The following is a 57334-nucleotide window of genomic DNA, read 5'->3' as shown; positions in this document are numbered from 1 at the left end:
CAGCCAGGTCGGCACGGCGGTCACGGCTTATGCGCTGGGCGCGATGATCGGCGCGCCGGGCCTGACCGCGCTGGCGACCCGCTGGCCGCCCAAGCGCCTGCTGCTGGTGGCGATGGGGCTGTTCACGTTGGGCAATGCGGTGGTCAGCCTGTCGGATGCGCTGACGCCGATGCTGGTCGCCCGCTTTGCCTCGGGCCTGGGACATGGGGTATTTCTCGCCGTGGCCTCCAGCGTCGCCACGCAACTGGCGGGGCGGCATCGTGCCGGTGCGGCGGTGGCCGTGGTGTTCGGCGGCCTGACTCTGGCCCTGGCGCTGGGCGTTCCGCTCGGCACCTACCTGGGCAGCGTGTTGAGCTGGCAGGTCATCTTCATGGCAGTAGCCGCGAGCGGCGCGATTGGCTTCCTGGGCCTGTTGACCCTGATGCCGACGGATCGAGACGATGCCTCTGCGCAGTCCAACGCGATGGATGGCCTCAAAGCCATGTGCAATCCGCGTCTGCTGGCCGGAGCCGGCATCACTGTGTTGGCCTATGCGGGGTCGTTCGCGCTCTACACCTACATTTCTCCGATCCTACTGCAGGTGACGAAGGTCAGCGAGAGCACGGCCAGTCTGTTGATGCTGGGCTATGGCGTGATGGCCGCCATTGGCAATATCTGGGGCGGACGCCTGACTGACCGAAGGGGTGCGGACTTCGCCGTGATGACCGTACTGGTCGGCTTGGCCGTGGTGCTGCCGGCAATTTGGGCATCGGCACCGTCGTTGCCATTGATGGTGTTGTTGACGGGCCTGTTGGGCTCGCTGACCTATGCGGCGGTGCCGGCCTTGCAGGCGCGGGTGATCGGGCTGTCGCAGGTCCACGCGCCGCAGGCGCCGGCGGTGGCGGCTGGGCTGAACATCGCCGGATTCAATGGCGGTATCGCGCTGGGTTCGATGCTGGGCGGTGCCAGCTTGGAGGCGATGGGGCTGACCAGCACGGCGTGGGTGGGTGCGGTTGCCGTTGGCTTGGGGATCCTCTGGATGCTCTGGCAGATGCGGCGTCAGGCATTTCAGGTTGAAAGACTTGTGACCTGATCATTCCGCTGGCACCGGTTCGTGCCGGCGGGCGGCGCAGGCATCTATCGCGGCAGGCGCCACAAATGGGGCGATGTTCATGGGAGAGCTCATGGCGCGAGCCCTCATTTTCCGGTGCGAGTTGTAAGAGCCGAAGCCGAGCTTGCCTTCATTGGGCTGTTTTTCTGGATTATCTATCCAGTCAGACGCGGATTATCGCTTGGCAGGAGCCGCCTAAGCTCAACTCTCCGTGATTCGTGAAGGAGATTCTCCATGGCAGACCATTCCATCCGGGGCAAGGTTGCCCTCATCGCCGGCGGCGCCAAGAACCTCGGCGGCCTGATCGCCCGCGACCTGGCCGCGCAGGGCGCCAAGGCCGTGGTGATCCACTACAACAGCCCCGCATCCAAGGCCGATGCCGACGCCACCGTCGCCGCGGTGCAGGCCAGTGGTGCGCAGGCCGTGGCGTTGCAGGGCGACCTGAGCACGGCCGGTGCCGTCGAAAAGCTGTTCGCCGACGCTGTCGCGGCGGTCGGCAAGCCCGACATCGCCATCAACACCGTCGGCAAGGTGCTCAAGAAGCCCATGGCCGAGATAAGCGAGGACGAGTATGACCAGATGACGGCCGTCAATTCCAAGACCGCCTTTTTCTTCCTCAAGGAAGCAGGCAGGAACCTCAACGACAACGGCAAGATCTGCACGATCGTGACCTCGCTGCTGGGCGCCTTCACCCCGTTCTATGCCGCCTACGCAGGCACCAAGGCGCCGGTGGAGCATTTCACCCGCGCGGCTTCCAAGGAGTTCGGTGCACGCGGCATCTCGGTCACGGCCATTGGCCCGGGCCCGATGGACACGCCCTTCTTCTATCCGGCTGAGGGCGCCGATGCCGTGGCCTACCACAAGACGGCCGCGGCGCTTTCGCCCTTCAGCAAGACCGGCCTGACCGACATCGAGGATGTCGTGCCCTTTATCCGCCACCTGGTGAGCGACGGCTGGTGGATCACCGGGCAGACCATCCTCATCAACGGTGGATACACCACCAAGTAGGCATCCATGCCCGCCGCCGGGGCCGAAGCCCAGGCGGTAGTTGAACTTTGGAGGGCACAGCCATGCCAGCGTCCGACCTGAAAGTTGAAACCCGCATCGGCGTGAAGCGCAAGCCGCGCCGTATCCTGTCGATCGTCTCCAATACCGCCCAGCTGAAGGGCTTTGCGGTGGGCTTCTTTGGCGAAGAGATGACCCGCGCCTTCCTGATGTTCACAGAAGCCGGGCATCGGGTGGACCTGGCGTCTCCGGAAGGCGCCGAGGTCATGATCGACACGCACAGCGACCCGCGCACGCCCGGCGGCCCCTACGCCGACGATCTGGTCACTCTGGGCTTCGTCCATCACGCCGGGTTTGGCCCGCTGCTCGGGCAGACGCTGCCGATCAGTGCGGTGAACGTGGACGACTACGACGCGGTGTGGGTTGCCGGCGGGGGCGGGCCGCTGCTCACCTTCAAGGACGCCCGGGCGCTGCACGCGCTGATCGCCGACTTCTACGAGAAGGGGAAGATCGTCGCCCTGATCTGCCACGGTGCTTGCCTCCTGCTCTGGACGCGGCTGTCCGATGGCAGGTTGCTGGCCGAAGGCAAGACTTGGACCGGCTTCAGCGACGAGGAGGAGGACGAGGTCAACAAGGCCTTTGGCATGACCCTGAACGACTACACCATCTAGGGCGAAGCAGCCCGGATCCAGGGCACCACCTACCGCTGCCGGGGCGCGAACGAACCGTTCGCGATCCGCGATGGGCGCTTGATCACCGGGCAGCAGCAGTACAGCAGTGGGCTCACCGCCGAGCTGGTGCTCGATGCCCTGGACGAGTAGGGTCGTTGGGCATGGCGGGCACCGGCATGGGCGGCGCCGTCGGTCTTCTTTGGTGGGTTGCCCGGTCAACAGGAAACAGAGGTGAGGGGACATGCACGTACTGATGGTGGTGGCCGCAGGACTGCTCCTGCTGGGCGTATTCGTCCTGTTCGGCTGGCTCTGGGGCGCGAACGCGGCAGGCATGGTGTTGGCGGCCAAGGTCTTCGTGCCGGCCTGGCTGGTCGTGGCTGGTGTCAATATGTGGGTGGGCGTGGCGCATGCCGGTTACAGCGTGCGCGATGAGCTTCCGATCCTGCTGCTGGTCTTCGCGGTCTTCGCGGTCCCCGCGGTTGTTGCCGGCCTCATCGTCTGGCGCCTTTCGCATTCGTGAAGAACAGGATGACAGCCATGTCCAGCAGGCCAGGTTCGGAGCATCCGTTACTCCGCCATCGCGACGGCCACCACCCGCGGGTGACCTATGAAGAGCTGTTCTTTGATCTGGTCTACGTCTTTGCGGTGACCCAGCTCAGCCACGAACTGCTGCACAACCTCACCGGCGTCGGCGTGCTCGAGACGCTTATCCTGTGGTTCGCGGTCTGGCTGGGGTGGCAGTACGCCTGCTGGGCGACCAACTGGTTCGATCCGGAAACATCGCGTATCCGCGGCATGATGTTCGTGACCATGCTGCTCGGGCTGGTCATGGCGGCCAGCATCCCGATGGCATTCTCCGATCGGGGGCTGATGTTCGCCGGCGCCTACGTGGCGATGCAGGTTGGAAGAACGGCTTTCATCGCGCTGCAATTGCGCGGCGGGCATCCGCTGGCGCCAAACTACCACCGCATGCTGGGCTGGGTGTCGATCTCGGCGGTGTTCTGGATCGCCGGGGCACTGGCGCAGCATGAGGCGCGTGCACTGTTATGGCTGGTCGCCGTTCTTTGCGAATACGTCTCGCCCATGTTCGGCTTTGCCCTGCCGGGAATGGGCCGTTCGCGCACGCAGGAATGGACCATCGAGGGCGGCCACCTGGCCGAGCGATGCCAGCTGTTCGTGATTGTGGCGCTGGGCGAGACGGTGCTCGCCAGCGGCGCCACGCTTGCCGCTGCGGCCACCTGGGATGTACCGGTGGTGCTGGCGCTGCTGGCCACCTTCATCGGCACATTGGCCATGTGGTGGCTGTATTTCGGCACGTCGAGCAAGGATGCGACGGCTGCCATCACGCGCTCGGACGACCCCGGACGCATCGGCGCCTATTTCCATTACGTGCATGCCATCCTGATTGCCGGGGTCATCGCCTCGGCGGTCGGCAACGACCTGGTGCTCGCCCATCCCCATGCCCGTCCCGGCCTGGCGCAGGCGGCCATCCTGCTTGCAGGGCCAGCGATTTACCTGCTGGGCAGCGCCATCTACAAGCGGGTGGTCTATGGCGTCGTGCCGTCGTCGCACCTGGCCGGCGTGCTGATGCTGCTGGCCTTGGTGCCGGTGGCATGGGTCGTGGATTTGCTGGTCATGGGCTGGCTGACCACCCTGGTCGTGCTGGCGGTGAGTTTCTGGGAGGGGCGCCTGCTGCGGGAGCGTCGCCGCAACGATAGGGGATGAGGCACTACCGTAGGGCGGCTTCCCGGTGCGAACGGGTTTTGTGGGAAAGGATGAATGGACAAACTCGATCAGTACCGCATCTTCGTCCAGGTTGCCGAGATGGGGAGTTTCATCAAGACCGCCCATGCGCTGGAGGTACCGCGCGCGTCGGTATCGGCGGCGGTGCAGCAACTCGAATCGGCCATGGGCACGCGCCTGCTGCATCGGACGACGCGGCAGGTGCGGCTCACTGCCGATGGCGTGCAGTTGCTGGAGCGGGTACGCCTGTTCCTCTGCGACGCCGAAGACATCGAGCAGCTGTTTCATGCCAGCCAACGCAGGATCTCCGGACGGCTCAACGTGGACGTGCCCAGCCGCATCGCGCGTCGGCTGATCGCCCCCGCGCTGCCAGGATTTCTGCGCCGCTATCCCGGCCTCCAGTTGGCATTGGGCTCGACCGACCGTGCGATCGATCTGGTGCACGAAGGGGTTGACTGCGCCGTGCGGATCGGCGCGCTGCACGACAGCAGTCTGGTCGCTCGTCCGCTGGGGCATATCGCCCTGATCAACTGCGCCAGCCCGGGCTACCTGCGTGAGCATGGCGCGCCGGCCGGGCCGGATGATCTTCTCCAGGGCCACCTGTCGGTGGGCTATGCCTCGCCTTCCACCGGGCGGGAGCTTCCCTGGGACTATGTTGTGTCGGGCCAGGAACGGCTGGTCGCCGTACCCAGCCGGGTGATCGTCAACAACGCCGAAAGCTACATCGCCTGCTGCGTGGCGGGGATGGGATTGATCCAGATTCCCCGGTTTGATGTCCAGCATCTGCTCGACAGGGGCGAACTTATGGAAATCATGCCCGGCTTTCGAGCCGCGTCCATGCAGGTATCGCTTGTCTACCCCAACCGCAGGCAGCGTTCGCGCCGACTCAACGTCTTCATTGAGTGGTTTGAGGCGCTGATGCGGCCCTACCTCGACGTGTGAGTCCGCTCGACGTAAAAGGTTGGATGGCTGGCTTCCAGGATTCGTTCCGCTCTGGCTTCCAGTCGGTGTCTTTCAAGTCATCCCCGTTACCTCCGCCCAATGAAGTCGATCGATGGTTTCGAACACCTTGGGCTTGCAGAATCCCGAAACGGCGGGTTCAATCCAGTCCGTATGACCCCTAGCTTTTTCCGCTGCTTCGTGACCAGGGGCGTCAGACGGTACTCAACGTGGAGGCTATTTCGAAGACGATACGGCCCATCTGGCCATTGTCTACCATTCATTCTACGTTTTCGTTGACATCCCTTCGCTGACGTCACCGATAGCGCGTCGCAGTTTACTGAAGAGGTGGACTTGGGTCTCCCGTACCAGCAGAATCAGTACGCCCCACCGCCGCCACAAAGGTAAGCGTCAGGTGTGTAGTTGACATGAGCTTGTCGCACGCCGAGCGCTCCACGCTCAGCCCTGCGCCCGAGCACATCCAAGCCGAGGCCCTGCTGGATGCATCGGGGCGAAGCGTGATCGGGTGGTAGATGGAGCATTACACCGCCTCGGTCCGGTCCGCCGTAGCGAACGGCGCCCTTATCGGAAGCGCTGGACAAGGCAAGATCGCGTCAGCCGCGTGGGCCGAGTTCGTGGACGCAGCGGTAGTCGTGCTGACGCCCCTCGGCTACGATGGCAAGTCCGACGAACTGGCCGGAGACTCCGCATACACCGTGGCTGAGTTGGTTGCGGAAATCTCGCTCCAGACCAGTAAGAACCCTCCCTGCAAGGACCTGCCTGCGGCCGCCGATGCGGCGGCACTGGCCGGCGCCGTCGCTACTGCTCCGTGGCCGAAGTGCTGGCTTCGTCTGATGTAGATGCCGGCTAGGCGCTTTATTCGATGACGGCCACGCGCTGTCGCAGCTCATGGGTAGGCCCACCACCTCATTGAAGGAGTCGGTGGCTACCGCGCTCAATCAAGCATGAGGAGAGGGCGGAGTAGTTCCTATCCGAACGGCTGGAGCTGGCGATCCAGGGGGCCTGCCTCACGCTTGACCGGGCTAGTACCGTTTGCTGGCGTCGCTGCTGGTCGAGCAACTGGATGTTGACCCCGAGATGATCGCGCACCTTGCGCTCTTACTAGTCAAGCTGGTTGCCTCCGACGGCCATGGATAGATCAGGTCAAGCGGGACCTGAGCCGTTACCTTGAGGTGATGCGCAGCGCGGTTCGCAGCAGCCAAGCACTGGACGTCCAGGGCGCCCTGAACAAAGAGGTGCCCGACAGCGCGCGCTGAACCATTACCGGTCGTTTCTTCGAGAAGGTGACGAACCCGTCGAAGCCGTGATACTGCCCCATGCCGCTTGGCCCCACCCCGCCAAAGGGCAGATTGTGCTGCGCCAGATGGTAAAGGCAATCGTTGATCGTCACTCCGCCAGACAGGGTGTTCGCCAATACATGGCCTTGGCGACGCTTGTCGTTGTCGAAATAATAGAGCGCAAGAGGGTGGGGGCGGGCGTTCACATAGGCGATGGCGTCGTCGAGAGTCCGGTAGGTCACGATGGGAAGAAGGGGGCCGAAGATTTCCTCCTGCATCACTTTCATGGTGTCGTTCACCTCAAACAGCAGGGTTGGCGCCACGAACTGTCTCTTCCCGGAAGCGTCCGCATCCGGAGAGAGTTTGATGATCCGCGCACCTTTCTCCTCGGCGTCAGCAACCAACTCCAGCAGCCGAGCACAATGGCGGTTGCTGATGATGCTTGTGTAGTCGGGATTGCCTGGTAGGCCCGGATACATGCGGGCCACCGTCGCTCGAATCGCCTCCTCGAGTTCGGCCTCGCGGCCGGCAGGGGCGAGGATATAGTCGGGCGCGACGCAGGTCTGGCCGGCGTTGAAGAGCTTGGATGTCAGAATCCTTCCGACGGCCCGCTCAATGGGATAGCTTTCGTGGAGGATCACCGGAGACTTGCCCCCCAACTCCAGTGTGACTGGGGTCAGATTGCGCGCAGCGGCCTGCATGACCAGGCGACCGACCTGGGTGGAGCCAGTGAAAAATAGGTGGTCGAAGGGCAGCGTGGAGAACATGCTGGCGATCTCTGGTCCGCCGGTCACGCAGTCGGCATAGTCGGGCGGGAAGACCTCATGGAGAATTGTCCCGATCAGTTCAGCCGTTCGCGGCGCGAGTTCTGATGGCTTGAGCAGGATGTGGTTGCCGGCGGCAATCGCGTCGACGGCTGGGCCCAGCGTCAGCAGCAGCGGATAGTTCCAGGCGCCGATGATCCCCGCGACCCCAAGAGGCTGGTACTGATAGAACGCGCGGCTTGGCAGCAGAAACCACGGGATCCCGACGGAACGTCGGCGCATCCATTTTCGCAGGTTGCGCTTTGCGTGGTTGATCTGATCGTGCAGCGGAAACAGCTCTAGCAGCATGGTCTCCGCATGGGGGCGGCCGCCGAAATCCTCATCCACCGCCTGTAGCAGGAGAGCCTGATTTCTTCTGATCGCCCCGGCCAAGCGAGTGAGTGCTTCGTGACGCTGTCGCAAGTCGGGAGCGCCCCGGGCGAAGGCTGCTCGCAGAGTATCGAGCTTCTGCTGCAGTTCTTTTTCGGGCGTGTGGGCCATCATCGCCTGCCCCTGAAGTCATCCATTGAATGATAGATGCCCAGCCATTGCCCGCCGATCTTGTCGAACCAGCGCATCGGAAGAATTCCTCGCAGCAGCGGCACCAGGTTCACTATCCAGGGCAGGCGCAAGAAAATGCGGTCGGACTTGATCGCGGCGATGATACGGTCACTTACATACGCAGGTTTAAGAATGGGAATAAAAGGTGACCGCACGCCATCGAACATGCCTGTGTCGATGTAGTAGGGGGTGACCGTTGTGATGCTTACGCCAGTCTTTTCCTGCTCCATCTCGATGCGTAGGGAATCCGACCAACCGACTATTGCCCATTTGCTGGCACAGTAGACTGACATCTTCGGGTTGGCCACAAGCCCGGCCGCCGAGGCGATGTTGACAATATGCCCGCTGCGTCGGGCCAACATGCCGGGCAGAAATGCGCGCGCTACATACATCGGCGCAAGCGCGTTCACATCCATCGTCCGGGCGATTTCCTGCGAGCTATGCTCGACGAAAGTTCTACCGGTGACGACGCCAGCGTTGTTCACCACGATGTCCACAGCGACACCGGCGGCCTCCATGTCCTCCACTGCTGCTCGGATACGCTCTGGGTTGGCCAGATCGACAAGGTATGTCGAGACCCTTCCATCGGCTCCCGCCAGTTCTGTGGCTAGTTGCTCCATCGCGTGCGCTTGGACGTCCCAGACGACCAGATGCGCAGCCCCCTCCTCCAGTAGTTTCCGGCCCATCAGCTTGCCGATTCCCGATGCGCCACCGGTAATCAGCACGGTCTTGCCAGCTATCCTGCTCATGTCGTGCCCGTCCGCTGCCTCGTGGTCTCCGAAGAAAAGTAGAGCATCTGCTCTACTTATTCAAGACTGGTACTCTGGCCTCTGCTTGGCCATGATCCTGTAGCCAGTTCCTGCGGGCGCGATGATCCAGACGACGCAAGTTGGCGAAAATATGAGCAATAGAGAGCGTTCCATGTCTGCCCCCCCTGCATCCGGCCCACAACGCGATTCGTCGGCCTATGAAACCGGGCCCGTACGACGAACACCCGTCCAGGACCGTGGTCGCCGTCGAGTCGAACAGATTCTGGACGCAGCCGCCGAAGTGATCGCCGGGGTGGGCGTGGACAACGCCACGACGAACGCCATCGCCGCTCGCGCGGGGGCGTCCGTTGGCATCCTCTACAAGTTCTTTCCCCACAAAGTCGCGATCGTCGAGGCGCTGGCCGTGCGTTATGTCGGAGATACCGAGAAGCTTCTGAGTCGTCAGGAACAGGAGGGTATTGCCGAATGGCCCTTGCGTAAGGCGATCGACTGGGTTGTGCGCGCGCTAATGGATTTCCATCTGGCCCATCCGGCATATCAGCATGTCTATCGCGCGGCTCGCAGTTCCAGCAGCGATCAAGGCATGCTGTTGCTCGACCAAACCAAGCGCGTGGTCGAGCATTTGCTCGCGCTGCGTATGCCGAACGTTTCCGCGCAGCAGCGCGAATGGCATGCGACTGCAGCAGTCGAGGCGGCGCATGCACTTGTGGTATATGCCTGCGCGCTCCCGCTCGAGAAGCGCGAGCGGCTGATAGAAGAAACCGCGTCAATGTTGACCCGGTATCTGACGCCCGACTACGTGCCTGGGGCAGTGTCTTCTCCCCAAGTGGGCTAGGTAATTCGTCCGGTGGTGCCTGGCTTGAGTTGCGCGCGGCTTCCTTTTGGCAGCAAAGCGTAGATGCAATGCTCAACATCGACGAGCACTGTCTGCCAAGAGTATCGTCCAAGCTCCTGAATCAGTGGGTGTGTGAGCTTTTTTGATCTCGCTCGTCAGCAATTAGGCGGGCGATGTAGTGCTGCCTTAAAGGGAAGGGTGATCCTACGCCCTTGGACCGCCGTCCGGCCGAACGCCATAAATGATCTGGCTTGGTCGTTCTGATTGCCCCAACGGTCGGAAGACAGATCAGCTAATTTCCAATCCTTAACACCTTACGGCCAGAAGCATTGGCATGGCGACACCCAGGCCTGAGCGGCGTAAGGGTTCAGAGTCCGGTAGTAGGGAAAGCGTCTACGGCTGAAGAGGATTGATGAACCCTGTCGCTACATGAGTGTGGCTCTATGTCATTGAAATTACAATAAACGTCAGGCCCCTCTTGCCCCTTGCAATCTCCGCTTTCACTGAGCTGAATCGCTCCAAAGCGTCGCGCTTGATAGTACCTCACTGCATGGTATAGTAAGGTCATCGGCGAATTCGCATTTGGGCGTCCTCGATGCGTAGGAAAAGATGGCGTGAGCCCTGCCAGCATCCCAACGGAGAAGCGCTAGTGTTGAGTGAAGACGAAGTTGTCAGCAGCGGCAGCGGCATTTGGGGCAAAACCCTTGCTTCCCGGCAGAGACGCCAGCAGATGATCGTTGCAGCCAAATCGGTTTTTCTGGAAGAGGGCTACCAGCGAGCGTCAGTGGACAGCATTGCGGCCGCGGCAGGAGCCACCAAGCGAACGCTCTATGATCATTTTGGTAACAAGGCTTCGCTCTTCCAGGAATGTATCCTCTACTGCTGTGATGAATTTCTCGAATGGATCCCTGAAGTCGATATGCTTCCTAGGGATACAGAGGAGGGGCTGAACCATTTTCTCGATCGCATGAACGCTTTCATTAACAGGCCTGATACGGTTCGGTTCCTGCGGATGATCATCTCCGAAGCCGAGCATCAGCCAGCGTTCGCGACGCTAATGAACCAATCTGCGCTAAGCCCGGTGGAGCGGGTGCTGCAGGATTACCTCAAAAGGCAGGTAGCCCGTGGTGAATTGCAGCAGCACGATACAGAGGCATGGGTAAAAATCCTGATCGGACTGGTCAGTAATCTAGACTACATCCGTGCTCTGCTAGCAGTTCCGGACGACGCGCGTGAATCGCGGGCTGAATCCGCTAGCAGACTGATAATTTCAATCTATGTAAGTACATATACCTGCGCCTGATTGTGAGTCGGTTTCCGGCAGTGCCAAGTTCGAATTCGAAGAAGAATGATTAGGCCTAGGGCGCAAAACGCCTTCGTGTGTTCGCGTAGTTCGACCTGCTCAGGGGCTCATTTGACGGCTCACCCTGTAGTGCGCTCTTGCAGTCCGCGAGCTGTCCGTCTATAGAGGATCTGTTTCATGACATTTGCAACCATCAATCCCTACACCGGTGAAACTGTCCAGAGCTTTCCTGCGGCGACGCCGGCACAAATCGATGCAGCAATCGGCCTAGCCCACGAAGCATTCCTGATCTGGCGCGAATTTTCGTTGGATGAGCGCATCGGCGTACTTCGACGAGCAGCAGCGTTGCTACGTGCAGAGCCGCGCAAGTTCGCAGAAATCCTCACCCTAGAAATGGGAAAACTTATCGGCGAGGCCGAGGCGGAAGTGGAGCTGTGCGCAAGGATCCTCGACTACTATGTTGAGCATGGCGCCGCGGGATTGGCGCCGCGCTATCTTCCAAGCAAGGGCTTTGGCGATACCGACGTGCAGCTGGTCAAAGAGCCTCTGGGCGTATTGTTTGCAGTGGAGCCGTGGAATTTCCCGTACTACCAGGTCATCCGCATTACCGCCCCACAAACGACCGCCGGCAACGCCATTGTGCTCAAGCACGCCGCCAACGTGCCGCAGTCCGCACTCGCCATGGAGCAGTTGTTCCGCGATTCGGGTGCACCGGAGGGTCTGCTCACCAACCTGTTCGCCTCACACGAGGACACTGAGCGCGTGATCTCCGATCCGCGTGTGCGCGGCGTGGCGTTGACGGGCAGCGAGCGCGCGGGCTCGGCAGTGGCGGCGCTTGCAGGCAAATACATGAAGAAAAGCACGCTGGAACTGGGCGGTGCCGATGCATTCATCGTGCTTTCGGACGCCGATATTGAACAAGCTGCAAAGTGGGCCGTGTTTGGTCGCCACTGGAATGCCGGGCAGGTCTGTGTGTCGTCGAAGCGGATCATCGTCGAGGCGTCGGTCTACGACGATTTCCTCAAACACTACCGCTCAGGTGTGGCCGCGCTGCAGGCCGGCGACCCGCTGGACCCGGCTACCACGCTGGCTCCGCTGTCGTCTGTCGGCGCACGTGACGGCCTCGCAAGGCAGGTGGAGCAAGCAATCGCGCACGGTGCCCAGGCTGAGAGGCTGGGCAAGCCAGTCCCCGACCAAGGCGCGTTCTTCCAACCCACGGTGCTGACCGACATCTCACCGGATAATCCGGCCTATCACTCCGAGTTCTTCGGCCCAGTGAGCCAGGTCTATCGCGTTGCAGATGAGGATGCGGCCATCCGGCTGGCCAACGATTCTCCCTACGGCCTGGGCGGCTCGGTATTCAGCCAAGACACCGTGCGCGCAAAGCGGGTCGCCGCGAGACTGGAGACCGGTATGGTCTACATCAACCAGCCGACTGGCGTGAAAGCCGATATCCCGTTTGGCGGGGTTAAGAACTCGGGCTACGGCCATGAGTTGATCGATCTCGGCCTCAACGAGTTCGTCAACGAAAAAGTGATCGTGGTTACCGATATCAACGGTAGTTTCTGACGCGCCAGTTCCCGTCTGAAACGATAGAATCTCTTGTAGCTTGCACCTCATAGGACCTGCAAAGATGCAGAACGACAATCAAGCTGTATTGGCGAGTAGTGCGCTCAAAGCGCGCACCAAGCCAGATAAATGGATAAGGGACGAAATAGAGCGACTGGATCCCCACGTTGACTATGCGCGGATTTGGCAGCTCACGATGACCTACTACGTTGATGATTTCCTGATGAATCTCATCTATACGTTGGGAATTCCAGCCTTCACGCAACCGCCCCTGGGTAGCATCATGATGGGGCAGGTCACCCGCAAGGCGGTCGACCATGGTCAAAAGCGCGCCGACGACACCCTGCAACATTTTTGGCGCTGGTTCGAATATGGCCCTGCAGATGAGCGCGCCCAGGCCTCTCTCGCCCAGGTCAACAAAATCCACCAAGCGTTAGCAAAGCGCCAGCCTGGGACATTTCCTGCCAGGGATGTCATCTACACCAGTTCATGGATCGGCGTCGCCTTTCACCGCTTGCGACTGGCCGCGGGCTTGCCCGGGCTTAGCGACAAGCAGAGAATCGCTGCCCACCATTTCTGGGCGGGCTTTGGCAGTATCTTCTGGAGCGAAGACGGGTACGTTACCAATTATCCGGATAGCTTCGAGGCGATGCTGAAGTTCGTAGAGGACTACGAAGCCGAGGATTGGGAAAAAGTTGAATCTGGTCGCATTCTTGGCCAGGCAATCAACGAACAATTCTATGACGCCTATTTCCCTGGTCAGCTACGCGCTTTGGGGGAGCAGCTCGTCTTGTCACTACAGACGCCTGGCATAAGGCGCCTTATGGATATGGGCGACCCAGATCCGCAGGCGCAGAAGATCGTGCTGATGATGCTCAATCAGTATCTGACCCTGATAGAGGATGTTCTTCCTGACCCTGAACTGTCGAGACCAGAGCGGGCTCGACTGGAAGGTATCAGGCCTCCCCAGCACATCGACCCGCCGATTGCAAAGATCTTGTGTCCATTCAAAGGTATTTCACATTGAATCTATAATGCGACGGCGAGCCGGAGTTGTTGCTGAAGTTGGGGCCGTTGAGTTTGAACTTGCACTATTGTGCCGGCCGGAGTTATAAGAGTCCGGCGCATCACCGCAAATGTCACCTCCATTTCTATTTCCAACTTTCATCGGCCTGCCGCCTCGACCCAGTTGAGACGATATACGCTCATGCAGTCAGGGGCTAAGGGCGTCTCATTGTTTTCGAGACGCCCGAAGCTGAGTGGCTTTAAGCCAAGATAGGCGCGTCGAGGCTCCCCTGTTTCAATAAGCGCGATTCCAGCACAGCCGCAAGTTGTTTTAACGAGCATCGGGCGCGGTTGGAACAAAATCGAGAAGCAGCTGGTGAAGTTTCCTTGCGGGGCATCGTATTCGCCTTGCGAGGATGCGCGCCGATCAGGGCTGCACGTGGGACCGCCGGTGATTGTAGATGGTCATCGCGACGGGCAGCGAATCCGTCGGGTGCAGAAATCAGGTGATATTGTGATCGTGCCCGCTGGGGTGGCGGGAACATGGGAATGCGATGGTGATTGCGATGTGCTGGAGTTGAGCTTGTAGCCGTCAGTGCTTCTTGAGGTCGCCCACGATCTGGGTCGAGACTTTGCGAGTGGCGATTTGACTCCAAGGTTCCAAGTGCGCGATACACGACTTGAGGCGATTGTTTCGCGCATGAAGGCCGATCTGGAAGCCGATGCGCCCTGTGATCCACTGTATATCAGCCTTTTTGGCCAATGCACTGGCAGTACGTCCGGTCGAGACTTCGGGTGGAGCCAGATTGCGCCGTGAAGCCGAACTGAGCCGGAGTTCTCTCGTCGCGCACCGCAGATACTGGCAGATTCTATTGAGAGCAATCTGGATCGAGGCTTCAGCTTTCGGATTATGTGGAGGCCGCAGGGACTGCTGGGGTTCTGTTGAAAACGATTTTTCGAAATAGCGTCGCTTTTCACTGCATCAACATGTAATCATCCGGCGTGTGGACTATGCGCTGGCCTTATTGGCCGTTACTCGAGCACGAGCGAGTGAAGTGGCCGTTATCCCGGCTTTTCCCGCCAAGGCCATATGGTCACAACGATGCGTCGCGTCTTGGGCCAGGCGCACAGGGAGATAGTCCGGTAGGCGCGCGAATTCCGTCCAGGGCGGAAAGGTCCTGTCTGAATCTGTGCGACAGCAGATGTTCTATGGCCCATTATTTTTCCTTCAAACAGGAGCGACGTCATGTCGAGCGACATAAAAGAGGATGTGCAGGTAGCTGCGAATGCGGTAGATGTGGTGAGTGAATTTCTGAATTCGCTAGGCCCGACGTCCGAAGCCTTCTGGCGCACCTTCGATGTCTTTTTCGATGAGCTGACGATCTGGGAGAACGTCGGCGTGGCCAGGACTGTCGGGCGGGAGGAGGCAATCGCCTTTTCTCGGACCTTCCCAGTGAAATTCGACCACATGAGGGTTGAAGATCTTGTCCTCTCTGGCTTTGGGGATAGGGTCTTCGCAGAACGATTGGACCATTTTTGCACGCACGACGGCGCTATCGTTCTGACCCTGCGGGTCCTTGGCGTATTTGAAATAAAGGGACGGAAGATTGCGCACTGGCGCGACTTTTTCGATACCGCGGGCTTTGCCGCTGCGATCGCCCAAGCGCCTTAGGCTATGTCGGATGCAATCGAGTCGTGCCCTACCTCTCCATCGCCGCGTTGTCGTAACAGTCGCCCTAGCGCTCAATGCATGTTTTCCCATCAGTTCGCGGTTTTCCTGCGAACAGTATTGGTGGCCGCGATCCGCGCGCATGAACACGCTGCGTGATCGCTTGCACCGGAACAGCATCAGCGCATGACAGACCCTAGCCGGGGTGCTGGGCATTTTGGTTCTGCTTGAGCATTCTTTGCCACGTGAGGAGCATCTTCGAGTTGGTCGTGGCCCTGTATTTGCGAGCCGCATGGTCCCGTACGGCAAGTGTCGAAGTGGTTGTTGCCCCGGTCACGTATATTTCGTTTGTATGGATAGGGCAACTGCCGATGTCACTTTGCGCTCCTTTTCAGGGTTGGGGTGACTGCTGTCACGGTTGTCCAGCTCCTCGTCGATCGTGCCCAGCGCACCGGGTGCTGCTGATAGATCTGATGCCGGGCTGCCAGCAACTGCTGGCCCTGGCCCGCGCGGCGCAGCTCCGGCGTCACGCAACCGATGCTGCTGGGCTGCTGCTCGTTGTATCAGCCGGCTGAGCTGCTCGTCCATTGGCGTGCGGCATCCAGGCCAATAAAGGCCATTGCCGGGAACCCCGGCCGATACTTGCAGTGCTGACAGGGGCTCGACAAAGGCGTGGTCATCGCACACCCGTGGCGACGGCTTGATGCCTAGCCAATTCAGTGAGGCCAAGACCCTTGTGGCCTTGAAGGATGCACCGTTGCTCCCCTGTAGGACCGGCCGGTGATCAGCGTCTTGCGTGGCAGTGTTCACCGCCAACGTCGTGGACTGCACCAGGCGTGCGACGTGGTCGCCGCTGTCACTGTCGTGCACTTTCCAGCCGATGATCTTCTAGCTGTACTGGTTCATGACCAGGAACAGATAAAACCAGCGGCCGGTCACACCAGCCGCAGCTCATATCCCAGCACCAAACCTGACCTGGCACAGTCGCGCAGTGCGTGGTCGATGTGCGGTTGGGGGCGGGGTGCGCGTGCTTGCCCACGATGCCGGCTTCGTCCGTGCGCGCAGAATGTGCTAGAAGCCTGACTCTCTGGCGATGTGGCGTCCTCCGTCCGCCAGCACGGGCGCGATACGCGCCCGTGGCGTATCGGCAAACCAGTGCGAGTTGGCAATGTGCAGCACCTTTTCGCGCTCGGCCGCAGTGAGCGCAAGCGAAGTCGTGGAGCGCACTGCCGAGGGGCGGCGGCCACCGCCCAGTCTGTCCTCTCCCAGCGCTGGAAGGTGCGTGTGCTGATGCCGCTCAAGGTGCAGGCGATGGACAATCGTGCTCCGCTCTGACTTGCGCTCTCAACGCCGCTGATCAGGCTCAGACGATCTTGCGGACCGGTCATTCGGCATCGCCTCTGTGGAAGATCGTCTCGAGTTTCTTTGAAAGCACCAGCAGGGCAGAGGTTTCAGCCAGCGCCTTCTCCTTGCGTCGAAGCTCCAGTTCCTGGATACGGCGGCGATCCTGCTTGCTCTGCCGCCCCTATCGACCGGCCCGGCTGGGGTTTGCCAGGCTTTGCTGGGCCGCTTCGCGGCAGCGCACAAGATTATGGGATAGAGGCCATTGGCACGGCGCTAGGCGGTGCTCAGCCAGTGCTTAAGCGTGGCCTCTGATGCGCCAACTTCCAGCGATACCACACTCGGCTTGGCGCTGACTGGTGGCAGCAGTCGAGCTACCACCTTGTCCCTGGATTGCTGTCCGCATCGAGCCACTTTGTTCATTCTTCGCCGTCGCGGGGATGGATTCCATTCGGGCCAAAACTAGTCTGACGTAGGGAGGGGCGGGACTTCACTATCGTGCCCCTGCCACTTCCTCCGCTGCTGCGACCTGCTACGCTGTGGCTACAGTTGTGCGCGCTCCAGGCCCGGCTCCTTGGCGGCTTTCACTGCCCGCAGCAATGCCTGCTGTTTGAACTCGGCGTTATGTCGCTTGCGTTGATACTTCGGAGCACTCTTCTTGCTCAGTTTTCAGGTCACAACTGGTTGCGACACTGAATCATTTAACCGGGTGCCTTTGGAAGAGGGGCAGTATCCCTTGTGCAAGGTCATCCTTTGAAGATTGACAACAGCAAACCGCCCAGGTTTTCCTTGGTCTGGAGGGGGTCTCCGATTGATTATCGAGATGCGTTGAACGTGGCGGTTGAGCCCGAAGCATGAGGTTGATCGCGCTGTCGACTAAAGTTTGGGATGGCATGTGCACAGCACCCAGATAGCTGTAGCGAGCAGGTAGTTCGGCAAGTCCAAGTAGAAGCGTGACGAACTGGCGGGCCGCCAGATGTGGCTGAACGTAGTTGTGACGAATCAGTAGCGATTCCAGCGCTCTGACAAAGCGTGCGCGACGCGCCAGCCAAAAACGGAGTGGCCGCGTTGAGTTGCCGGGCGGCATGGTAAGGAAAGCGACGAAGAGGCGGCGGCAGAAAGGGTTTGAGGCATCTACCAAGAGTGCTTGTGCGACCGTCGACAGGTCTTCCCTGAGCGATCCCGTGGCGGCGGCAACTACCGGTGATGGAGGCAGTGCGTCCATCCACACCTTGACGACCTTGGAATAGAGCTTCGCCTTCGAAGGGAAGTGCAGATAGACCGTTTTCTTTGTGACACCGCTCCGCGCCGCGATCTCATTCATGCACACCTCCATGTAGCCGCGCTCTAGAAAGAGCGAAGAGGCGGTTGTCAGGATATGCAGCTTGCGAGATAGTCGCGGCGACGTCATTCGTGTAGCTCAGCTGATTCTTATTTTTGGCTGGACCAGCGCGTTGGCCCGCTCCGCCAGCCACAGCGCGCTAGCCCTGAATGCCCCATGCAGAAGGAATTGATGGCGTCGGTAGAGATAGGCGTGGCTAATCTGCGCGAACTTGCCTTGGATGAAGCCGCCGCGGAAGAAGCCAAGGCGTCCCAAAGTGCCGAACGCGTTGTAATTGCTTAACGAGACCAAGGAGCCCAGATCTCGGAAGTGGAAAGCCGGGACGGGAGTGCCTTGGCGCAGACACCTAGGCAAGTGTTTGACCAAGTGCTGTGCCTGCTGATTAGCTACCTGTGCCGTGGCAGGCAGCGGACGCTCACCTCCCTGTGGTATGAGGCTTGCACAGTCACCGATGGCGTAAATGTGGCGTCGGCCATTGACGGCCAGGTTCTCGCCAATTACCAATTGACCGGCACGATTGATTTCCAGCTGACCATCGTCAGGGGGGACGGCGCAGATGCCTGCTGCCCATACCTTGAGATGCGCGTCAACTCGAGAACCATCTTGCAGGACGAAGCCGGTTGCATCAGCCGCGACGACTCCTACGCCGGTCATGATGCTGATACCAAGCGCCTCAAGTTGTGCCGCAGCAGATCGTGCAATGTTTTCTGGAAAGGCGCTAAGGATACGAGGTGAGCCATCCAATAGTGTGATCTGCATTCGTTCGCGCGCGTCTTCTATGCCTCCATAAGCCGAGGCAATCTCCATCAGGCGGCTGAGCTCGGCAGCAAGCTCCACGCCGGTGGCTCCGCCCCCCACAATGGCGATGTCGACGCGCTCGCCGGTGATGTAACTACGAGCCAGGTTTGCTCGCAGCTCGGTGTTGAATTCCTCAGCCTGTTGCTGACCGTCAATGAAGTAGCAATGTTGCTTCACCCCAGGCGTATTGAAGTCGTTCGCTTGGCTCCCATGAGCGAGTATCAACTCATCGAAGAATTCGTCGCGCTCCTCGGCCACGCGCGTCGCGCCAATGTCAAGAGGATGGAGTCGGATAGAGCCCCTCGCTGTGTCGATACTCTTTAGACTTCCGGGAACAAATTCGAAGTGATTTTTGTGGGCATGTGTGAGGTATTGAACCTGTTGCTGAAACACGTTCCATGTCCCTGCGGCAAACGTGTGGAGCATGGGCTTCCAGACATGGGTCGGCCCACGATCGACCAAGACCACTTCGGCATCGCCGCGACGGCCCATGCTGCGGCCAAGGCGCGTGGCGAGCAGCAGTCCGGCAACGCCACCACCGACGATTACGATCCGAGGCCTGCGGGTGCTCGTGCTCATTTGTCCTCCAGTAGTACCGCGAAAACTCTGTTCAAAAGACGCACGACCCCTTCCTGGTCCCTTTGTGGTTCCACGATAGATCTCATCGCCAGTCCTTGCACCACAGCCGCGATCAACGTTACGCGCAGCCTGACTTCTTCTTCGGGAAGCTTCGACAGCGAGCCGATGCGGTGGATCAGGTCTGCGAATTGATCTCCAATGGCGCGGTCGCTGCGTTGGAGGATTTGGGCAATGGTTGGGTTTCGCGCGGATTCCGCAGCGAGCTCCAAGATCAATCCCACCACAGCAGGATCACTGTTCTGCTGCACAACACCGGCGGTTTGTCGGGTCAGGCGGGCGACTAGGCTTCCGCCTTCCGTGTCATCAGCGAGCTGTTGCACCAAGGTAGCCATGTTGTCTTGCTCACGATCGGCAATGGCCTCAACGATTGCTTCCTTGTTGGCAAAGTAGTGGTAGATGTGCCCGGCACTCATGCCGGCGGCGCGCGAGATGCGGGCGATGCTGCTGCCATGAAATCCCTCGAGCCGGAAGCACTCTGTGGCTGCATCCAATACTTGTCGACGGCGGAGATCCGATTTCGCCTCGTCGGCCTTGTCACTCAACTCATTCATGTGGACAACTCCGGCGCGTGTATTGCGCCTATCTGTGGTTGGCAAGTATAGTATGAACGTTCTAGAATGAACATTCAATCTAATTCCGCCCCTTTCGTGAAGGTCACATGAAGACTATTGAAACGTTGGCATTGGCGGCAGCGCTTGCTATCTGCCTGGGCGGCTGCCGCCCCCAAGACGCTGCACCTCCGCCTCAGAGTCCGCCCGAAGTCACCGTGCAGACTGTGGAGTCCACGCCCGTGCTGCTCACCACCGAGTTGCCGGGACGCACGCAGCCCTATGTCATTGCGGAGGTGAGGCCACAAGTTGGAGGAATTCTCCAAGCGCGTCTTTTCGAAGAAGGTGCGACGGTTACGGAGGGGCAACCGCTGTATCAGATTGACCCGGCCCCATATCGCGTGGCCTTGGCGCGTGCGACGGCAAGCTTGGAGACGGCTAAGGCTCGGTCCGACCGTTACGAGCGGTTGAATGAGAGCCAAGTCATCAGCCATCAGGATTGGGACGATGCTCGATCGGAATACCTTCAAGCCAAGGCGATGGCGGATTCAGCCCGCATCGATTTGGGCTATACGCGTATCACGGCCCCGATCACTGGCCGGGTCGGACGATCTTCGTTGACGCAGGGAGCTCTGCTCACGGCAAACCAAGCCAGTCCTCTGGTGACTGTGCAACAGTTGGATCCGATTTATGTAGACATTGTCCAGCCTTCCACAGCCATTCTCCGGCTTAAGGAGGAGCTCGCCGCTGGGAGGCTCAAAGGCGCGGGGGACGGTCAGGTTCTGGTTGATTTGAGCCTGGAGAACGGTCGAGCCTTCGCGCATCAGGGGCGCTTGCAATTTTCCGAGGTCAGTGTGGATGAGGGCACCGGCGCAGTCACTCTGCGCGCCGTCTTCCCCAATCCCGATGGACTCCTGCTGCCGGGCATGTTTGTGCGGGCGTCGCTAACGGAGGGTGTACGCGAAGGAGGCATTGTGGTGCCGCAGCGTGCCGTTTCGCGTGACAACGAAGGTAAGGCGTGGGCACTGGTGGTCGGACCGGACAACAAGCTCGAGCAGCGCTCTGTCGTTGTAGACCGCCCACTGGGGAGCGACTGGCTGGTAACAGGCGGGCTCAAGCCAGGCGACCGGCTCGTGGTAGATGGAGGGCAGCAAGCGAAGCCAGGGGTCGAGGTAAAGCCCTTGCCGGTGTCCGCCAAGGTTGCTCCCGCCGCCAGAGCGACCGCGCCAACCCCGCCCAAGACAGAGGGCTGACATGTCCAGATTCTTTATTGATCGCCCCATCTTTGCTTGGGTGATTGCGATTGTTGTGATGGTGGCCGGTGTGCTAGCCATCCGCACGCTGCCCATCAACCAGTACCCGAATATTGCGCCGCCCGCCATCCAGATCAGCGGCGTCTATCCCGGTGCGTCCGCTCAGACCGTGCAGGATACTGTCGTTCAGGTCATTGAGCAGCAGCTCAACGGTCTCGACAATCTTCGCTACATCAGTTCTGCTGGCAATGCAGATGGTAGCTTCGCAATCACTGTGACGTTCGAGCAAGGCACTGATCCCGACATTGCGCAGGTGCAAGTGCAAAACAAGCTGTCATTGGCAACGCCACTTGTGCCCGATGAAGTTCAGCAGCAGGGTATCCGCGTCGCGAAATTCCAAATCAACTTCATGCTGGTCGTTGGCCTGATTTCGACCGACAACAGCATGAGCGCCTATGACTTGGGTGACTACGTTGTTTCCAACCTCCAGGATCCCCTTTCACGCACGAAGGGTGTGGGCGACTTCTTGGTCCTTGGTGCTCAGAACGCGATGCGAATCTGGTTGGATCCGGCCAAGCTCAATAGCTTTGGTCTAACGCCACTGGATGTAAGCAACGCCATTCGTTCGCAGAACGTCCAGATCTCATCGGGCCAACTCGGCGGGCTGCCGACCCTGGATGCGGTTGAGCTTAACGCCACTGTCGTGGGCAAGACGCGGTACCAAACGGCTGAGCAGTTCGAGAACATCTTGCTCAAGGTCAATCCAGACGGATCCCAGGTGAGACTGCGCGAAGTGGCGACGGTGAAGCTCGGCGCGGAGAATTTTGCGATCCAAGCAAAATACGCCGGATCGGAGGGCGGGGGCAAGCAGGTTCCCAGCGCGGGCGTGGCGCTGAGACTGGCAACCGGCGCCAATGCGATGGAGACCATGGAAGCGGTACGAACCACCCTGAAGGACCTGGAGCCGACGTTCCCCAAGGGTCTCAAGGTCGTGTACCCGTATGACACAGAGCCGGTCATCAGCACTTCAATCGAAGGCGTGGTTCATACGTTGATTGAGGCGATCGGCTTGGTGTTTGTGGTTATGTATCTGTTCCTGCAGAACTGGCGCGCCACGCTGATTCCCACTCTGGCGGTCCCCGTCGTTCTGTTGGGCACGTTTGGCATCATGGCGGCGTTTGGATTCAGCATTAATATTCTGACCATGTTCGGGCTCGTGCTTGCCATCGGCCTCCTCGTCGATGACGCCATCGTCGTAGTGGAGAACGTCGAGCGACTCATGGTGGAGGAGGGGCTTCCGCCTGTAGAAGCCACGCGAAAGTCGATGGACCAGATCACGGGCGCGTTGGTCGGCATCGGTTTGGTACTGTCTGCAGTATTTGTTCCCATGGCATTCTTTGGTGGATCCACGGGCGTTATCTACCGACAGTTCTCTATCACTATCGTCTCTGCAATGGCGTTGTCGGTGCTTGTGGCTATCGTCTTCACGCCAGCGTTGTGCGCAACGATTCTAAAGCCTGCCAGTGCCGATCACCACGAGAAAAAGGGCTTCTTCGGCTGGTTCAACGGTTGGTTTGATCGCATGGCCGATCGGTATCAAGGGCGAGTGCGCTGGATCCTCGGGGCCAGGAAGAGGGGTATGGTGGCATTCCTGATCATCGTAGGCGGACTTGTTGTTCTTTTCCCAATGTTGCCGACGTCGTTCCTGCCGGACGAGGACCAGGGCATCTTGGCGGTTCAAGTTCAGATGCCTGCAAACAGTAGCGTGGCACGCACCCGCGAAGTTCTGGAGCAGGTGACGAGTTACCTGATGCAAGAAGAAAAGGATACCGTTGCCTCGATCATGACTGTGGAGGGTTTCAACTTCGCGGGGCGTGGCCAAGGCTCTGGCATGGCCTTTGTTCAGTTAAAGCCTTGGGGAGAGCGCACTTCCAGCGTATTTGACTTGGCCGGACGTGCGATGGGTCGCTTCTCGAAGATCAAGGAAGGCACAGTCATCGCGTTTGCACCACCGGCCGTGCTGGAGTTGGGAAGCGCAACTGGCTTCAATCTGTTCTTGGAGAACCGGGGTGGATTGAGCCATGACCAACTGATGAAAGCCAGGGATCAGTTCCTCGGCATGGCTGCTCAAAGCCCTGAGCTTTTCATGGTTCGCCCTAATGGTATGAACGATGAACCACAATTCCAGATCGCCATCGACGACGAGAAGGTGCAGGCACTTGGCTTGAGCTTGGCGGACGTTAATAGCACCATGTCCGCTGCCTGGGGCTCAGCCTACGTCAATGACTTCATTGACAAGGGGCGTGTGAAAAAGGTGTTCATTCAGGGCGTTCCGGAGGCCCGAATCAACCAGGAAGATTTCGACAAGTGGTACGTACGCAATAACGAAGGTCAGATGGTCTCGTTCGCATCCTTTGCGTCCGGGAAGTGGATCTATGGCTCGCCTAAGTTGGAGCGTTACAACGGCGTTCCGGCGGTGGAGATCTTGGGTTCACCCGCGCCAGGCAAGAGTTCTGGCGATGCCATGAGAGCGGTTGAGGAGATCGCCTCTTCGCTGCCGGACGGTGTTCGTTTGGCATGGACTGGCCTGTCCTATGAGGAGCGCCTGTCTGGGGATCAAGCTCCGGCGCTCTACGCCATCTCGCTACTGATCGTGTTCTTGTGCTTGGCTGCTTTGTATGAGAGCTGGTCCATTCCGTTCTCTGTCCTTCTGGTCGTGCCCCTGGGCGTAATCGGCACCGTCGTTGCTACGCTGCTTCGGGGTTTGGGAAATGACGTCTTCTTCCAAGTGGGGCTCTTGACCACGATCGGGTTGGCGGCGAAGAACGCAATCTTGATTGTAGAGTTCGCCAAAGACTTGGTTCAGCGCGACGGAATCAGCTTGGTTGATGCAGCGGTACAGGCCGCCCGGCTGAGGCTGCGGCCCATCATCATGACCTCCTTGGCTTTCACTGTAGGCGTTATTCCCCTGGCCGTGGCGACTGGCGCCAGCTCTGGGAGTAAACACGCCATCGGCACAGGTGTGATCGGAGGCATGGTGAGCGCGACAGTCTTGGCTGTTTTCTTCGTTCCGTTGTTCTTTGTCGTGGTGGCTACGCTCTTCCAGAAGAAGGAAAAGTAGAGTCTCGCGACGTTCAGTGGATCGTCGGTGCGAAAGCAAGCATCGACGATCCAGAGGACGGTCTAAGCAATCAGTGGATGCAGGTCATCCATAACTCGATGAGAAGCGGTATGAACGACTGGATTCGGGTCATTATCCTGAAGAATTCTGATCCAAGAGCATCAGCGGCGGTATCCGATGGCACTGACAGCGATCGTATTGAGACTATCAATGCCGTGATGCATAGACGAACGGCTGAGCGTCTATCCAACCCTTTGATCGCGTCCTCTTGGCGGCTCAAGGAAAGTGGCGAAGGCGCGCAGGATGAAACTGCCGCGGTTCATTGTCGACTGCTGTCCCGCTTAGGGGGACTCTCCGGCGGTAATTGTCCCGACACCGATGCCGACGGCAAGCAATGGATCGTGACGCTGACCCATAGTCGTAAAGCGCATTGCGGGTCAACGGAACATGTTGCTTCCCTAATAAAGCGTCTCAACTTCGGGTCGTTCTCTTATCAAAGCAGACCGCCACAAGTAATTTCAGGCGGTAAGAGGGCTAAATTGACACCTTCCGAAGCGGCGCTGTTGGAGCTCCTCTTGGCCCGTGCGGGTCAAGTGGTCAGTAGATCGGAAATGCTGAGCTTGGTGGCTCCGCTGCAATCTGATCTCCGAGCCGTCGACCGAGTTATCTGTCGATTGAGGCGCAAACTCAACGCTGTTGATGAGGAAAATGCCAACATCCTCCACACCGAGCTTGGGCAGGGGTACATCCTACTTGTAGGCGATGCACAAGGGATCTAGCGGCTATGGCCGCGCTCGAGATCTCTATCACTGCGCGGGGCAGATATATTTAGAGGGATGGTCTGAGCAAATCTGCGCGAAATCCGCTGGTAGGGTAGGCCGCTTGCCGGCAATCTTGACGCCTATCAGGCACAAGTTGAAGGTCCATGCAGCTGACATTCGGTGGTGGGATTACCGCAACGTTTTCGCTTGCATGCCTTCGCTGACGTCACCGATGGCGCGCCGCAACTCGCTCAGGTGGTGGGACCCGCGTCTCCCGTAAAAGCAGAACCAGCACGCCCCCCACCGCCGCGACAAGGGCAAGCGTCAGGTGTGTAGCTGACATGAGCTTGCCGCATGCCGAGCGCTCCACGCTCGGTCTGATCCGCCTCGGAGAGCGGGCCCTCATGGGCAGTGTTGGACAAGGTCGGCTCAGCCGGGCGGACCGCCTTCGCGGATGCAGCGGTAGTCGTGCTGATGACCCCGGCCGATGGCAAGGCCTATGAATTGGTCGGCAAGGATCTGCCTGCAGCCGACTACACGGTGGTCATGGTCGGCGCCCCTGTTCTTGCTCCGTGGTCTGAAGTGCTCGTTTCGTTTCACGTAGCAGCCGGCAAGGGCGCTTTGTTCGATGACGGCCCTGCGCTGTCGAAGCTGACGGGCAGCCCCGCCGCGTCATTGAAGGAGTCTGTGGCTGCCGCGCTCAATCAAGTATGGCGGACGAGAAGGCTAGGCTGTTGTTCCTGGTGCCAGTTCAGACAGGTCTTGATAGCGAATGCGGTCTAAGGTTGGCTGCGCGCCGGCAGCACAAGCCGGGGCTTGCCAAGCACGTGAGACGCTATCTGCGATGCGAACGGTCGTGTTAAGAAACGGACCCCGAAGCAAGACAGCTTATTGAAAAAGCCTGGTACCACGGTGCGCTTGCCGTTTAGCATCGCGCGGATGGTGGCATGAGCTACGAACTCCGCACTATTCATGGACGCGTTCGCGATCCAGGAGTAGTCGCCGCCGCCGGACTCGGCATGGAATGCGGTTCTCGTGCCGCCCGGGCAGACGCATGTGACCGACAGCTGCGTGCCGCGGTGCTCGTCGTGCAAGCCCTCGCTGAAGTTGCGGACGAATGCCTTCGACGCCGCATACAGCGCCATATTCGGCACGGACTGGTATGCGCCGGTCGACGAGATATTCAGCATGTACGCGGGGGTGATACTTGTCTTGCGCGCATCGACGAAGCACCGCGCGAGGGCGACCAGCGAGGTCATGTTCAGTTGAATGAGTTCGGCGTCGCGCGCCCAATCGACCTCGTCGAACCGACGGAAATAGCCGAACCCGGCGTTGTTGATCAAGATGTTGATCGGACCATTCGCGTTCGCGGCGTCCCACAATGCGCGCGCGGCGTCGGGCTTGCCTAGATCTGCGGTGACGATCTCGACCTTCACACCCGTGCAGCTTGCAGCGACCGCATCGAGTGCCTTACGGCGCCGTGCCGTCAGCACGAGATCGACGCCGAGCGCCGCGAGCTCGCGCGCAATTGCTGCGCCAATACCGCTGGAAGCACCAGTCACCAGGGCGCGCCTTCCCAGGCTGGCGGTTGTCGTTGAACTCAAGATCGTTCTCCCTGTCGTGCAGTCGGGGCAGGCTGGCTACTACCGGCCCGCAGAAGTATTCGCATCGAAGATGCTGGCGGATTCAAGCTGCAGCTACCGTACTTGCACTACGACCTTGCCTTTGGCACGTCCGCCGTCCACGTAGGCCAACGCTTTGTCGGTGTCCTGAAGCGGAAACACTTTGTCGACGACTGGGCGGATGGCGCCTGCTTCGACGAGGGACGCGATCTCGCGCAACTGCGCCCCATCGGCCCGCATGAAGACGAATGTGTATTGGCTCCCTTTCTTCTTCGCCTTGTTCCTGATACCGAAACTCAGCAGGCGAAGCACTTGTTTGAGCGGCCAGGCCAGTCCACGCGCGGCGGCGAACGCCGGAGTAGGTGGCCCCGAGATGGAGATGAGATGTCCGCCCGGCTTGAGCACCTGGAGCGATTTGTTCAACTCGTCGTTGCCCAGGCTGTTCAGAACCACGTCATAGTCACGCAATACGGTAGTGAAGTCCTGCTTCTTGTAGTCGATGACGACATCCGCGCCCAATGCCTTCACCCAGTCGATGTTGGCCGTACTGGTGGTCGTGGCCACAAACGCACCAAGGTGCTTGGCCAACTGGATGGCAATGGTGCCGACGCCGCCCGAGCCGGCTTGGATCAGCACCTTCTGTCCCTTCTTCAGCTTCGCTGTTTCCACCAGCGTCTGCCAGGCCGTCAGCGCCACCAGGGGAAGGGAGGCGGCCTCGGCCATGCTGAGATTGCTGGGCTTCAAGGCCAACGACGATTCCTTGACGGCGATGCGTTCGGCGAAGGTGCCGATGCGGTCGTCGTCAGGGCGCGTATAGACCTCGTCACCAACTTTGAAGCTCCGAACGCGAGCACCAACCCGGATGACCGTACCGGCCACGTCGTTGCCCAGAATCAGGGGGAAACGGTAGGGAAGAATCAGTTTGAACTCGCCGCTCTTGATCTTCGAGTCCAGCGCATTGACGCTGGCCGCGTGAACCTGGATCAGGACATCGTCGTCCCGTACTTCGGGTTCCGGCATTTCGCCGATGCGTCCAGCTTCTTTCTTTCCGTAGCGATCAATGATGAATGCTTGCATGATAGGACTGTTCTCCAGCAGTTTTTGAATGAATGGGCTCGGGGGCAGTCCGCAAGATGCTCATGAGCCTTGGCGCTCGTATCGAGGTTGGTGCAGCGCTCAGTCATTGAGGAAGCGAAGCGCCTTGGGCACGAACTCGCTGTGGTACTGGAAAATCCCGCCATGCCCGGCGTCTGGGTAGATGACCAGTTCCGCGCCGGGAATGCGACGCGCCATGTCATGGCTGTTCAAGGTAGGCACCATGATGTCGTTGTCACCATTGGCGATCAGTACCGGGATGCTGATGCTGCCGAGATCCTGCGGCGGCTGCAGGCCCCAGGCCTTGATCGCCTTCAATTGTCGCAGGAAGGCGCCGGCTGTCGGGCCCTTGTCCCGGTTCGTCTTACGCTCCTTCAGTCGCTGCAGGAAAGCCCTCGCGGCTTGCCGGCCGTTGGCCGTGGCGGTGAAGAAGAGGTAGGTCTTCGGATCCCGCAGCGTCAGCAGGCCCTTGATCATCAGTGGCCAGGAGATCGCCCCGACCTGGTCGATTCCTTGGCCGCCTGCCGGCCCGGTGCCGGTCAGGATAAGTCTGCGCACCAGGTCGGGGGCTTTCAGTACGATGTCCTGCGCCACGAATCCTCCGAGGGAGAAACCGAGCAGATCGACCTTCTCGAAACCCAGTGCATGGATCAGAGCGATCACATCCCGTGCCATCGCATCGATGGTCACGGGCGCCGCTCCGTCTGAAGCGCCGATCCCCCGGTAATCGGTGGCAATGACGCGATGCTTGCTGGCAAGACCATCGACGATTCGCGGGTCGAAATTGTCGAGGACGGCACCCCAGTGGTTGAGCAGGATCAGCGGCACGCCATTGCGTGGCCCCAGGTCACGGTACGCAAATGCGGTCCCGTCGACTTGGATGGATCGGGTGGGACTGTCGATGTAGGACATGATTGATCCTGGGTGCTTGTCGGCAGGGGGGCATCGGCGCTGCGTCATCTCGCCGGATGACCACGATTTTCATGGGGAGATTTGTCCCTGTGAGCTTGCCAGACAGAACTTCAGCCACGTCAGATCGTCAGGAAACCCAAGAGACCTAAAAGCAGCAGCACCGCTGTCGGCAACAGCGCGTGCTTGTACTCTGCGTGGCGCAGCAGTGTGCCAATGGCAGCCAGCATCACCACCCCGCCAAGTGCGCAGCCTCCCAACCGTGTTGAGACAAAGACAAGAAAGATCGCTATCAAAAACTCCAAAGCGGCGGTCACGCGATGGAACCAGTTGGGATAGCCCCATCGAGCATACTCCGCACGCAGATTCGCTGGGCCTAGCCAATTGCCGATGGCCCCTACGACGAAAAAGATCGACAGGCCCCATGCCAGCAGGTCATGGACTGCATAACCAAGGATCATCTTGACGCTCCGATAACAAGGGCGAAGGAGGTGGCGAACACGATCACGCGTTCACATCGACGATGGTGCGCCCCTGGACCTTCCCTTCGAGTACACGGCTGGCGACTTCAGGAACATCGGCAAGACCGACCACCTGCGTCGTTCTGGCAAGCTTGCTCAGGTCCAGATCGGTGGCCAGACGTGCCCATGCCTGCAGCCGCACGTCCTGCGGCGCATTGACCGAATCGATACCAGCCAGGGTGACGTTGCGTAGGATGAAGGGCAGAACCGATCCGGGCAGATCCGCGCCCTGTGCGAGCCCGAAGGCCGCAACCACGCCGCGATAGCGGGTCTGCGCCAGGACGTTCGCCAACGTGTGGCTGCCCACTGAGTCGATGGCGCCTGCCCAGCGTTCCTTCGTGATCGGTGCCCCAGGTGTGGACAGAGTGTGCCGGTCGATGATCTCGCTCGCGCCCAAGGCCCGTAGGTACTCTGTCTCTTCGAGACGCCCAGTCGAGGCAATGACCCGATAGCCGAGTCTGGACAGCAGTGCGATGGCGACGGATCCTGCGCCGCCGTTTGCGCCGGTAACCAGGATATCTCCGTGGTCAGGCGTCAGGCCGCCATGTTCCAATGCCAATACGGACAACATTGCTGTGTAGCCTGCGGTCCCGATAGCCATGGCATCACGGGTCGAGAAGACTTCAGGAATCTTGACCAGCCAATCGCCGCTCACTCGCGCTTTCTGTGCGAAGCCGCCATGGTGGGTCTGGCTCAGTCCCCAGCCATTGGCCAGCACACGGTCGCCGGCGGCAATGCCCGGATAGCTGGAGGTTTCCACGACGCCGGCAAAGTCGATTCCCGGGATCAGCGGAAACTTGCGGATGACAGGTGACCGGCCACTAAGTGCCAGCGCATCCTTGTAGTTCACGGTCGAATACTCGACCGCGATCGTGACATCGCCTGGCATCTGGTCTTCTTCCTTGAAATCTACCAGGTGGGTCAGAATGGTCTCGCCCGTCTGGTTGGCGACGAGTGCTTTGAATGTCATGGTCATGTCTCCTTGATGGAAGGGGGAGTGATGTCCTGCGCATCACGCCGAGAGGTCAGAAGGACCGATGGAAACCCGAGTTCGCTGCCGGATGCGGTACTTATTGGGGCGCACGCAGGCGTCGCGTACGAAGCGTGCCCCAGCCGCTACTGAGCGCAGACTTCAGGAACGCTGACAGCCCACTCTCGTGGGGACGCGGCTCTTTGCCCTTTGCAACGCGTCTGAGCTGGCGCGTGTACCAAAGAATCTCCATGATTCCCAATCGGTCAACAGCCTTGAGACCGGTCTTGATCGGACGCACCTGTTGCAGGCTGTCGCGCCCTTGCAGCAAGGCCGAGGGGGCATCGGGATCGATCGCCAGCAGTCGCGCCAAGCCAATCAGGTCCAGCGCACCGGAGCGAAGGGCAGCGTTCATGCCCGCGGCCGTACGGAAACCGCCAGTGACCATCAGCGGCAGTTTCACGGTGGCACGCACCTTCTCGGCGAATTCTAGGAAGTACGCCTCTCGGGCTTCGGTAGACGCTTTCTTGGGGCCTTGCATAGCACCGTTCATGGCCGGGGCCTCGTAGGTGCCGCCGGAGATTTCGATCAGGTCGATGCCTGCGTCGGCCAGTGTGCGGATCGTCTCGATCGATTCTTCTTCGGTGAAGCCACCACGTTGAAAGTCGGCCGAGTTGAGCTTGATTCCCACGGGAAAGTCGGTACCGACGTGGCGGCGGATTTCCGCATAGACGGCCAGGACGAAGCGGCGCCGCTTCTCGGGACTACCGCCCCACTCATCGCTGCGGCGATTGTGGTGCGGGGACAGGAACTGGTTGATCAGATAGCCATGAGCCCCGTGGATTTGCACACCGCTGAACCCGGCCTTCTTGCAGATGGCTGCACTGCGCCCGAAGCGTTCGATGATGTCCTGGATCTCCGACGTTGTAGCCTCGCGCGGGGTCGCGAAGAATGCCGCCATGTCCTCGCGGAACGGCACAGCCGACGGGGCTAGGTTGTGAACGTTAAGGCCCTTGGTCGATTGTTTGCCTGGGTGGTTGAGCTGTGCCCAAATGGCCGTACCTTGCCCGGTCGCTGCTTGTGTCCACTGCCGCAGGACAGACAAGTCGGCCTCGTCCTCGATTACCACGTTGCCCGGCTCGCCAAGCGCGCGGCGGTCGATCATGACATTGCCTGTCATGATCATCCCCAGGCCCGACGCAGCCCACCTTGTGTAAAGCCGAACCAGGTCCGGCGTGGGGCGATTGTCATAGGTGCCCAAGGTCTCGCTCATAGCGGCTTTGACCAAGCGGTTGCGCAGCACGCTGCCATTGGGCAGGTGAAGGGGGCGGCTCAGTAGATTTGCTTGCATGGCTAGCTCAGAACGCGGTGCGATCATAAGGAGAGATGACTTTCGGTGGCTGCAGGAACGCGGTCAGGCCTTGGAACCACATCACCTCCGAGAAGTCGCCGCAGATGGTCAATTCCTGGCTGCCCAAGCCACGCAGGAACGCGGCTTGGCTGTCCTTGGCCGACAGGATCGCGAAGCCCTTTGCGGCATCGGTGAAGTTCAGTGTGAACTGAGGATTCTCTGCCAGGCCCGCCACGGAGCGGAGCGTGCCATCGCTGACCACATAGTGGCGGCCCACGTTCGATGTGGTGCGGATCTGAAATACCAGACGCTTGCCGGTGATGTAGCGTGCACAGTCGGGGTTGTGCTTGATCTGTCTCTTTAGGAGTTGGGCGAATGCCCATAGCAGAAACTTGAACTTGAGCATGACGTGGGCCTTTGAATGCGGAATCCTGGATCTGGGTCGATGCGTGTAGGGGCCGTCACTCGTCCAAGAACCGAACCACGTGGTCCAGGAAGCGCTGCGGGTACTGGAACTGTGCGCCATGCCCTGCATCTGGGTAGATGAAAAGCTGTGCATTCGGCAGGTTGCGGGCCATGTAGAACGAGTTGATGCTCGGGATCATCACATCGTGCACGCCGTTGAGGATGAAGGTCGGCTGCTGGATGCCACGCAGGTAGGAAAAGGGGTCGTCTTCCGACAGCCTGGACAGGTACAGCATGTTGGCCTCGATCTGGGCGTCGGTGACTTCGGGTGACGACGGTGGATCCTGGTCGACGCGCTGATGCCGTCGCTGCCAGAACTGGCGCGCGGCCTGCTTGGCCTGCTCCGATCGACCGAAGAACAGGTACGCGAAGTCTTCGAAGGTGGGAACCGGCCGTGGCGCTGTGGTCAGCACCTGCGGCTCCATATCCGGGACGCCGCCGCGCGGCCCGGTGCCAAGCAGCATCAGCTTGCGGACTAGTTGGGAATGACGCCAGGTCAGGTCCAACGCTTGGAAGCCACCCAGCGAGAAGCCCAACACGTCGATTCTGTTCAACCCCAGCGCGCGAACGAAGGCGGCTGCGTCATCGGCCATGTCCTCGATGCGGGTTCGCGGTTGGCCACTGGACGAGGCGACACCTCGGCCGTTGTAGAGAATGACTTCGCGGCCGTGGGCAAGGCCATCAGTCATCAACGGGTCCCAATGATCCATGCCGCCGCGGAAGTGCTGCAGAAGCAACAGTGGCGGCGGCGCGGAATCGGCGTTGCCCCAGCGACGGTAGGCGAACTTGTCGCCGTTTACCTTAATGAAGCGAGTGGGCGCGGTCAGGTGAGTGACGGTCATTTTCAGATCATGTCAGAGCGAATTCCAGTAATGATGTCGAGCATCATCTTTAATGTCAATGTCTTTGATGATGAGCGACATCAATGTATGGTGTTGGTTTCACTGCTGGCAGATCCTGAGGGATTCTTGAGATGAAGGTCACCAAAGCGCAGGCACAGGCCAGCCGAGCGCGCATTGTCGAGACGGCGTCCCATCTGTTTCGCGAGCGGGGTTATGACGGGGTTGGGATCGCGGATTTGATGGCATCTGCCGGCTTCACTCACGGCGGCTTCTACAAGCATTTCGGGTCCAAAGCTGACCTGATGGCGGAAGCAGCGCGCTGCGGCTTTGAGCAGGGCACTGCCAAGGCGGAGGGCATTGATGCGCAGGGATTCGTCAGCTACTACCTGTCCCGAAAACACCGAGACGATCGCGGCGACGGTTGCACGATGGCAGCGCTGTGCGGAGACGCGGCGCGTCAAACGGAGTCAACCAAGGATGCATTTGCGACCGGCGTTGAAGGCATGCTGGATACCCTTGCAAACGGGTCCGACGAACCAGAAGACGGCGCGCTTGACGCCGATCGCGCCAGACGCATTGGCGTGATTGCGCAGGTTGTTGGCGCATTGGTGCTGTCGCGGGCGTGTCCTGACGATTCACTGCTCGCCGATGAAATTCTTGATGCTTGCCGTACCGAAGTCCTGACCCGGCTGCCCAAGCGGACGAGGGGCGAACCCTCGTGCTCAGAAAAGCTTTGACGAGGGAGACAGCGATGCCCCTTCTATACCTGGATCATCTGACACCCGGTCAGCGCTTCATCGGAACCACTCGAATTCGGCTCGAAGAGGATCAGATCAAGATGTTTGCCACCGAGTTCGATCCCCAGCCGTTCCACCTGGATGAATCTGCCGCCGGCGCATCGATCTTTCGCGGCCTCGCTGCGAGCGGGTGGCACACGGCGGCAGTCACGATGCGGCTGCTCGTGGAGAGCGACTTCAAGCCAGCCGGTGGCATCGTCGGTGCGGGCTTCGATGAACTGCGCTGGCCCCTGCCCATGAGGCCCGGCGAGGAGTTGCGTGTGGAATGCGATGTGCTGGAGGTGCGACCGTCAAAAACGCGTCCGGAGCAAGGCCTGGTCAAGGTGCGCACGACGACGCTGAATCAAGATGGGAAAGCCCTGCAGATTTCCGTGGGCAATCTCGTAGTCCCGCGGCGCGTGGAATGACCGCACCGGTCTCGACGCGACCAAACGACACCTACAACATCCTCTCGATCGATTCAACGGAGCACAGCATGAAATACACCCCCTTTGGAAAGACAGGCTTGCGGGTTTCTCAAGTAGCACTCGGCACTGGCAACTTTGGCACGGGCTGGGGCTATGGCGCCGATCCCGATGTCAGCAAAGCGGTCTTCAACGCCTATGCCGAAGCCGGTGGCAACTTCATCGACTCGGCGGACGTCTACCAGTTCGGCCAATCCGAGGAGTTGCTCGGAGCTTTGCTGGAAGGCCGTCGCGAGGATTTCGTGCTCGCCACCAAATTCACCAATGGTGCCGCTCCCGGTGCCAACCGGCTGGTCACCGGCAACAGCCGCAAGGCCATGGTCGCGTCCGTCGAGGCAAGCCTGAAGCGGCTCAGGACCGACCGCATCGACATCTACTGGGCCCACCACCCCGATGGAATCACCCCCGTCGAGGAAGTCATCCGTGGCTTCGAGGACTTGACCCGCGCAGGCAAGATCCTCTATGCCGGCCTGTCGAACTTTGCTGCTTGGCGACTTGCACGTGCAGTGACCGTGGCCGAGCTGACGCGCGCGGTTCCTATCGCGGCTGCTCAATTTGAACACAGCCTGGTCCATCGCGAGCCCGAGGCCGAACTGTTCCCCGCGTCACATGCGCTTGGGCTTGGAGTCGTGACCTGGTCACCGCTGGGCGGAGGCATGCTGACCGGCAAATATCGGCAGGGCGAGCAGGGCAGGGCCGAAGGCTTCGGGGGCCGTGTGTTTCAGGCGGAGAACTCAGCGCAGCGCACGAAGGTGCTTGATACCGTGCTTCAGGTAGCGGCGGAACTCGGCGCAAGCGCAGGTCAGGTGGCTATTGCATGGGCTGGTACGCACGGCGCGGTGCCAATCATCGGACCTCGATCGCTCACCCAGCTTAATGAAAATTTAGGCGCTCTGTTGGTCGAACTCTCAAGCGATCACATCAGCCGCCTAGACGTCGCGAGCAACTTGATCGCTTCAACGCAAGAACGGACCCCGGTTGCTTGGGCAGATCGTCCTATGGTTCCTGTTGCCTGATCGGAATGAGGTGGCGTGGACATGGATGTGCCCAAATCAGTGTCTTGGCGCTTTGGGAACTCTTGGTCCACGTCGGTGCGGATGGTAGGTCGCTCAGGGCGGTTTTTCTGGCGCCCGCGATCCGGCGCATTGTGGGGTTGCGAACTTCGGAACCTACTGTTCCACGCCGTTAGAGGTCAACTGGCCTATGTTGGGCATCGGGGCTACCTCAAGTAATGGCCCAAGCGGTCACGCACCATTGCACCAATAGCATCACTCCCCTACGCACGAAGGAGCCCAAGCCGTGGCATACGCGACAATCAATCCGTACACCGGAAAGACACTGAAGACTTTTCCTGATGCAACCGACGCTGAGGTCGCTCAGGCGCTCGATCAAGCGCAGGCCGCATTTGAGAGATGGAAAACCGTGGGATTCGCCGCACGCACGCATGTCCTGCGACAAACTGCGAAGTTGTTGCGAGCTCGATCAAATGAGTACGCCAAGATCCTCACCATGGAAATGGGAAAAGTGTTGGCCGAGGCCGAGGCGGAAGTCGAACTCTCTGCCCAGATTTTGGAATACTACGCTGATAACGCTGAAGGACTGCTCGCGCCGGACAGGCTTCCGAGCAAGCACCCTTCCTACACGGATTGTTGGGTCGAGCATGAAGCTCAAGGAATCTTGCTTGCGATCGAGCCTTGGAACTTCCCCTACTACCAAATCGTTCGTATTGCTGCCCCGCAGTTGGCCGCTGGCAATGTCATTGTGCTCAAGCACGCTTCCAATGTGCCGCAAAGTGCAGCAGCATTCCAGGCGCTCTTCCGAGAAGCTGGCTTGCCTGATGGCGGCTTCACTAACCTGTATGCCAACCGAGACCAGATCAAGGCGATTATCGAAGATCCCAGGGTGCAGGGAGTAGCACTTACGGGTTCCGAGGGTGCCGGGGCGGTGGTCGCTTCCCAGGCGGGAACTGCGCTGAAGAAGTCCACAATGGAGCTGGGTGGTGCGGATGCTTTCGTCGTCCTTGCAGACGCGGACATTGAGAAGGCTGCAAAGTGGGCAGTGATCGGCCGTCACTGGAACGCTGGTCAAGTGTGTTGTTCTTCCAAGCGCATCATTGTCCTTGCTGAGGTCTACGATGCGTTTCTGGAAAAGTACAAGGCGGGCGTTGCTGAACTCAAGGCAGGTGATCCGCTTGATCCTTCAACTTCTCTTGCACCCTTGTCTTCTCAGGCTGCCGCGGATGAGCTCAAGGCCCAGGTGGCGAAGGCAGTCTCGCATGGGGCGAAGGTTGAAATAATCGGTGCCGCCGTTCCGGAGACGGGAGCGTTCTTCCAGCCAGTCCTGTTGAGCATGGAAGAGGACAATCCCGCTTACCGTTGGGAGTTCTTCGGGCCTGTTTCCCAAGTGATTCGCGCCAAAAACGAAGCGGATGCCATCCGCATCGCTAATGACAGCCCGTTTGGTCTGGGGGGCTCGGTTTTCACCCAAGACGTCAAGCGCGGCGTCGAGGTGGCCAAGAAGATCTCCACCGGCATGGTCTATATCAATCATCCGACGGGCGTCGCCGCCGATCTGCCTTTCGGTGGCGTTCGACGTTCTGGCTATGGCCGGGAGCTGGTCGGCTTGGGCATCAAGGAGTTCGTCAATCACAAGTTGATTGCGGTCACCGATATCGATGGGGCGTTCTGATCGTCTGCCGTCTGTCGCGGTACTCCATTCGTTGCTCCTTCGAGAGCGGTTGTGACGGGTAGGTGGGTAGAGTCCTTGGTGGCTGGACAGTTAAGCTGCCGTCTTCTCGCGAGATGCCGCTGAAGGTGTGCGAAGGATTTGCTGGTGCACAGTCAAATATGCACCCTGAAGTGCTGTAGTGGCCATGTGGCCACTACAGCGGAAACCCTGCTACGTCGGCGAAGCGTCACCGCTTTTCAAGCGCGGACATGTGTGGAGTCAGCGCGCACGACCGGACCGAAGGTGGCTGTTCTACTCCCTTCATTGGTGTTGGTCGTTCTGCCGTTCCCTGGGGGCAAGTTGCTTTCTCCCAGTCGGAACGTCTTCCTGAGCAGCGTTTTGTCGCTCTTACCTGGAACAGGTGCTTGGTACGAGAGCGCCGAAACGGTCGCTCCTTCTGTCAATCTCCACCGCTCTGCTGCGTGGCCTCACCCCACAGGGCGAGGCTTGTGTGCGTTAGTGAATCCGAGGATTTAGTTGGCAGGACGCAACACTCCGTCGCCCCTGACTCTGGTCTTGATGGCGGGAACTACTCGCCCTTGATCGCGCCGTGCACGGTATCTAGTACCTGACGCAACTGGCCCACGTCTACCTGGCCTGGCGCCGACGGCGTGCCGATCATGCCGAAGGTCAGGTCACTGCCGAACACTTCGCCGGATAGGCGGGTGATGGCGCCCACGCCGCCCATCGACATGGTGAGCTGCGGTTTGTTTGAATACGTGGCGCGCATCTGCGTGGTGGCATCCAGCAGCGACAGTACGTCAGCGGGGCTCTGCGGCATCACCGCGATCTTCAGAATGTCCGCACCCAGCTGGTCCTGTTGACGCAGCCGCGCAATGATCTCGGCGGTCGGCGGGGTCTTGTGGAAGTCATGGCTGGACATGACCACTTTGATGTTCTTCGCATGCGCCTGGCCAACCAATGCAGTGACCACCTCGGGTTCGCGGAACATCTCCACGTCGAGCAGGTCGATGAAGCCGGCTTGGATGAGCGACCTGTACAGCGCGCCATATTCAGCGTCTGCAATCGGCTTGCTGCCACCCTCTGCCTGGGTGCGGAAGGTCACGATCATCGGCTTGTTGCGCGCCGCCACCGCGACCTGCTTGCCCAGCGCGGCTATGCGGACTGGGTCGGTGGCGAAGTCAAGATAGTCAATACGGAATTCGATGAGATCGGCATCGGCATTCGCGCCGATGATGCGAGCCTGTGCCAGTACCTGTTCAGCGTTTGCACCGGTCGTCGGCACGATAGTTTTCGGTGCGCCTTCGCCGATCACCGTGTTGCGGATGGTGAAGGGAACGGCGTGGCGCAGTGTTACCGGCACGGCAGCTGCGCTCGTGGCTGCTGCTGCGGCTGCCATGGCGGTGGGAGCACCTGCTGCGAGTAGCGGCAGGGCGAGCAGGATGGAGGCGGCAGCACGCTGCGTGATGGTCTTCATAGGATGACTCCAGTGGTTGCAAAAATGCGAATCAGAAGTTGACCTTGGCCTGCAGGCCAAGCGCGAGCACGTTGTCGGTGTTCTTGTAGCGGAATGCGCCGGGGTTGGTGATGTATTGCACGTCGGGCCGCAGCGACAGCCATGGCTTGACCTGGAAGGTGTAGGCGAGCTCCCACAACTCTTCCGCTTGGTTGAGCTCCCAATCGGTGTCTGTGATCAGGCCCTGGGCTTGTTGTTGCAGCTGCTGCTCAAGCAAATGGCGGTTGATCGAGGCGCGCACGTAACCCAGGGCCACGCGATCCTGCGGGCGGCTGTGGAACACCCCGTGGTAGACCATGCCGGCGGAGACCCAGCGGTGCATGACCGAGGTCTGCTGCGACTGTTCGGTGTATTGTGCGAAGACGCTTAGGCCGCCGTTGACCGCGTTGTTGGTCAGCTTCTGGTCGGTCATCACGTAGCCGCCTTCGCGCCGGCGTGCGGTCTGGTCGTTGCGGCTGCCGACCATCTGCTTGTCTGAGGTGTCGTAGTAGTAGCCGATCTTGTAGTGACCCGGGTAATGGCCTCGGTCGGCGGTGCCCGGTGCCCATTCCACTTCCACCGGATACAGGTGGCCGGTAGTGCCCTTTTCGTGCAGGCTCCAGCGGTTCTCTTCCAGGTTGTAGTTGGTGTTGACCAGAACCATGCCGGCGCGCACCGTCACTTCCGGGGTGGGGTGCACGGTCACATGTGTGGCCCAGCGCGGACGTGGCCAGTTGGTCCAGCCCGAGCTGGTGGACAGCGAGATGGGATGGGCGCAAAGGGCGGCGTTCACGAAGTTGGTCATGATCTGGTTGATGCCAAAATCATTGCCCATCACATAGTAGCCGGCCTTCCAGTTCAGCCTGCCGGTGAAGAAGTTCTGGTCATAGCTCAACTCGGTAAGCCGGGTGAACTGATCGCTGTAGATCTCCTGGATGGGCATGTAATCGTTGCCCGCCAGTTCGCCAGAGGTGCTGCGGCCGCGACGATCGTTGACGGTCAGGTGGAACCGCGCGTCGCCCCAATAGTCGGTGAGCTTGCCCATATCCAGGTCGACACCGACTTGGGTCTGGAAGGCGTTGCGTGCGCTGTGGTCGATACCGCCGTCGACCACGCCCATGGCCTCGGTGATGAAGCCACCGCGGAAGGACACGCCATTGGCGGCCCATTCGCTGCGCTTGCCATCCCAGTCACCGGTCATGCTCTTGCCGGTATACAGGTCGTCAGCGGCCTGCGCATGCTCAGCGAAGGCGGTGGAAGCAAGCATCGCGGCAACCGTGCAAAGTAGCGCGGTTGCCAAGGGCGAGTGCCGGGGCAGGGAACGGGAGAAGGTACAGGTGTTCATGCGCTTGCCTTGGAAAAATGAGGAGAGAAGAAGGAAGAAGTTGGCGTCGTTTCAGCGGCGGCGCGACGGCGCGCGCAGGGCGAGAACACTCCACAGCGCTAGGACCAGGTAGGTGAGCAGGCTCCAGGCAGGCATCGACAGCCCCAAGAAGGTCCAGTCCACCACCGCACATTCGCCTGAGCCGGTGAGAACTTGGCGGAGCACATCGAGCAGTGGCCAGGCCTCGAGCATGTTGGCTAGGTCAGGACCGCATGCGGGCACTCGGTCAGCCGGCAGCAATTGCAGCCATACATGCCGGGTGGCAATACCTGCACCGAGCAGGGCGATGACCACGCTCAGGGCGATGTAGCCGCCGCGTACCGCTAAGGAACGCGGCGAATGCAGGCTGCCCAGGAAATACACGGTGGCCAGCGCCATGAACGCGCCGCGCTGTAGGGTGCACAACGGGCAGGGCGTCAGCCCGCCGAAAAACTGCGTGTACAAGGCGTACAACAGCACCCCGGCACAACCGAGTAGGCCGGCCAAGAACCGCTGCTGGAAGCTCCATGTCAGCGGATTTAAGGCGTAACGGATCCACGGGCCGCGCATGTCGATAGCCTTTGGAAGAAAGAGGGAGGCACCACGCCGGGTGGGCGTGGTGCGCTTGCCGCGCTTAGCGGCGCAGCTTCAGTGGGGCGCTGAGGGGGGAGGTGGCGCCGTCTGCGGTGGTCACCGTGGCAGTCACGTTGGCTGCCTTGCCGGCATCTACCGATGCCAGCGGGAACACGAAGCTGGCGTGGCCCTTGGCGTCCACCGGGACCTGGATGAAGCCCAGGTAGCGCTCGGCCTCGGTCATGCCGGCCTTGCTGTTGGCGAACAGCTCCACCCGGTACAGGCTATCCGGAATGCCTTGGAACTCGCCACGCACGCCGATGCCACCGTTGCTGGCGCCCAGCGTGGAGAGCAGGGTCGGCGCGGCTTGGCCGTGATTGGGCGAGGGCTCGCAGCCATCGATCTGGCCGTCGAGCGCGCAGATGGTCTCCAGCTTGGACGGATCACCTTCTACGCCGCCGCCCCGGTTGCCGATGAATTTTCCGTGCTCCAGCCCCGGCACGTTGAACACGATGGCCCCTTTGAGGTCCGGCAGGCAGGAGCCACCGGCGAAGCAGCGGCGGATGTCTTTGCCGTTGTCGATCATCACGTTGGCACTGATGGTGTTGACTGCAGGGCCTGTCACTCGGTTGCGACCGGGTGCAGCGTCCGCGCCGGGCTCTGCCTGCGGGCGCACCGATACCGCGACGCGGTTTCCGATCATAGTGTTGCCGTCGACGATATTGCCGGTGCCGCTGAGCGTCACCGCCGAGGAGATGCCGGTGAACGTGTTGCCGGAGATGTAGTTGCGGTTGCCCCAGTTGAGCTGCACGCCGTCGGACAGGTTTTCCCAGTGGTTGTGTACCACCACGTTGTCGTTACCCCACAGGATTTCCAAGCCCTGCGACGGCTCTTCGTTGTCCTTGTCGTTGCTGGTGATGAAATTGTCGGCAACCAAGTTAAAGGCGGCGCCGCGGGTCATTTCCATGGCATCGCCGTTGTTGATGAAGCGGTTGCGCAGGATGCGGTTGTGCAGCGTGGTGGTGGCGGTGGAATTGCCCTTGCCATCGTCGGCAGTGACCATGATGCCGGCACCGCCCTTGTTGCCGACGATGCGGTTGTCATGAATGAGGTTGCCGCTGGCGCGGTTGACCAGGATGCCAATGCAGAAATTGCTGATCTCCAGCCCGCGGATCTCCACCGCTTCGGTGTCGCGCAGGATCAGGCCCGGCTTGGTGGTAGTGCGCACGTTGGTGCCGTACTGGCCTTCCACCGCACCCGGGCAGGCCCGGGTGCCCGGGCCGACCACGTAGGCCGAACCGTCGATGGCCACATAGGTGCCATTGCGCGCCCAGTCCACATTCTCAATGACCACCGGGCCTTTGATGGGCGGAAGCTCGCGGGTGGGCTTGATGATGTACGGGCCGGCGCCGATAGCGCTGAGCTCAATGCGGTAGTGCCCGGGGTTGGCGTTGTTACGCTCCAGCGCCCAGCGCAGGGTGCCGTCACTGCCATCATCGGCGTAGCTGGTGACCTTCAGCACCGTCTGGGCGCCGCGCGGCAGGGCCGGGCCGGCAAGGCTCTGGGCAAAGGCAGGGGTGGCCAGCAGGGCCAGTGCGAGCAGTGAACAGGTGGGGGTGATGCTCATCTTGCATTCCTTGGAGAGACGAAGTGGTCACACCGGGAGGGGGCACGGCTCAGAACGCGGTCAGCGCTCTTGTCATGCCGGCTCCACAGGGTCTTGGAGCCGAAGCCCACGCGGTTGTCGGTGAACTTCAGATGCAGTAGGCGAATCTCCCAGACCGGCGCGGTCATGCCGTGCGCCTGGGGGAATCGCCGGTAATACAGTTCCAGCGCGGGAGCGGCGTCAGCTGGGGTATCCAGGTGCTTGGCGGTGCCGGTGTATTGCAGCCCGTGGATCTGCTGGATGTCGCTGAACTGGTCGGTGATCGTGCCGGCCGCTTGGGGGTTGATGGAGAGCATTTCACCGTGGCGGGTGTCGAGTGAGCTCAGTAGCAGCAGCCGGGTCTGCTCTTCATCAAATGCGTAGAAGGCGCTGGCCGACCAGGGGATGTCGTCGTAGCTGGTAGCCAGCGCAAGGACGCTGTGGCTGTGCAGGAACTCGACCAGAAGCGCGGGAAGCGGGTTCATCACGGTGCCCCAGGCCTAGAAAAAGTGAGACCAGAAGGCCGAGATCGGCATGGCCAGCAGCAGCGCGGGCAGCATGTTGGCGACCGGGAAGACCTTGATGCCGCAGATGCGGAAGCCGGTGGCAAGCATCAGCAGGCCGCCCACCGCAGAAAAGTCCGCAATCATCGCCGACGTGGTCAGCGGCAGGATCAGCACCGCACCGAAGGCCAGGCTCAGCTGAATCACCAGCTGCGGCACCGCAATGGTGGCCACCGCATAGCCAAGCGTGGTGGCGAAGATGGCGGCGGTGAACAGATCCAGGAACGACTTGGCGATCAGGATCGAGGAGTCGCCGGTCATGCCTTCGTTCATCGAGCCGAAGATGCCGGTGCCGCTCGCGCAGAACAGCACCAGGATGGCGACGAACTTCTCCAGAAACTCATCCTGGGACAGGCCGCCAGCCTTGGCCGGCACCACCTTTTCAACCAGGGCGCGGGCGAAGCCCCCGACCTTGCCGATGCCGCGCTCCAGGAAGACCAGTTCTCCGATCAGGGCGCCGAGGATACCTGCCAACACCATCACCGGCATGTGCGCCGCACGGTTGATCAGGATCACGCCCATGGCCATCGAGGCAACGCCGAAGGTGAGTGGCATGGCACTGCGCAGCCGTTCCGGCATGCGTTGCGCTAGCGCCGCGCCGGTCAGCGCGCCGATCAGTACAGCGGCGCCATTGATGTACGGGCCAACGATCATGTGCGTTCTCCTTCGGCCAGCGTGGCCGGCAGGGTTTCACCCCAGCGCGGCAGGGAGGGATGATCCAAGCCGAGCAAGCCGATGGCGCGTGCCGCGCTGTGCGCGATCATGTCCTCGATGGTCTGCGGGCCGGCGTACAGAGAAGGCACCGGCGGAAACACGATGGCGCCATACTCCGTGACCGTGGCCATGTTGCGGATGTGGCCCAGATGCAAGGGGGTCTCCCGGGTCATCAGCACGAGCCGGCGGCGCTCTTTCAGCACCACGTCGGCGGCGCGGGTGAGCAGGGTGTCGGTGACGCCGCTGGCGATGGCGCCCAGCGTGCGCATCGAGCAGGGCGCCACAATCATGCCCAGCGTGCGGAACGAGCCGCTGGCAATCGCTGCCCCGACCGCTCCTGCCGGGTAGCTGACATCGGCCAGTTGTTCGACCTGATCGCGGTCGAACGCGGTTTCATGCTGCCTGGTCAGGCCGGCCGCTTTGGACATCACCAGATGGGTCTCCACGCCCAGCTCCCGGAGGAGCTGGAGCGCTTTGACGCCATACTGGAAGCCCGTGGCACCGCTGATGCCGACGATTACTCTTGGCTTCTGCATGACGATCTCCGCTTACTTGACGAAGCCGGGAATGAAGCGGCTCACATCCACATCCATGAACTGCGATCGCTGGAAGTTGGCCTTCAGCTTGTAGGGCACCGTGCAGTCGAAGATCGCCTTGCAGGTGATCCCGTGATCGCGAATGGATGGGCTGAAGGCGGGGTCCTGCGAAGGATCCAGCGGATGGCAGCGCACACCGGGAATAAAGACCGTGCTGACGTCACCCTGGTAGCGGGTGGTCATCGCCCAGACCACATCGTTCATGTCGAACAGATCCACGTCTTCGTCAACAAGGAAGACATGCTTCAGTTCGGAGAAGGCGGCAAACGCAAGAAGTGCGGCCTGCCGCTGGCGGCCTTCATCCTGGCCACTGCGCTTCTTCACTTGCAGCACAGCAACGTACTTGCCGGTCCCTGGTGAGGGGCAATGCACGTTCTGCACAAAGCCGGGCAGGGCACGTTCCACCAATTGCAGGATGCTGGCCTCGGTCGGGATGCCGGCCATATTGGTGTGTTCGTCGCTCGGCCCGATGCAGGTCTGCAAGATCGGATCGCGGCGATGCGTGATGGCCTTAACCTTGATCACCGGGACCTCCATCTTGGCTTCACCGGTGTAGCCGGGGAACTCGGGCATGGCCTTGCCCGTATTGGTGTTCTGGTCCTCACGCACGCGGTAGTTCGGCACCAGTTCGCCCTCGATGACGATTTCCGCATTGGCAATCGCCCGTGCGCCCACGGCCACGCCTTCTACAAGTTCCACTGCGCGGCCGCGGAGGCCACCGGCGATGGACAGCTCGTCAAAGCCAAGCGGGGTGGTCGGCGGCTCAAAGCACGCGCCGATCTCGATGGCCGGGTCCACACCGATGCTGATAGTGATCGGAAGCGGCTTGCCGGCCTGCTCGGCCTTGATGCGGAACTGGTCGAGGTGACGGCCCGGCACAAAATACATGGAGATCTCATCCTTGCCCTGCACGCACAGGCGATGGATGGTGACGTCGTGTTCGCCGGTTTCCGGATCGGCCGCGTAACACATGCCCAATGTGAAGTACGGGCCGGCATCTTCTGGGGTGTTCTTCGGCGCGGGCAGCAGCGTGCGCAGGTCGAAGCCCGGGTCCGTGGCGAGATGCACCACTTCTTGGCAGACCGCCTTCTCTCGAGGGATGACGATCGGGGCGATCGCGTTGTCGACCGAATCACGCAGCAGGAAGCCAAGTTTCTCTTTCGGCACGCCGAACATGCGGGCCACGCGCTGGCGCGAGGCCAGCAGGCCGATCAGCACGCGAACGTCCGGGTAGCCCTTGACCTTGTTGAACATCATGGCCGGCCCAACCCGGGTCGGTCGTTGCACGGTGCCGCCGGCGCCGACGTAGCGGTAAACCCCGGAAAGCTCGGCTTCCGGATCGACCGGCTCGTTGGTTTCGATGTATTCGCCGTCGTACGTCTGCAGCAGCGCCAGTGCCGAGCGCAGGTCATGCACGTCAACGTTGCTGGGGAGGGTCTTTCTCATCACTGTGTCTCCGGTGGGGATTCGGTCTGTTGATGCCGATACTCCGCTTCCATCGGGACCGCTGCATTGATTTAAATCATTTCAAGTAATTGATTTAAAAGGAAAACATATCAAAACGCCAAAGGCGCCCGTGCCGCCTTTGGGTGCGGACACGTGACGCCTTTTCGATGGGGCACAGGGTAGGCGGACGGGCGCGGGAAACTATGGAAAAGTATGGCGCCGGGCCACCAGCAGGGAGGGCTCAGCCGGTGGAGCGCTCGTGCGCGGCCGGCAGAGTGATTCGCGCCTGCAGCCCGCCTTCGGTGCGATTGCGCAGTTCCAAGTGCCCGCCATGGGCCTGGACGCAGTCGCGCGCAGTTGCCAAGCCCAGGCCGACGCTGCTGCCGGTTTCCCGGTGGCGAGCCTGGTCAAGCTGGAAGAACGGCTCGAAAACTCGTTCCAGCATGTCCTCGGCGATGCCGGGGCCGTCGTCGGCGATATCGATGCATACGCCGTCTGCGCCCAAGTCGCGGAGCACCACGCTGACGTGCTGGCCGTGGCGCAGTGCATTGACGATGAGGTTGTCCAGCGCACGCCGCAGCGCGATAGGGCGGCAGCGGTAAAGCACCGGCAGCGGTGCGTCGAGCCCGACGACATGCCCCATGCTGCTTAGGCGTCGGCACACTTCCTTGAGCAGGCCATCCAGTTCAACCACTACGCTGTCCTCACTGCGCGCGTTGTGGGTTGCGAAGCGCAGCGTCTCGTTGACCATCTGCCGCACCTCATCCAGCGTGCGCAGCAGTTCGCTGCGCTCCTCGCTGTCGGGCAGCATCGCCGCCTGCAGTTCCAGCGAGGTCAACGGTGTGCGCAGGTCGTGGCTGATGGCGGCGAGCATGCGTGTCCGCTCATCAACGAAGCGCGTAGTGCGCTCGTGCATGACGTTGAACGCGCGCGCGATCTCGCGGATCTCATCAGGGCCCTGCAACGAAAGGGGATCGATGCGCTCGCCACGGCTCATGCGCTCGGCGGCATCGGTCAGTGCGGTGGTGGGGCGCACGATCCGGTTGACGAATACATACAAGAGGATCAGCACGGGCGGAATGCCCACCAATAGCGAGAAACGCAGTAGCTGCCAGCTGTCCCGCCACAACGACTGCACCGGCAGGGCTTGACGGGTATGCAGCCAACGGCCCCCGTCGAGAGAGAGATTGATCTCTACGCACTCCAGCCCGGTGCCTGCCTTGTCCACGGCCGGGTCCAACAGGCGAGTCGCATCATCGTTGCGACAGGGCATGCGAACGGAAATCTGGCTGTCGGGAATCCGTTGGCGCAGATCTTTCGCCAATGCCTGCTCGCGTTCCGAAGTGCCAGCCACGCTCGCCTGCGTGTTGATCCACAGTTGTGCCACGTTGTTGTTGAACGCTTCCAGCCATGTGTCATTGCCCGGTGGCGGGGTCTGCGCGAGGCGATAGGCAGTCAGGGTGCGCGAAAGCACGTGGTCACGGGCGATCGGGTGAAGCACGCCCGACTGCTGCCACAACCCTAATGCACCGAACAGCTGGCCCAGCACGAAGCCACCCAGCATCAGCAGAACTAGCTGGCCGCCAAGGCTGCGCGGCAAGTACCTCATGCGGCCGACTCGTGTTCAACTGTGGCTGCTAGCAGGTAGCCGTCGCCCCAGATGGTCTTGAGAAGGGTGGGGTGGCGCGGGTCGTCTTCGAGCTTGCGGCGCAGGCGGCTGATCTGGCTGTCGATGCTGCGGTCGAAGCTGACGTTGTCGCGCCGGCTAAGGTCGAGTAGATCGTCGCGGCTGAGCACCTGGTTCGGGCGTTCTAGGAAGATACGCAGCAGGCGGTACTCCATGGTACTCAACGCCACCTCCACCCCCAATGGGTCATGCAGGTGCCGGCGCAGCAGGTCCAATGTCCAGCCGGCGAAGCGCAGCTGCCCAGAGTCCGCGCTCCCTGCACTGGCGACGCCCCCGGCCCGGCGGAGCACGCTTCGGATGCGCGCCACGAGTTCGTCGACACTGAAGGGTTTGGTCACATAATCGTCGGCGCCTTGATCCAGCCCGGTGATGCGGTCGGCGTGGTCGGCCTTGGCGGTCAGCAGAATCACTGGCGTGCCGTAGTCCTGGCCGATGTGTCGACACAGCGAAAGACCGTCTTCGCCAGGCATCATCCGATCCAGCACAACCAGGTCGAAATGCAGCTTCAGCAGGTGCGCTCGTGCCTCCACCCCGTTGCTGGCGGTAGAGACCTCGAAGCCCTGCCGCCGCAGGTAAGCGGCCAGCGGATCGCGGATTGAACGGTGGTCATCGACAACCAGCAGGTGTGTCACTTGGGGGTGCGGCCAGTGGGGAATGTTAACGTTAGCAAGCCACCGGCACCGGTGTCGCCACAATTCGCCACAAAGGCTTGTGATCGCCCTGATACGTTCGGCTCATGGATACCCTTGAAGCTGCCTGCGTCGAATCCCAGCTGATTGCTGTTTCGGTCAATGATGAGCCGATCGGGCCTATCGGCAAGGCTGATTGTCATGCCGGTGAGGGGGTGCTTCACCGAGCATTCTCGCTCTTCCTATTCAATCGACAGGGGCAGGTTCTGCTACAGCAGCGCAGCGCGCTCAAACCACTGTGGCCGGGCTACTGGGCCAATAGCTGCTGTTCCCACCCCCGGTGGGGCGAGGAACTGCCCATTGCAGTCTCCCGCCGAGCTCGGGAAGAGCTGGGTGTAATGTTGACCGCGCCATTGACGTGGCACTTCAGCTTCATTTACCACGCGCGCTATCTCGATGTCGGCAGTGAGACTGAACTGTGCCACGTCTATTCTGCTCTTCTAGAAGATGTTGAACTGCACGTGGACCCCAACGAGGTCTGTGCCCACCGCTGGATAAAGAGCCATGAGTTGGATGCTGCGCTCAGGGAGGAGCCAGACGTCTACTCCCCTTGGCTTCATAGGGAATGGCCAGCCCTCAGGGCAGGGCGGGTCAGCCCGGCCAATTCAGCGCGACTCTGAGCATTTGCGCACACTTTTAGGTCGCTCGACCAGTCTAGACGGGCCGATCTGACCGTGCTAGCCTCGGTCATGTAGGTTCTTACCCACCGGAGCTCGCCATCATGTCGTCCGACGACGCGTCATGGAACGCCTTGCAGCAAGAGGCTCAAGTCCGCTCAGCGCTGTCCAGAGCTTCAACGCGAAGGGCTTCCACCGCTGCTGCCCGTCGAAGATTTCAGCATGCGCGGGAAGGTGCTCTGGATATTTCGATGACTCGTTCGAAACAGGGTCGTCGCTGACGAGGATGCGGCCCTGTGAGCGCTACGCTTCCACACAAGTTGTCGAAGCTCTTGGTGTAGCAGCCACTTGAAGGACTGCAACTGGCCCGCATGGCATGCCGCGATGATCACCGCCTATCCAAGGAATCGGGATGCCTTGGGTAATCCGCAAGAAGTGAAAAGAGAGGAAGTGAAATGGCCAAGACAATGAAAGCGATGGTTTACCGCGGCGAGAACGACATCCGTGTGGAGGACCGTGAGGTACCCACGATCTTGGAGCCGACTGACGCCATTATCCGAATGACAAAGACCACGATCTGCGGTACTGACCTGGGAATCTGGAAGGGCAAGAACCCGGAGATTGCCGCTGTCGCTGAAAAGAAGACTGGGTCGTTTGACGGTCGAATCTTGGGTCATGAGGGGATCGGGATCGTTGAAGAACTTGGAACGGCAGTGAAGCGCTTCAAGAAGGGTGACAAGGTCATTGTTTCCTGTGTCAGCCGCTGCGGCACTTGCGAGAACTGCCAGAAGCAGCTCTACGCGCACTGCCGCAACGAAGGTGGCTGGATCATGGGCTACATGATCGATGGCACGCAGGCAGAGTATGTCCGCACGCCTTTCGCTGACACGTCCCTGTACCCCCTGCCGGACGATCTGAGCCAAGATGTGGCTGTGCTGCTGTCCGATGCCCTTCCAACCGCCCACGAAATCGGCGTTCAGAATGGCAACATCAAGCCTGGTGACACGGTGGCGATCGTCGGTGCGGGTCCGGTCGGCATGAGCTGTGTCTTAACAGCCCAGCTCTATTCACCGAGTCAGATCATCGTCGTGGACATGGATGACAATCGCCTGGCGATGGCAAAAGATCTTGGTGCGACCGATGTGGTCAACTCCAGTCGAGAGAATGCAATTGAGCGAATCCTGGAGCTGACCAACGGCCGAGGCGTCGATTGCGCGATTGAAGCGGTTGGGATAGAGCAGACCTGGGACGTCTGCCAGCACGTCGTCAAGGAGGGGGGCCACCTTGCGAATGTTGGTGTCCATGGCAAGGCGGTGAGCTTCGCGCTGGAGAAACTCTGGATCAAAAACCTGACCATCACCACGGGCCTGGTCAACGCGAACACGACGGACATGCTGCTGAAGACATGCTGTTCCGGAAAGCTGCCGATGGAGAAGCTGGCGACTCACCACTTCGCGTTCTCGGAAATCGAGAGGGCCTACGACGTGTTTAAGCATGCTTCTGATGAGAAGGCCATGAAAGTCATCGTCGATTTCGCTACTTGACAGTAAACCGAGGGCTTTTCCGCAGCGGGTGGCAGCGACCCATTCAATGGTTTTGGACATGGTCAGCGCAGATGGCTGATGGTGGCCGGCATGCACTTGGGGGAGAAGGGATTCGCGCGTATCAATCGCATCAAGAAGGGCTACGCAGTCACTTATGAAAGCTGACGAAGCTTGATAGCGGGATGATGCCGGCTTGGCGCGGCGACGAACGAAAGGGCGGCTGGCGGCTTTCGCCGCCAGCCTACGGACGCGGGAGGGGACCCATCCGGTTCTTTAGAAGTAGTAGGCGGCTGAGAACGCTAGGATGTCCGTGCCGACATCAGATTTGCCTTGCGGCGTGCTGCCTGTCGCCGACACCAACGAAACCACGGGCTCATCGAGGAAAAGGTGTGTGTAACCGAAGCTGTATTCGGTCGAGTCGGTGACGCAGCGCTGCAGTCCCGCTGACTGCTTCTGGCCGGATGCTGCCACTGGTGACGGACTTAGGAAGGGACGCTTTGAGTAATCGAGATAAATCACTGTGTTAGACAGCTTTTGCCTTGAGGCAATCGACCTATCCCCGCCAGACAGGATTGAGCTTGTTGCCTAGCTGAGGTGCGGGCGCGCAACAAGCAAGAATGCGGGTGACCAGCTGTACAACGCGACCGTCCGAACTTCATCTACCTCGTAGCCGGCGGACGTCAACTCCCGCACCCACAGATCAGCCGGCTGTTCCCAGTTGTGACGCTGACTGGGATCGCGAACCTTGCCGAGCAGCATCGGTGCTAGGAAGCCCTCCGCGACCAGACTCGCCTGCTCGCCGTAACCTATCAGCCCGCTTTCAAAGCGAGCAGCGATTGACGCAATCTCTTCTTCACTGCCCGCCTCCAGATCTGGCACATCAAACTCAATGATTGCCAGCCTATCAATCCTGGACCTGAGCTCCCTCAATGCCCTGGTCCGTTCGCCAGGCTCCACGGATTGCAGGGAGAAGGTGGCCTGAGCAAGCGCCCACTTGGGGCCGACGTGCGGGCATTCAAGAAAGCTCTGAAGGGTCTTTGGCCACAGCTCGACTTCGGTGCCATCGTTCAGGCCGACCTTGCCAAGTCCAGCTTTCAAGCCCTCCAGCAGTTCCGAAGTGGGCTCAACGACGCCCAAGCGAGCGAGAGAGTTCCGGCTGGATGACAACGGTGGCAGGAGCGCTCGCCCGTCCCCGGCACCGATGTCCAGCAGTGATCGCGCATCAACCGACAAATGCAGCTCGGCGAGCGCGGCATGTACTGCCGAGTAAAGTTCGACATTGCCGCCCCCATTGATGAAGACCTGAAAGGCCTCAGTCTTCTCGTAGGGACTGCGCGCGGCCTGGCCTGCGACCAAGCTGGCCAAGGCGTCACCCAACTTTGAACCGGCGTCAGCTGCTTGCTTGAACGCCGATGCAGCGTCTGCGTGGCGCCCGTCGCCGGTCAAGCGAAGCCCCGCGCTTAGATGATCGAGCATTTCGATCATGGTTTGTTGATCCTTCAAAATGTAAAGAGTATGCCCGTGACATCGGAAGAGAGGCGGGCAAGAAGGTTCACTGAAAGCCTTCACCGACCCGCTCTCCATAACGCAGCGTTTGATTTTGCGGCGACTCTTTCACTCTAGCAATGCGGTTCGCGAAGTCAACGGCATGAAGCTGTTGGGCTCCGGCCAAGGCGGCGTGAGGCCCGCGAGTGCGCGGCAGGGCATCAGTGATAGGTTATTGAGGGTAGGGGCGGATGTCTGCTTACAGCCTTGGATTTAACGAGTCGGCACAGCAGAATGTTCCCGCCGCAGCGGCCTGGCCGTGCAGGTTGCTCATGGAAGACCAAACGCTCTATGGATGTCTCACATCTGGAGGCTTCGAATCTCAAGGGGCCAGCGGCAGCAAACAGTCCAGAAGCTCATCCACGGTCACCCGGATTTTCGGCGCGAGATTGCGTGTCAACGGCCACATAGCCTGTATCGGGGTCCCTCGTATACCCCGGGGCAGCCAGTACGGCCACAAGAGCACCGCTCCTCAGCTCATCGGCTACCAGCCAGGTTGGCAGCTGCGCAATGCCCGCCCCATCGAGGACGGCTGAACGTAGCGCCTCTCCGTCGCTGATGGTGTGCCGACCGTCGATCAACAAACTTGTAGTACCCGCCGAGCCTTCCGGCTGCGTCCAAGGAAGCACGCCGCCAGCGCTCGCGAACGTGAGGCAGTCGTGGGCAGCAAGATCGGACACGCATGCAAGCAAGCCGCAGTCCGCCAGGTAAGCCGGCGAAGCACAGGTCACCACTCGCTGATGCCCCAGGCACCGTGACGCAAGGAAGGCGCTGTTACCCGGCTCGCCCAACCTCACCGCCATGTCGATGCCTTCCTCGAGAAGATCGACAACCCGGTCGGAGAACCTTACCTCCGGACACCGGGGGCGCTGGAGGGTATTCCGTTTTGTCTGGACGTAATGAGCGATGACTATCGCGGGCTCTGGCCGGGCGGCAGCGAGCCGTGGTCGGCTGAACTCGAATTCTTTCACAACCCCTACGCGCGCCACCGCGTCTCCCTCGACCTGGTGCCCGAAGCGACGCATTGGTTCGATCAGGACGGCGACAGGGTCTGTCGATCGGTCTACAAGCACTCCGTCCTATGGTCACGGACGATGATTCTGAACAAGGACGACAAGGTGCCGACGCTGCAAGACTTCATGTCGGAGGACGAGGCTGAACCTTGAGTGCGCAGGCCAGTCGCGCAGCCAAGGACACGGCCTGGCGCGCTTTGATGGCATAGGGGCAGACGCTGCGCTACGGTCGCCGACAAAGTGCGGACTCAGAGAAGATGGCGGACAAGGCAACGGCCGCACTTGGTGCCGCCCCCAACGCAAGGGCAGCACGCAGGCCCGGATTCATGAGCCGGGCCGAAGGCGTCAGCCGAGCGGGGCGAGGGAACGATGGAAGCCTCAAGGGGGGGCAGACGCCGCAGGCGGTTCGATGCGCAGCACGACAGCGCGCCCCAGCCTGCCCCGGGGACGCCCCCTCAGAAGTCGGCTATCCTGTCGGAAACAAGACGTAACGCCCGCCGACGCGTTGTGCGGATGTCATTGCTGAATAAAAAGGACGACGCATGCCAGCGCTTTTCACCGTACTACCCAATGGCAGACGTGTGCCCGAAGGAGCCCGATCCCGGGCGTTCCTACTGACCGATAACTGGGACGACTGGTTCACCTACAGCACGCTGTACTCGCTGATCTTCTATGACGCGCGTGGCGACGAGTTTCAAGTGGGTGGTGTCAAGATCGGTCAATTTCAGATGACCGATGGCCAGCGTCGCCCGCTCATTCCCGATGAGTTCGATGAACTGGGCGAGGAGTTCTTCTCCTTGGGTCAGGACGACAGCTACTACGAAAAACTCAACGAGCTGGGGCCGGAGCTTCGAGACCAAATTCTCCGCGGCCTGCGCGACGTAGCGATCGATCAAGAACGTTTCGGGCGGGCGCTTGGCGAAAAAGTCACGGGCATTTCATTGCTGAGATCGGTCCCCAAAAAGACGGTCGAGACACAGTACTCACGACTCGCGCGAGGTGGCGCGCGCCTCTCTCGCTACGAGTTCACCTACACAGCCGGAAAAACAGGACGGTCGAAGGCTGAGCCGGTGACATTGTCCTTCGTGGTTGAGCCCGCATCCATGCCGCCGACCAACATCCACGTCCTGATCGGTCGAAACGGTGTGGGCAAGACCCATTTACTAACCCACATGTCGCGGTCTTTGGCCGACAAGCGCGCTGATGCAGCGGAGGTTGGATCTTTCACCGTGGTGAGCGAAGACGACGAGGACGATGACGGAGACCTGTTCGCCAATCTCGTTTCTGTCACCTTCAGTGCTTTCGATCCATTTGAGCCGCTGCCCAACCGGCGGGACAAGTCCGAAGGAATGCCGTATGCCTATATCGGACTCAAGCGATCGGGTACGAGCCAGGACGGCAAACCCCTCGCTCCGAAATCGCCGGAACGTTTGTCCACTGAGTTCGGTAGCAGTGTCCTGCTTTGCAGTAACGGCGCGCGTCTTGTGCGATGGCGCCGGGCACTGGAGACACTCGAAGCAGATCCAATTTTTCGCACTGCGGATGTCGCAGGCTTGGCAGAAGAAGGGCTCGAGGACGACGAGCTCAAAGCCAAAGCGAAGAAGCTTTTTGCTGGACTCAGTTCAGGTCACAAGATCGTGCTGCTGACCATCACGAAACTTGTTGAAACTGTAGAGGAACGGACACTCGTGTTGCTGGACGAACCAGAGGCGCATCTTCATCCGCCCTTGCTGTCGGCATTCGTCCGCGCGCTGTCGGATCTTCTGGTCAATCGCAACGGTGTGGCCATCATCGCCACTCACTCGCCGGTCGTGCTTCAGGAGGTTCCTCGGAGTTGCGCCTGGAAGATACAGCGCAGCGGCCGCAGCGTAGAGGCGGAGCGGCCCGAAGTCGAGACATTCGGCGAAAACGTCGGTGTACTCACGCGGGAGGTTTTCGGACTTGAAGTCACGGATGCCGGATTCCACCAATTGCTTAGAGCCGCGGTTGCAGAAGACGACGATTTTCGCGCAGTGCTGCAAAAATTCGACAGCGAGCTAGGCGGAGAAGCACGTGCCCTTGTCAGGGCGCTCATTGCCAACCCCGGCCAGCGAGGGGGCGACATCGAATGATCAAGCTTGATCGTCCGATCCTCGACGCCGAGGACCTATTTGCAACTTGCATCAGCCGCATCCGGGATCCAGATCTGAAGCAGCGCATGGTGGACGTGACGGATGAGATCGTGGAAGCATCCGAAGAGTTCGCTGATGCGGCAGCGCACAACCGTCTTCACCAGATCGTGCGAGAAGCCATGGTCGGCGATCTGGTCACTAGAGCGGAAATGGAAGCCGTCTACACGAATAGGATGGCAAAGAAAGGCGCGCCCGGCCGGGACGCCTATGACACGCTGTTCACGTCGGCCCCTCAAGGAAAATGCCCGCTCTGTGGCCACCGAACGGTGTCAACGCTCGATCACCATCTGCCCAAGGCGCACTATCCGGCGCTCGCCGTCGCGCCTCTCAATCTGGTGCCGGCCTGCGGCGACTGCAACAAGGCCAAGCTGGCTAACCTGCCTGCCACCGCCAGCGAAGAGACTCTGCATCCCTACTTCGACGATATTACCGGCGATCGCTGGCTGTACGCCGAGGTGGTCGAGGGGGATCCGGCTGCGCTTCGCTTCTTCGTCAATGCTCCGGCGCACTGGGGTGCAGTCCTCACCGCACGGGTTGGTCTGCATTTCCGTACGCTGGGGCTGGCTAAGCTCTATGCCTCTGAAGCGGCCGATGAACTACTCAATATCCGCCATCAACTCCAGATCATCCACGCTGCTGGTGGCGCCGCGATGATCCGTGTCGAGATGGAGGAGCGTCGCCAGAGTTCCAGCGCGGTCCGCATTAACGGCTGGCGGACGATCACTTTCGAGGCTTTCGCGGAGAGCGCGTGGTTTTGCGACGGCGGATTCGGTTGAGTGTGGCGTCCCGCAGGCGGCTCGATGCGCGGCACCACCACGCGACCGGCGCCGTTTCTGGTCGGGGACGCCCAACCCGAATCGGCATGCAGGTACCTGGGCACCGATTCGTTGGCGGTCACTGAGGTACCGACAGACCGGGTTTGGTCAAATACGCTGCCAGGCATCTTCACCACCAAAGACAGGCCATGAGTGCACCCCGATCCGATAACCCCAAGCAGATCTGCGAAAACATCCTCATCGAGGGGAAGCGCTACAACATCGAGCACCGCATCCTGCCCAGCGAAAACGCTTTAGCCGATCGGCTGCTTGCTCGTGGCATTGAGCTGACCGAGGCCTACGATGAACTGCACGACAAGCTCCACGCGCATCCGCATGCGCTGCAGGTCTTTCTAGGGCTTGTCCTGAGCACCGCCGCGTTCTGGAGCCCGGAGAAGATCGCGCGGGCGCGTGCCGCACGCGGCGATCTCGGCACCGTCAACCAGCAGATTGCGAAGAAGGCGGCAGAACTCGCCGGTCTGCTGCAGCAGCGTTCCGATCTGCACAACACCTCTGGCTTCAGCGCCGACACCCACTACCACGTGTGCGAAGTGATCGAGGCGGCGGCCAAGAGCAACCACCTTTTCACGTCGTACGTCCAGGAACGCCTCGATGCTCTTCACGGCCAGTTCGACCTGAAGTATTGGCCGTCGCTGAGCGACTTCCTGCTAGAACTGGCCTCCGATGCCGAGGACGCGGTCATGGAAGCCACAGACCCCTTGACTGCGGCCGCCACCGTGGCCTCGCGTCCATCCCGAGCTGATTTCATCAAGGCGCTGCTCGCCGCCATCGACGAAAACAGTGGGCGCAACTACGGCCAACTACCCAACGAATTTAAAGTCACCGACAACACTCTCGCTTCCTTGGCGAGCTGCGTGTTGGGCCTGGGTGCCGAAGACCTGGTCGATGGCGCGTACGTGAAACGGCTCCGTCAGCGTGAACGCGATGGAGCCAAGTAGCCACCGACGGGCCTTTCGGTGACGTCGTTTCGAGGCCGATCAGGCGCAGCCTGTTCGGCGGTGTTTTCCAGGGGCGCCAAGCAACGCGCGGCGGGGATGGGCTGCCAGCCGATCCCCTGGAGGCATGCCAAGGCCGGAGACCGACACACAGGGCACAGCAAAAAAAGGGGGCAAAGCCCCCATGGATCAGATCAAGCCCCGCTCAGCAAACGATGCCGTGTCGTTGCCCGCCACGATGATGTGGTCCAGAACACGCACGTCCACCAACGCCAGAGCCTCCTTGAGGCGCTTGGTCAGCATCTCGTCGGCGAGCGCGACGGCTCTCCGGCGATCCGCTGGGATGGTTGTGGCTGATGATCATGGCCGCCGCGCTGTGCTGCATGGCCAGCTTGACCACTTCGCGCGGATAGACCGCCGCCTGGTCGATGGTGCCCTGGAACAGTTCGACGTACTCGAGCAGGCAATGCTTGGCATCCATCAGCATCACGGCAAACACTTCGCGCTCGTAACCCGAGAGCTTGGCTTTCAGGTAGTCCTTGACCTCGCTCGGCGATGTGAACGATGCGCCGCGCTGGGTCTTTTGGTCGATGACCTGGGGTGCGGCTTCCAGGATCTGGTCGGCCGTTGCCATGAGGTAACGCCCCTGGTCATCACGCACCAGCAGGGAAGAATCGAGTGACAAGGAAAGTGGCGACATGATCGTGCTCCGGTTGCTCGGGCGGAATTGCCCGGAACCGGCTGCAGCACGGCGCAGCGCAAGCAGTCAGGGGTCGAAGACGGCCACGGCCGCAAGCGCCATAGGCGCGCAGCCCTTGACGGCGAGAACGTCGTGATACGGTGAAGGGAACAGCAAGACCGCCCACCCCCGCCCACTGCACACACTCGGCTTTTGGGGCAAGTGGAGCGCGCAGGCCCTCAAGGGCCGGAGGCGTCAGGGATCAAAGCCGAATTGCCGCGACTCAGCACGAGGCGCGGGGCGCAGCCCGCGAACCCGACGGCGCATCGCGCCGGGACGCACGGCCTTGGCTTTCATGGATATTGGGGCCGGGGGGGGGGGGGGGGGCGTATTTGGGGGGGGGTTTTTTTTTTTTTCGCCCAGATTGGGGGGGGG

General features: G+C 60.6%; 51 protein-coding genes and 1 pseudogene (1 of these 52 cut by a window edge). 27 read left to right on the top strand and 25 right to left on the bottom strand.

The window, feature by feature from the left end; genetic code table 11:
* The 7 genes from QMX81_RS02920 to QMX81_RS02890 all read left to right on the top strand — a co-directional run.
* Positions 1 to 1072 carry the 3' portion of an MFS transporter gene (locus QMX81_RS02920; protein WP_049399673.1) on the top strand. The gene continues 122 nt to the left of window position 1, outside the view, so 1072 of the gene's 1194 nt are visible here — the last part of the coding sequence; its start codon lies beyond the left edge, outside the window; its stop codon occupies positions 1070 to 1072.
* Positions 1073 to 1324: 252 nt separating this feature from the next.
* A complete protein-coding gene (locus QMX81_RS02915) occupies positions 1325 to 2098 on the top strand; it encodes an SDR family oxidoreductase (protein WP_049399674.1) in 774 nt (257 codons plus the stop codon).
* Positions 2099 to 2160: 62 nt separating this feature from the next.
* On the top strand, positions 2161 to 2766 hold the full coding sequence (locus tag QMX81_RS02910; RefSeq protein ID WP_204373563.1) for a type 1 glutamine amidotransferase domain-containing protein: 606 nt from the start codon (positions 2161 to 2163) through the stop codon (positions 2764 to 2766).
* A 241-nt stretch (positions 2767 to 3007) separates the two neighbouring features.
* Entirely contained in the window at positions 3008 to 3286 is a 279-nt protein-coding gene (locus QMX81_RS02905) for a hypothetical protein (RefSeq protein ID WP_049399675.1), read from the top strand.
* Between the two features lie 17 nt (positions 3287 to 3303).
* A complete protein-coding gene (locus QMX81_RS02900) occupies positions 3304 to 4491 on the top strand; it encodes a low temperature requirement protein A (RefSeq protein ID WP_049399676.1) in 1188 nt (395 codons plus the stop codon).
* Between the two features lie 54 nt (positions 4492 to 4545).
* On the top strand, positions 4546 to 5451 hold the full coding sequence (locus QMX81_RS02895; RefSeq protein ID WP_049399677.1) for a LysR family transcriptional regulator: 906 nt from the start codon (positions 4546 to 4548) through the stop codon (positions 5449 to 5451).
* A 530-nt stretch (positions 5452 to 5981) separates the two neighbouring features.
* Positions 5982 to 6308: a hypothetical protein gene (locus QMX81_RS02890; RefSeq protein ID WP_053092117.1), complete on the top strand. Its 327-nt coding sequence runs from the start codon at positions 5982 to 5984 to the stop codon at positions 6306 to 6308.
* A gap of 323 nt (positions 6309 to 6631) precedes the next feature.
* On the opposite strand, the gene QMX81_RS02885 is transcribed toward QMX81_RS02890, so the two are convergent.
* Entirely contained in the window at positions 6632 to 8050 is a 1419-nt protein-coding gene (locus QMX81_RS02885) for a coniferyl aldehyde dehydrogenase (protein WP_049399717.1), read from the bottom strand.
* Positions 8050 to 8859 carry an SDR family oxidoreductase gene (locus QMX81_RS02880; protein WP_049399678.1) on the bottom strand — a complete coding sequence of 270 codons (810 nt, stop codon included), beginning with the start codon at positions 8857 to 8859 and terminating at the stop codon, positions 8050 to 8052. The genes QMX81_RS02885 and QMX81_RS02880 overlap by 1 nt, the downstream gene beginning before the upstream one ends.
* A 172-nt stretch (positions 8860 to 9031) precedes the next feature.
* Here QMX81_RS02880 and QMX81_RS02875 point away from each other — a divergent pair, with 172 nt between their 5' ends.
* From QMX81_RS02875 to QMX81_RS02855, 5 genes are all read left to right on the top strand, one after another.
* Positions 9032 to 9715, top strand: a complete 684-nt coding sequence (locus QMX81_RS02875) for a TetR/AcrR family transcriptional regulator (protein WP_180889531.1) — start codon at positions 9032 to 9034, stop codon at positions 9713 to 9715.
* A gap of 652 nt (positions 9716 to 10367) precedes the next feature.
* Positions 10368 to 11018, top strand: coding sequence for a TetR/AcrR family transcriptional regulator (locus QMX81_RS02870; protein ID WP_160314102.1), 651 nt, complete (start codon positions 10368 to 10370; stop codon positions 11016 to 11018).
* 177 nt (positions 11019 to 11195) lie between these two features.
* A complete protein-coding gene (locus QMX81_RS02865) occupies positions 11196 to 12587 on the top strand; it encodes an NAD-dependent succinate-semialdehyde dehydrogenase (protein ID WP_049399681.1) in 1392 nt (463 codons plus the stop codon).
* A 64-nt stretch (positions 12588 to 12651) separates the two neighbouring features.
* Entirely contained in the window at positions 12652 to 13614 is a 963-nt protein-coding gene (locus QMX81_RS02860; RefSeq protein WP_065427841.1) for an oxygenase MpaB family protein, read from the top strand.
* A gap of 1224 nt (positions 13615 to 14838) precedes the next feature.
* Positions 14839 to 15264: a limonene-1,2-epoxide hydrolase family protein gene (locus QMX81_RS02855; protein ID WP_049399682.1), complete on the top strand. Its 426-nt coding sequence runs from the start codon at positions 14839 to 14841 to the stop codon at positions 15262 to 15264.
* A gap of 2035 nt (positions 15265 to 17299) precedes the next feature.
* Here the strand turns inward: QMX81_RS02855 and QMX81_RS02850 are convergent.
* The 3 genes from QMX81_RS02850 to QMX81_RS02840 are packed head-to-tail and all read right to left on the bottom strand — an operon-like array spanning position 17300 to position 19932.
* On the bottom strand, positions 17300 to 18013 hold the full coding sequence (locus tag QMX81_RS02850; RefSeq protein WP_080355213.1) for a TetR/AcrR family transcriptional regulator: 714 nt from the start codon (positions 18011 to 18013) through the stop codon (positions 17300 to 17302).
* A 9-nt stretch (positions 18014 to 18022) separates the two neighbouring features.
* Positions 18023 to 19321, bottom strand: coding sequence for an NAD(P)/FAD-dependent oxidoreductase (locus QMX81_RS02845; protein WP_282258292.1), 1299 nt, complete (start codon positions 19319 to 19321; stop codon positions 18023 to 18025).
* On the bottom strand, positions 19318 to 19932 hold the full coding sequence (locus QMX81_RS02840; RefSeq protein WP_049399684.1) for a TetR/AcrR family transcriptional regulator: 615 nt from the start codon (positions 19930 to 19932) through the stop codon (positions 19318 to 19320). The genes QMX81_RS02845 and QMX81_RS02840 overlap by 4 nt, the downstream gene beginning before the upstream one ends.
* A gap of 107 nt (positions 19933 to 20039) precedes the next feature.
* On the opposite strand from QMX81_RS02840, the gene QMX81_RS02835 reads away from it, so the two are divergent.
* From QMX81_RS02835 to QMX81_RS02820, 4 genes are all read left to right on the top strand, one after another.
* Positions 20040 to 21182 carry an efflux RND transporter periplasmic adaptor subunit gene (locus QMX81_RS02835; protein ID WP_053092116.1) on the top strand — a complete coding sequence of 381 codons (1143 nt, stop codon included), beginning with the start codon at positions 20040 to 20042 and terminating at the stop codon, positions 21180 to 21182.
* Between the two features lies 1 nt (position 21183).
* Positions 21184 to 24303 (top strand): efflux RND transporter permease subunit, encoded by a 3120-nt coding sequence (locus QMX81_RS02830; protein ID WP_049399685.1) that lies wholly within the window; start codon positions 21184 to 21186, stop codon positions 24301 to 24303.
* Positions 24304 to 24413: 110 nt separating this feature from the next.
* On the top strand, positions 24414 to 25082 hold the full coding sequence (locus QMX81_RS02825; protein ID WP_160314101.1) for a helix-turn-helix domain-containing protein: 669 nt from the start codon (positions 24414 to 24416) through the stop codon (positions 25080 to 25082).
* Between the two features lie 450 nt (positions 25083 to 25532).
* Positions 25533 to 25847, top strand: a complete 315-nt coding sequence (locus tag QMX81_RS02820) for a hypothetical protein (protein ID WP_152906862.1) — start codon at positions 25533 to 25535, stop codon at positions 25845 to 25847.
* On the opposite strand, the gene QMX81_RS02815 is transcribed toward QMX81_RS02820, so the two are convergent.
* The 8 genes from QMX81_RS02815 to QMX81_RS02780 form a co-directional block, all read right to left on the bottom strand.
* Positions 25844 to 26626 (bottom strand): SDR family oxidoreductase, encoded by a 783-nt coding sequence (locus QMX81_RS02815; RefSeq protein ID WP_204373564.1) that lies wholly within the window; start codon positions 26624 to 26626, stop codon positions 25844 to 25846. The two genes, QMX81_RS02820 and QMX81_RS02815, sit on opposite strands and share 4 nt — an antisense overlap.
* 135 nt (positions 26627 to 26761) lie before the next feature.
* Positions 26762 to 27763 carry an NADP-dependent oxidoreductase gene (locus tag QMX81_RS02810; RefSeq protein ID WP_049399688.1) on the bottom strand — a complete coding sequence of 334 codons (1002 nt, stop codon included), beginning with the start codon at positions 27761 to 27763 and terminating at the stop codon, positions 26762 to 26764.
* Between the two features lie 99 nt (positions 27764 to 27862).
* A complete protein-coding gene (locus tag QMX81_RS02805) occupies positions 27863 to 28693 on the bottom strand; it encodes an alpha/beta hydrolase (RefSeq protein WP_049399689.1) in 831 nt (276 codons plus the stop codon).
* A gap of 119 nt (positions 28694 to 28812) precedes the next feature.
* Positions 28813 to 29151 (bottom strand): DoxX family protein, encoded by a 339-nt coding sequence (locus tag QMX81_RS02800; RefSeq protein WP_049399690.1) that lies wholly within the window; start codon positions 29149 to 29151, stop codon positions 28813 to 28815.
* A gap of 43 nt (positions 29152 to 29194) precedes the next feature.
* Positions 29195 to 30181, bottom strand: a complete 987-nt coding sequence (locus tag QMX81_RS02795; RefSeq protein WP_049399691.1) for an MDR family oxidoreductase — start codon at positions 30179 to 30181, stop codon at positions 29195 to 29197.
* Positions 30182 to 30281: 100 nt separating this feature from the next.
* A complete protein-coding gene (locus QMX81_RS02790) occupies positions 30282 to 31532 on the bottom strand; it encodes an NADH:flavin oxidoreductase/NADH oxidase family protein (RefSeq protein WP_080355211.1) in 1251 nt (416 codons plus the stop codon).
* 7 nt (positions 31533 to 31539) lie between these two features.
* Positions 31540 to 31938: a hypothetical protein gene (locus QMX81_RS02785; protein WP_049399693.1), complete on the bottom strand. Its 399-nt coding sequence runs from the start codon at positions 31936 to 31938 to the stop codon at positions 31540 to 31542.
* 55 nt (positions 31939 to 31993) lie between these two features.
* Positions 31994 to 32686, bottom strand: coding sequence for an alpha/beta hydrolase (locus tag QMX81_RS02780; protein ID WP_282258266.1), 693 nt, complete (start codon positions 32684 to 32686; stop codon positions 31994 to 31996).
* Here QMX81_RS02780 and QMX81_RS02775 point away from each other — a divergent pair.
* The 5 genes from QMX81_RS02775 to QMX81_RS02755 all read left to right on the top strand — a co-directional run bounded on the left by QMX81_RS02775 (position 32666) and on the right by QMX81_RS02755 (position 36788).
* Positions 32666 to 32974 (top strand): hypothetical protein, encoded by a 309-nt coding sequence (locus tag QMX81_RS02775; protein ID WP_282258264.1) that lies wholly within the window; start codon positions 32666 to 32668, stop codon positions 32972 to 32974. The genes QMX81_RS02780 and QMX81_RS02775 overlap by 21 nt on opposite strands.
* Positions 32971 to 33576: a TetR/AcrR family transcriptional regulator gene (locus QMX81_RS02770; RefSeq protein ID WP_049399695.1), complete on the top strand. Its 606-nt coding sequence runs from the start codon at positions 32971 to 32973 to the stop codon at positions 33574 to 33576. Before QMX81_RS02775 ends, QMX81_RS02770 begins: the two co-directional genes overlap by 4 nt.
* 14 nt (positions 33577 to 33590) lie before the next feature.
* Positions 33591 to 34043, top strand: a complete 453-nt coding sequence (locus QMX81_RS02765; RefSeq protein WP_080355210.1) for a MaoC family dehydratase — start codon at positions 33591 to 33593, stop codon at positions 34041 to 34043.
* 68 nt (positions 34044 to 34111) lie between these two features.
* Positions 34112 to 35116 carry an aldo/keto reductase gene (locus QMX81_RS02760; protein ID WP_049399696.1) on the top strand — a complete coding sequence of 335 codons (1005 nt, stop codon included), beginning with the start codon at positions 34112 to 34114 and terminating at the stop codon, positions 35114 to 35116.
* 283 nt (positions 35117 to 35399) lie between these two features.
* A complete protein-coding gene (locus tag QMX81_RS02755) occupies positions 35400 to 36788 on the top strand; it encodes an NAD-dependent succinate-semialdehyde dehydrogenase (protein WP_049399697.1) in 1389 nt (462 codons plus the stop codon).
* Between the two features lie 568 nt (positions 36789 to 37356).
* Here QMX81_RS02755 and aroD read toward each other — a convergent pair.
* The 10 genes from aroD to QMX81_RS02705 form a co-directional block, all read right to left on the bottom strand.
* Complete coding sequence (gene aroD / locus QMX81_RS02750) at positions 37357 to 38265, bottom strand: type I 3-dehydroquinate dehydratase (RefSeq protein WP_239669814.1); 909 nt, start codon at positions 38263 to 38265, stop codon at positions 37357 to 37359.
* 31 nt (positions 38266 to 38296) lie between these two features.
* The gene (locus tag QMX81_RS02745) at positions 38297 to 39550 is read right to left on the bottom strand and encodes a carbohydrate porin (RefSeq protein WP_049399698.1); all 1254 of its coding nucleotides are present in this window, start codon (positions 39548 to 39550) and stop codon (positions 38297 to 38299) included.
* A 129-nt stretch (positions 39551 to 39679) separates the two neighbouring features.
* Positions 39680 to 40216 carry a disulfide bond formation protein B gene (locus tag QMX81_RS02740; RefSeq protein ID WP_049399699.1) on the bottom strand — a complete coding sequence of 179 codons (537 nt, stop codon included), beginning with the start codon at positions 40214 to 40216 and terminating at the stop codon, positions 39680 to 39682.
* Positions 40217 to 40280: 64 nt separating this feature from the next.
* Positions 40281 to 41846, bottom strand: coding sequence for a NosD domain-containing protein (locus tag QMX81_RS02735; protein ID WP_049399700.1), 1566 nt, complete (start codon positions 41844 to 41846; stop codon positions 40281 to 40283).
* On the bottom strand, positions 41843 to 42349 hold the full coding sequence (locus QMX81_RS02730; RefSeq protein WP_049399701.1) for a pyridoxamine 5'-phosphate oxidase family protein: 507 nt from the start codon (positions 42347 to 42349) through the stop codon (positions 41843 to 41845). The genes QMX81_RS02735 and QMX81_RS02730 overlap by 4 nt, the downstream gene beginning before the upstream one ends.
* A 15-nt stretch (positions 42350 to 42364) precedes the next feature.
* A complete protein-coding gene (locus tag QMX81_RS02725) occupies positions 42365 to 43081 on the bottom strand; it encodes a DUF554 domain-containing protein (protein ID WP_049399702.1) in 717 nt (238 codons plus the stop codon).
* Positions 43078 to 43677: a UbiX family flavin prenyltransferase gene (locus tag QMX81_RS02720; protein ID WP_049399703.1), complete on the bottom strand. Its 600-nt coding sequence runs from the start codon at positions 43675 to 43677 to the stop codon at positions 43078 to 43080. Before QMX81_RS02720 ends, QMX81_RS02725 begins: the two co-directional genes overlap by 4 nt.
* Before the next feature lie 12 nt (positions 43678 to 43689).
* Positions 43690 to 45183 (bottom strand): UbiD family decarboxylase, encoded by a 1494-nt coding sequence (locus QMX81_RS02715; protein WP_049399704.1) that lies wholly within the window; start codon positions 45181 to 45183, stop codon positions 43690 to 43692.
* A gap of 241 nt (positions 45184 to 45424) precedes the next feature.
* The gene (locus QMX81_RS02710; protein ID WP_065427840.1) at positions 45425 to 46792 is read right to left on the bottom strand and encodes an ATP-binding protein; all 1368 of its coding nucleotides are present in this window, start codon (positions 46790 to 46792) and stop codon (positions 45425 to 45427) included.
* Positions 46789 to 47502, bottom strand: a complete 714-nt coding sequence (locus QMX81_RS02705) for a response regulator transcription factor (RefSeq protein ID WP_049399706.1) — start codon at positions 47500 to 47502, stop codon at positions 46789 to 46791. Before QMX81_RS02705 ends, QMX81_RS02710 begins: the two co-directional genes overlap by 4 nt.
* A gap of 104 nt (positions 47503 to 47606) precedes the next feature.
* On the opposite strand from QMX81_RS02705, the gene idi reads away from it, so the two are divergent.
* Positions 47607 to 48179: an isopentenyl-diphosphate Delta-isomerase gene (gene idi, locus QMX81_RS02700; RefSeq protein WP_049399707.1), complete on the top strand. Its 573-nt coding sequence runs from the start codon at positions 47607 to 47609 to the stop codon at positions 48177 to 48179.
* A gap of 452 nt (positions 48180 to 48631) precedes the next feature.
* On the top strand, positions 48632 to 49720 hold the full coding sequence (locus tag QMX81_RS02695; RefSeq protein WP_049399708.1) for a zinc-dependent alcohol dehydrogenase family protein: 1089 nt from the start codon (positions 48632 to 48634) through the stop codon (positions 49718 to 49720).
* A gap of 585 nt (positions 49721 to 50305) precedes the next feature.
* On the opposite strand, the gene QMX81_RS02690 is transcribed toward QMX81_RS02695, so the two are convergent.
* Positions 50306 to 51205 (bottom strand): hypothetical protein, encoded by a 900-nt coding sequence (locus QMX81_RS02690; RefSeq protein ID WP_049399710.1) that lies wholly within the window; start codon positions 51203 to 51205, stop codon positions 50306 to 50308.
* 959 nt (positions 51206 to 52164) lie between these two features.
* Here QMX81_RS02690 and QMX81_RS02685 point away from each other — a divergent pair.
* From QMX81_RS02685 to QMX81_RS02670, 4 genes are all read left to right on the top strand, one after another.
* Entirely contained in the window at positions 52165 to 52431 is a 267-nt protein-coding gene (locus QMX81_RS02685) for a hypothetical protein (RefSeq protein WP_049399712.1), read from the top strand.
* A 389-nt stretch (positions 52432 to 52820) separates the two neighbouring features.
* Complete coding sequence (locus tag QMX81_RS02680; RefSeq protein ID WP_049399713.1) at positions 52821 to 54389, top strand: AAA family ATPase; 1569 nt, start codon at positions 52821 to 52823, stop codon at positions 54387 to 54389.
* Positions 54386 to 55225, top strand: coding sequence for an HNH endonuclease (locus QMX81_RS02675; protein ID WP_049399714.1), 840 nt, complete (start codon positions 54386 to 54388; stop codon positions 55223 to 55225). Before QMX81_RS02680 ends, QMX81_RS02675 begins: the two co-directional genes overlap by 4 nt.
* A 188-nt stretch (positions 55226 to 55413) precedes the next feature.
* The gene (locus tag QMX81_RS02670; protein ID WP_049399715.1) at positions 55414 to 56223 is read left to right on the top strand and encodes a hypothetical protein; all 810 of its coding nucleotides are present in this window, start codon (positions 55414 to 55416) and stop codon (positions 56221 to 56223) included.
* Positions 56224 to 56409: 186 nt separating this feature from the next.
* Here the strand turns inward: QMX81_RS02670 and QMX81_RS02665 are convergent.
* A pseudogene (locus tag QMX81_RS02665) lies at positions 56410 to 56920 on the bottom strand (JAB domain-containing protein).
* Positions 56921 to 57334 lie beyond the last annotated feature (414 nt).

The organism is Stenotrophomonas sp. PS02301 (genome assembly GCF_029959485.1).
In the GTDB taxonomy this organism is placed as follows: Bacteria; Pseudomonadota; Gammaproteobacteria; order Xanthomonadales; family Xanthomonadaceae; genus Stenotrophomonas; species Stenotrophomonas maltophilia_Z.
The sequence above is the reverse complement of the archived record's forward strand: the minus strand, read 5'-3'. Positions and strand labels throughout refer to the sequence as shown.

Coding starts and splice junctions, on each gene's coding strand:
- QMX81_RS02765 (WP_080355210.1), top strand. CDS start 33,591: ATGCCCCTTCTATACCTGGATCATCTGACACCCGGTCAGCGCTTCATC.
- QMX81_RS02865 (WP_049399681.1), top strand. CDS start 11,196: ATGACATTTGCAACCATCAATCCCTACACCGGTGAAACTGTCCAGAGC.
- QMX81_RS02670 (WP_049399715.1), top strand. CDS start 55,414: ATGAGTGCACCCCGATCCGATAACCCCAAGCAGATCTGCGAAAACATC.
- QMX81_RS02860 (WP_065427841.1), top strand. CDS start 12,652: ATGCAGAACGACAATCAAGCTGTATTGGCGAGTAGTGCGCTCAAAGCG.
- QMX81_RS02895 (WP_049399677.1), top strand. CDS start 4,546: ATGGACAAACTCGATCAGTACCGCATCTTCGTCCAGGTTGCCGAGATG.
- QMX81_RS02825 (WP_160314101.1), top strand. CDS start 24,414: ATGAACGACTGGATTCGGGTCATTATCCTGAAGAATTCTGATCCAAGA.
- QMX81_RS02835 (WP_053092116.1), top strand. CDS start 20,040: ATGAAGACTATTGAAACGTTGGCATTGGCGGCAGCGCTTGCTATCTGC.
- QMX81_RS02785 (WP_049399693.1), bottom strand. CDS start 31,938: ATGCTCAAGTTCAAGTTTCTGCTATGGGCATTCGCCCAACTCCTAAAG.
- QMX81_RS02910 (WP_204373563.1), top strand. CDS start 2,161: ATGCCAGCGTCCGACCTGAAAGTTGAAACCCGCATCGGCGTGAAGCGC.
- QMX81_RS02795 (WP_049399691.1), bottom strand. CDS start 30,181: ATGACATTCAAAGCACTCGTCGCCAACCAGACGGGCGAGACCATTCTG.
- QMX81_RS02900 (WP_049399676.1), top strand. CDS start 3,304: ATGTCCAGCAGGCCAGGTTCGGAGCATCCGTTACTCCGCCATCGCGAC.
- QMX81_RS02915 (WP_049399674.1), top strand. CDS start 1,325: ATGGCAGACCATTCCATCCGGGGCAAGGTTGCCCTCATCGCCGGCGGC.
- QMX81_RS02850 (WP_080355213.1), bottom strand. CDS start 18,013: ATGACGTCGCCGCGACTATCTCGCAAGCTGCATATCCTGACAACCGCC.
- QMX81_RS02780 (WP_282258266.1), bottom strand. CDS start 32,686: ATGACTGATGGCCTTGCCCACGGCCGCGAAGTCATTCTCTACAACGGC.
- QMX81_RS02690 (WP_049399710.1), bottom strand. CDS start 51,205: ATGATCGAAATGCTCGATCATCTAAGCGCGGGGCTTCGCTTGACCGGC.
- QMX81_RS02880 (WP_049399678.1), bottom strand. CDS start 8,859: ATGAGCAGGATAGCTGGCAAGACCGTGCTGATTACCGGTGGCGCATCG.
- QMX81_RS02760 (WP_049399696.1), top strand. CDS start 34,112: ATGAAATACACCCCCTTTGGAAAGACAGGCTTGCGGGTTTCTCAAGTA.
- idi (WP_049399707.1), top strand. CDS start 47,607: ATGGATACCCTTGAAGCTGCCTGCGTCGAATCCCAGCTGATTGCTGTT.
- QMX81_RS02840 (WP_049399684.1), bottom strand. CDS start 19,932: ATGAATGAGTTGAGTGACAAGGCCGACGAGGCGAAATCGGATCTCCGC.
- QMX81_RS02740 (WP_049399699.1), bottom strand. CDS start 40,216: ATGCGCGGCCCGTGGATCCGTTACGCCTTAAATCCGCTGACATGGAGC.
- QMX81_RS02675 (WP_049399714.1), top strand. CDS start 54,386: ATGATCAAGCTTGATCGTCCGATCCTCGACGCCGAGGACCTATTTGCA.
- QMX81_RS02905 (WP_049399675.1), top strand. CDS start 3,008: ATGCACGTACTGATGGTGGTGGCCGCAGGACTGCTCCTGCTGGGCGTA.
- QMX81_RS02730 (WP_049399701.1), bottom strand. CDS start 42,349: ATGAACCCGCTTCCCGCGCTTCTGGTCGAGTTCCTGCACAGCCACAGC.
- QMX81_RS02875 (WP_180889531.1), top strand. CDS start 9,032: ATGTCTGCCCCCCCTGCATCCGGCCCACAACGCGATTCGTCGGCCTAT.
- QMX81_RS02720 (WP_049399703.1), bottom strand. CDS start 43,677: ATGCAGAAGCCAAGAGTAATCGTCGGCATCAGCGGTGCCACGGGCTTC.
- QMX81_RS02805 (WP_049399689.1), bottom strand. CDS start 28,693: ATGTCCTACATCGACAGTCCCACCCGATCCATCCAAGTCGACGGGACC.
- QMX81_RS02790 (WP_080355211.1), bottom strand. CDS start 31,532: ATGCAAGCAAATCTACTGAGCCGCCCCCTTCACCTGCCCAATGGCAGC.
- QMX81_RS02735 (WP_049399700.1), bottom strand. CDS start 41,846: ATGAGCATCACCCCCACCTGTTCACTGCTCGCACTGGCCCTGCTGGCC.
- QMX81_RS02885 (WP_049399717.1), bottom strand. CDS start 8,050: ATGGCCCACACGCCCGAAAAAGAACTGCAGCAGAAGCTCGATACTCTG.
- QMX81_RS02715 (WP_049399704.1), bottom strand. CDS start 45,183: ATGAGAAAGACCCTCCCCAGCAACGTTGACGTGCATGACCTGCGCTCG.
- QMX81_RS02710 (WP_065427840.1), bottom strand. CDS start 46,792: ATGAGGTACTTGCCGCGCAGCCTTGGCGGCCAGCTAGTTCTGCTGATG.
- QMX81_RS02855 (WP_049399682.1), top strand. CDS start 14,839: ATGTCGAGCGACATAAAAGAGGATGTGCAGGTAGCTGCGAATGCGGTA.
- QMX81_RS02725 (WP_049399702.1), bottom strand. CDS start 43,081: ATGATCGTTGGCCCGTACATCAATGGCGCCGCTGTACTGATCGGCGCG.
- QMX81_RS02770 (WP_049399695.1), top strand. CDS start 32,971: ATGAAGGTCACCAAAGCGCAGGCACAGGCCAGCCGAGCGCGCATTGTC.
- QMX81_RS02680 (WP_049399713.1), top strand. CDS start 52,821: ATGCCAGCGCTTTTCACCGTACTACCCAATGGCAGACGTGTGCCCGAA.
- QMX81_RS02800 (WP_049399690.1), bottom strand. CDS start 29,151: ATGATCCTTGGTTATGCAGTCCATGACCTGCTGGCATGGGGCCTGTCG.
- QMX81_RS02695 (WP_049399708.1), top strand. CDS start 48,632: ATGGCCAAGACAATGAAAGCGATGGTTTACCGCGGCGAGAACGACATC.
- QMX81_RS02810 (WP_049399688.1), bottom strand. CDS start 27,763: ATGCAAGCATTCATCATTGATCGCTACGGAAAGAAAGAAGCTGGACGC.
- QMX81_RS02745 (WP_049399698.1), bottom strand. CDS start 39,550: ATGCTTGCTTCCACCGCCTTCGCTGAGCATGCGCAGGCCGCTGACGAC.
- QMX81_RS02685 (WP_049399712.1), top strand. CDS start 52,165: ATGAGCGATGACTATCGCGGGCTCTGGCCGGGCGGCAGCGAGCCGTGG.
- QMX81_RS02830 (WP_049399685.1), top strand. CDS start 21,184: ATGTCCAGATTCTTTATTGATCGCCCCATCTTTGCTTGGGTGATTGCG.
- aroD (WP_239669814.1), bottom strand. CDS start 38,265: ATGAAGACCATCACGCAGCGTGCTGCCGCCTCCATCCTGCTCGCCCTG.
- QMX81_RS02845 (WP_282258292.1), bottom strand. CDS start 19,321: ATGAGCACGAGCACCCGCAGGCCTCGGATCGTAATCGTCGGTGGTGGC.
- QMX81_RS02890 (WP_053092117.1), top strand. CDS start 5,982: ATGGAGCATTACACCGCCTCGGTCCGGTCCGCCGTAGCGAACGGCGCC.